46 protein-coding genes and 2 pseudogenes are annotated in these 50,095 nt (G+C 72.3%); 20 read left to right on the top strand and 28 right to left on the bottom strand.

The genetic code is table 11. The features are described 5' to 3' along the window. Window positions 1-719 (top strand): endonuclease I family protein (locus tag E1165_RS09255; protein WP_207916800.1); only part of this gene is annotated, 719 nt, incomplete at its 5' end. Window positions 720-852: 133 nt separating this feature from the next. Further along, the gene (locus E1165_RS09260) at window positions 853-1,704 is read left to right on the top strand and encodes an aldo/keto reductase (protein WP_132389715.1); all 852 of its coding nucleotides are present in this window, start codon (window positions 853-855) and stop codon (window positions 1,702-1,704) included. 54 nt (window positions 1,705-1,758) lie between these two features. On the opposite strand, the gene E1165_RS09265 is transcribed toward E1165_RS09260, so the two are convergent. After that, window positions 1,759-3,003 carry a hypothetical protein gene (locus tag E1165_RS09265; RefSeq protein WP_243704675.1) on the bottom strand — a complete coding sequence of 415 codons (1,245 nt, stop codon included), beginning with the start codon at window positions 3,001-3,003 and terminating at the stop codon, window positions 1,759-1,761. A gap of 226 nt (window positions 3,004-3,229) precedes the next feature. Between E1165_RS09265 and E1165_RS09270 the strand changes: the two genes are divergently transcribed. From E1165_RS09270 to E1165_RS09285, 4 genes are all read left to right on the top strand, one after another. After that, a complete protein-coding gene (locus tag E1165_RS09270) occupies window positions 3,230-4,768 on the top strand; it encodes an NAD(P)/FAD-dependent oxidoreductase (protein ID WP_132389717.1) in 1,539 nt (512 codons plus the stop codon). A 103-nt stretch (window positions 4,769-4,871) separates the two neighbouring features. Continuing rightward, a complete protein-coding gene (locus E1165_RS09275; protein ID WP_132389719.1) occupies window positions 4,872-5,741 on the top strand; it encodes a cellulose binding domain-containing protein in 870 nt (289 codons plus the stop codon). Between the two features lie 53 nt (window positions 5,742-5,794). After that, complete coding sequence (locus tag E1165_RS09280) at window positions 5,795-6,016, top strand: hypothetical protein (protein WP_132389721.1); 222 nt, start codon at window positions 5,795-5,797, stop codon at window positions 6,014-6,016. A gap of 26 nt (window positions 6,017-6,042) precedes the next feature. Next, a complete protein-coding gene (locus tag E1165_RS09285; RefSeq protein ID WP_132389723.1) occupies window positions 6,043-6,363 on the top strand; it encodes a GYD domain-containing protein in 321 nt (106 codons plus the stop codon). Here E1165_RS09285 and E1165_RS09290 read toward each other — a convergent pair. The 4 genes from E1165_RS09290 to E1165_RS09305 all read right to left on the bottom strand — a co-directional run bounded on the left by E1165_RS09290 (window position 6,342) and on the right by E1165_RS09305 (window position 9,357). Beyond that, window positions 6,342-6,698: a DivIVA domain-containing protein gene (locus E1165_RS09290; protein WP_132389725.1), complete on the bottom strand. Its 357-nt coding sequence runs from the start codon at window positions 6,696-6,698 to the stop codon at window positions 6,342-6,344. The two genes, E1165_RS09285 and E1165_RS09290, sit on opposite strands and share 22 nt — an antisense overlap. Before the next feature lie 206 nt (window positions 6,699-6,904). Continuing rightward, on the bottom strand, window positions 6,905-7,255 hold the full coding sequence (locus E1165_RS09295) for a globin (RefSeq protein ID WP_243704676.1): 351 nt from the start codon (window positions 7,253-7,255) through the stop codon (window positions 6,905-6,907). Window positions 7,256-7,307: 52 nt separating this feature from the next. Beyond that, window positions 7,308-8,618: an AAA domain-containing protein gene (locus E1165_RS09300; protein ID WP_132389727.1), complete on the bottom strand. Its 1,311-nt coding sequence runs from the start codon at window positions 8,616-8,618 to the stop codon at window positions 7,308-7,310. A 28-nt stretch (window positions 8,619-8,646) separates the two neighbouring features. Beyond that, window positions 8,647-9,357 carry a TetR/AcrR family transcriptional regulator gene (locus E1165_RS09305; RefSeq protein WP_243704677.1) on the bottom strand — a complete coding sequence of 237 codons (711 nt, stop codon included), beginning with the start codon at window positions 9,355-9,357 and terminating at the stop codon, window positions 8,647-8,649. Between the two features lie 99 nt (window positions 9,358-9,456). Here E1165_RS09305 and E1165_RS09310 point away from each other — a divergent pair, with 99 nt between their 5' ends. After that, complete coding sequence (locus tag E1165_RS09310) at window positions 9,457-10,050, top strand: DUF4386 family protein (protein WP_132389729.1); 594 nt, start codon at window positions 9,457-9,459, stop codon at window positions 10,048-10,050. A gap of 51 nt (window positions 10,051-10,101) precedes the next feature. After that, entirely contained in the window at window positions 10,102-10,272 is a 171-nt protein-coding gene (locus E1165_RS28890) for a hypothetical protein (RefSeq protein WP_165945178.1), read from the top strand. A gap of 109 nt (window positions 10,273-10,381) precedes the next feature. On the opposite strand, the pseudogene E1165_RS09315 reads toward E1165_RS28890, so the two are convergent. After that, window positions 10,382-11,113: pseudogene (locus tag E1165_RS09315) on the bottom strand (penicillin acylase family protein). Between the two features lie 317 nt (window positions 11,114-11,430). Here E1165_RS09315 and E1165_RS09320 point away from each other — a divergent pair. The 3 genes from E1165_RS09320 to E1165_RS09330 all read left to right on the top strand — a co-directional run bounded on the left by E1165_RS09320 (window position 11,431) and on the right by E1165_RS09330 (window position 14,264). Beyond that, window positions 11,431-12,576 carry a CdaR family transcriptional regulator gene (locus E1165_RS09320; protein ID WP_132389731.1) on the top strand — a complete coding sequence of 382 codons (1,146 nt, stop codon included), beginning with the start codon at window positions 11,431-11,433 and terminating at the stop codon, window positions 12,574-12,576. 87 nt (window positions 12,577-12,663) lie between these two features. Next, window positions 12,664-13,443: a hypothetical protein gene (locus E1165_RS09325; RefSeq protein ID WP_132389733.1), complete on the top strand. Its 780-nt coding sequence runs from the start codon at window positions 12,664-12,666 to the stop codon at window positions 13,441-13,443. 8 nt (window positions 13,444-13,451) lie between these two features. Then, window positions 13,452-14,264 carry a citrate lyase subunit alpha gene (locus E1165_RS09330; protein WP_165945179.1) on the top strand — a complete coding sequence of 271 codons (813 nt, stop codon included), beginning with the start codon at window positions 13,452-13,454 and terminating at the stop codon, window positions 14,262-14,264. Window positions 14,265-14,375: 111 nt separating this feature from the next. Here E1165_RS09330 and E1165_RS09335 read toward each other — a convergent pair whose 3' ends face one another. After that, window positions 14,376-15,521, bottom strand: coding sequence for a phosphotransferase family protein (locus tag E1165_RS09335; RefSeq protein ID WP_132389737.1), 1,146 nt, complete (start codon window positions 15,519-15,521; stop codon window positions 14,376-14,378). 344 nt (window positions 15,522-15,865) lie between these two features. Between E1165_RS09335 and E1165_RS30350 the strand changes: the two genes are divergently transcribed. Then, window positions 15,866-16,093 (top strand): DUF397 domain-containing protein, encoded by a 228-nt coding sequence (locus E1165_RS30350; protein ID WP_132389739.1) that lies wholly within the window; start codon window positions 15,866-15,868, stop codon window positions 16,091-16,093. Window positions 16,094-16,263: 170 nt separating this feature from the next. Here the strand turns inward: E1165_RS30350 and E1165_RS09345 are convergent, their stop codons facing one another. Further along, a complete protein-coding gene (locus E1165_RS09345; protein WP_132389742.1) occupies window positions 16,264-17,271 on the bottom strand; it encodes an aldo/keto reductase in 1,008 nt (335 codons plus the stop codon). Window positions 17,272-17,465: 194 nt separating this feature from the next. Here E1165_RS09345 and E1165_RS09350 point away from each other — a divergent pair, with 194 nt between their 5' ends. Then, window positions 17,466-17,915, top strand: coding sequence for a VOC family protein (locus E1165_RS09350; RefSeq protein ID WP_132389744.1), 450 nt, complete (start codon window positions 17,466-17,468; stop codon window positions 17,913-17,915). 135 nt (window positions 17,916-18,050) lie between these two features. Here E1165_RS09350 and E1165_RS09355 read toward each other — a convergent pair whose 3' ends face one another. The 7 genes from E1165_RS09355 to E1165_RS09385 all read right to left on the bottom strand — a co-directional run bounded on the left by E1165_RS09355 (window position 18,051) and on the right by E1165_RS09385 (window position 26,080). Beyond that, window positions 18,051-19,157: a hypothetical protein gene (locus E1165_RS09355; protein ID WP_132389746.1), complete on the bottom strand. Its 1,107-nt coding sequence runs from the start codon at window positions 19,155-19,157 to the stop codon at window positions 18,051-18,053. 209 nt (window positions 19,158-19,366) lie between these two features. Beyond that, window positions 19,367-20,125 carry a MerR family transcriptional regulator gene (locus tag E1165_RS09360; protein WP_132389748.1) on the bottom strand — a complete coding sequence of 253 codons (759 nt, stop codon included), beginning with the start codon at window positions 20,123-20,125 and terminating at the stop codon, window positions 19,367-19,369. A gap of 93 nt (window positions 20,126-20,218) precedes the next feature. Next, window positions 20,219-22,477 carry a bifunctional diguanylate cyclase/phosphodiesterase gene (locus E1165_RS09365; RefSeq protein WP_207916802.1) on the bottom strand — a complete coding sequence of 753 codons (2,259 nt, stop codon included), beginning with the start codon at window positions 22,475-22,477 and terminating at the stop codon, window positions 20,219-20,221. 151 nt (window positions 22,478-22,628) lie between these two features. Then, window positions 22,629-24,137 carry a hypothetical protein gene (locus E1165_RS09370; protein WP_132389750.1) on the bottom strand — a complete coding sequence of 503 codons (1,509 nt, stop codon included), beginning with the start codon at window positions 24,135-24,137 and terminating at the stop codon, window positions 22,629-22,631. A gap of 34 nt (window positions 24,138-24,171) precedes the next feature. Then, on the bottom strand, window positions 24,172-25,260 hold the full coding sequence (locus E1165_RS09375) for a hypothetical protein (RefSeq protein WP_132389752.1): 1,089 nt from the start codon (window positions 25,258-25,260) through the stop codon (window positions 24,172-24,174). Between the two features lie 251 nt (window positions 25,261-25,511). Next, window positions 25,512-25,745: a zinc-ribbon domain-containing protein gene (locus E1165_RS09380; protein ID WP_132389754.1), complete on the bottom strand. Its 234-nt coding sequence runs from the start codon at window positions 25,743-25,745 to the stop codon at window positions 25,512-25,514. Window positions 25,746-25,786: 41 nt separating this feature from the next. Beyond that, a complete protein-coding gene (locus tag E1165_RS09385) occupies window positions 25,787-26,080 on the bottom strand; it encodes a hypothetical protein (RefSeq protein WP_132389756.1) in 294 nt (97 codons plus the stop codon). A gap of 453 nt (window positions 26,081-26,533) precedes the next feature. On the opposite strand from E1165_RS09385, the gene E1165_RS09390 reads away from it, so the two are divergent. Further along, on the top strand, window positions 26,534-27,415 hold the full coding sequence (locus E1165_RS09390; protein WP_132389758.1) for a formate/nitrite transporter family protein: 882 nt from the start codon (window positions 26,534-26,536) through the stop codon (window positions 27,413-27,415). Window positions 27,416-27,515: 100 nt separating this feature from the next. Here the strand turns inward: E1165_RS09390 and E1165_RS09395 are convergent, their stop codons facing one another. The 4 genes from E1165_RS09395 to E1165_RS09410 form a co-directional block, all read right to left on the bottom strand. Then, a complete protein-coding gene (locus tag E1165_RS09395; protein ID WP_243704678.1) occupies window positions 27,516-28,358 on the bottom strand; it encodes an SRPBCC family protein in 843 nt (280 codons plus the stop codon). A gap of 4 nt (window positions 28,359-28,362) precedes the next feature. After that, window positions 28,363-28,923, bottom strand: a complete 561-nt coding sequence (locus E1165_RS09400; protein WP_132389762.1) for a helix-turn-helix domain-containing protein — start codon at window positions 28,921-28,923, stop codon at window positions 28,363-28,365. Window positions 28,924-29,038: 115 nt separating this feature from the next. Next, window positions 29,039-30,382, bottom strand: a complete 1,344-nt coding sequence (locus E1165_RS09405; RefSeq protein ID WP_132389764.1) for a cyclopropane-fatty-acyl-phospholipid synthase family protein — start codon at window positions 30,380-30,382, stop codon at window positions 29,039-29,041. After that, window positions 30,379-31,761, bottom strand: coding sequence for an FAD-binding oxidoreductase (locus E1165_RS09410; protein ID WP_132389766.1), 1,383 nt, complete (start codon window positions 31,759-31,761; stop codon window positions 30,379-30,381). The genes E1165_RS09405 and E1165_RS09410 overlap by 4 nt, the downstream gene beginning before the upstream one ends. A 213-nt stretch (window positions 31,762-31,974) precedes the next feature. Here E1165_RS09410 and E1165_RS09415 point away from each other — a divergent pair, with 213 nt between their 5' ends. After that, the gene (locus tag E1165_RS09415; protein WP_132389768.1) at window positions 31,975-32,694 is read left to right on the top strand and encodes an RICIN domain-containing protein; all 720 of its coding nucleotides are present in this window, start codon (window positions 31,975-31,977) and stop codon (window positions 32,692-32,694) included. On the opposite strand, the gene E1165_RS09420 is transcribed toward E1165_RS09415, so the two are convergent. After that, window positions 32,691-34,352 carry an NAD(P)/FAD-dependent oxidoreductase gene (locus tag E1165_RS09420; RefSeq protein WP_132389770.1) on the bottom strand — a complete coding sequence of 554 codons (1,662 nt, stop codon included), beginning with the start codon at window positions 34,350-34,352 and terminating at the stop codon, window positions 32,691-32,693. The genes E1165_RS09415 and E1165_RS09420 overlap by 4 nt on opposite strands. 66 nt (window positions 34,353-34,418) lie before the next feature. Between E1165_RS09420 and E1165_RS09425 the strand changes: the two genes are divergently transcribed. Beyond that, complete coding sequence (locus tag E1165_RS09425) at window positions 34,419-35,069, top strand: TetR/AcrR family transcriptional regulator (RefSeq protein WP_132389772.1); 651 nt, start codon at window positions 34,419-34,421, stop codon at window positions 35,067-35,069. Window positions 35,070-35,079: 10 nt separating this feature from the next. Here the strand turns inward: E1165_RS09425 and E1165_RS09430 are convergent, their stop codons facing one another. The 3 genes from E1165_RS09430 to E1165_RS09440 form a co-directional block, all read right to left on the bottom strand. Next, complete coding sequence (locus E1165_RS09430) at window positions 35,080-35,553, bottom strand: hypothetical protein (protein WP_132389774.1); 474 nt, start codon at window positions 35,551-35,553, stop codon at window positions 35,080-35,082. Window positions 35,554-35,617: 64 nt separating this feature from the next. Next, window positions 35,618-37,570, bottom strand: coding sequence for a VWA domain-containing protein (locus tag E1165_RS09435; protein ID WP_132389776.1), 1,953 nt, complete (start codon window positions 37,568-37,570; stop codon window positions 35,618-35,620). A gap of 3 nt (window positions 37,571-37,573) precedes the next feature. Continuing rightward, window positions 37,574-39,034, bottom strand: a complete 1,461-nt coding sequence (locus E1165_RS09440) for a magnesium chelatase (RefSeq protein WP_132389800.1) — start codon at window positions 39,032-39,034, stop codon at window positions 37,574-37,576. Between the two features lie 436 nt (window positions 39,035-39,470). Here E1165_RS09440 and mgrA point away from each other — a divergent pair, with 436 nt between their 5' ends. Next, on the top strand, window positions 39,471-40,460 hold the full coding sequence (gene mgrA / locus E1165_RS09450) for an L-glyceraldehyde 3-phosphate reductase (RefSeq protein ID WP_132389778.1): 990 nt from the start codon (window positions 39,471-39,473) through the stop codon (window positions 40,458-40,460). A 33-nt stretch (window positions 40,461-40,493) separates the two neighbouring features. Here the strand turns inward: mgrA and E1165_RS09455 are convergent, their stop codons facing one another. Further along, the gene (locus E1165_RS09455) at window positions 40,494-41,429 is read right to left on the bottom strand and encodes a lytic polysaccharide monooxygenase (RefSeq protein ID WP_132389780.1); all 936 of its coding nucleotides are present in this window, start codon (window positions 41,427-41,429) and stop codon (window positions 40,494-40,496) included. A gap of 164 nt (window positions 41,430-41,593) precedes the next feature. Here E1165_RS09455 and E1165_RS09460 point away from each other — a divergent pair, with 164 nt between their 5' ends. Beyond that, window positions 41,594-43,654 (top strand): DUF4153 domain-containing protein, encoded by a 2,061-nt coding sequence (locus E1165_RS09460; RefSeq protein ID WP_132389782.1) that lies wholly within the window; start codon window positions 41,594-41,596, stop codon window positions 43,652-43,654. A 70-nt stretch (window positions 43,655-43,724) separates the two neighbouring features. Here the strand turns inward: E1165_RS09460 and E1165_RS09465 are convergent, their stop codons facing one another. The 4 genes from E1165_RS09465 to E1165_RS09480 all read right to left on the bottom strand — a co-directional run bounded on the left by E1165_RS09465 (window position 43,725) and on the right by E1165_RS09480 (window position 47,982). Next, window positions 43,725-44,747: a LacI family DNA-binding transcriptional regulator gene (locus tag E1165_RS09465; RefSeq protein ID WP_132389784.1), complete on the bottom strand. Its 1,023-nt coding sequence runs from the start codon at window positions 44,745-44,747 to the stop codon at window positions 43,725-43,727. Between the two features lie 61 nt (window positions 44,748-44,808). Beyond that, window positions 44,809-45,648 (bottom strand): carbohydrate ABC transporter permease, encoded by an 840-nt coding sequence (locus E1165_RS09470; protein WP_132389786.1) that lies wholly within the window; start codon window positions 45,646-45,648, stop codon window positions 44,809-44,811. Next, window positions 45,645-46,637, bottom strand: coding sequence for a carbohydrate ABC transporter permease (locus E1165_RS09475; protein ID WP_132389788.1), 993 nt, complete (start codon window positions 46,635-46,637; stop codon window positions 45,645-45,647). Before E1165_RS09475 ends, E1165_RS09470 begins: the two co-directional genes overlap by 4 nt. Window positions 46,638-46,689: 52 nt before the next feature. Next, window positions 46,690-47,982 carry an extracellular solute-binding protein gene (locus tag E1165_RS09480; RefSeq protein ID WP_132389790.1) on the bottom strand — a complete coding sequence of 431 codons (1,293 nt, stop codon included), beginning with the start codon at window positions 47,980-47,982 and terminating at the stop codon, window positions 46,690-46,692. Window positions 47,983-48,230: 248 nt separating this feature from the next. On the opposite strand from E1165_RS09480, the gene E1165_RS09485 reads away from it, so the two are divergent. After that, window positions 48,231-49,856 (top strand): glycoside hydrolase family 43 protein, encoded by a 1,626-nt coding sequence (locus E1165_RS09485; RefSeq protein ID WP_132389792.1) that lies wholly within the window; start codon window positions 48,231-48,233, stop codon window positions 49,854-49,856. Window positions 49,857-49,983: 127 nt separating this feature from the next. Continuing rightward, window positions 49,984-50,095 (top strand): annotated as a pseudogene (locus E1165_RS30475) (SigE family RNA polymerase sigma factor); the annotation flags it as partial.

Genomic DNA, 50,095 nt, shown 5'->3' on the forward strand with positions numbered 1-50,095 from the left:
CACCGGGCCCCAGCCCGACCGGCGGCCCGTACGACTCGACGTACTACGCGACCGCGATGGGCCGGACGGGCGCCGCGCTGCGCAGCTCCCTGCACTCGATCGTCAGGGTCCAGACGACGCTGACGTACGAGCAGGTCTGGGAGGCGCTCAGGGACACCGACCAGGACCCGGCGAACGCGAACAACGTGGTCCTGCTCTACACCGGCCGGTCGCAGAGCAAGACCAGCAACGGCGGCGGGGTGAACGACTGGAACCGGGAACACGTCTGGGCCAAGTCGCACGGCGACTTCGGCACCGCGACCGGGCCGGGCACCGGCGTGCACCACCTGCGCCCGGAGGACGTCTCGGTCAACTCCACCCGGGGAAACAAGGACTTCGACACCGGCGGTGGCGCGGTCGGCGAGGCGCCGGGCTGCTACACCGACGCCGACTCGTTCGAGCCGCGCGACGCGGTCAAGGGCGACGTCGCCCGCATGATCATGTACATGGCGATCCGGTACGAGGGCGACGACGGCTGGCCGGACCTGGAGATGAACGACTCCGTCTCCAACGGCACCGCCCCCTACCTGGGCCGGCTGCCCGTCCTGCTGCGGTGGCACGCCCAGGACCCGCCGGACGCCTTCGAGAAGCGCCGCAACCAGCGCATCTACGAACGCTGGCAGGGCAACCGGAACCCGTTCGTCGACCACCCCGAGTGGGCCACCGCCATCTGGGGCTGAGTTGTCGCAGATCACCCCGGTCGGGTCGTTCCCGTACGGCCCGGCCGGGTAACCCTGCCGGGTGACACGCGCCCCGTCGGCACCCCGGACCGTGACCGGCCGGGCGCGGCTGACGATGGGAGAAGATGCCACCATGGCGAACACGGTTCCCGACATCACGCTCAACGACGGCAACACCATCCCGCAGCTCGGCTTCGGGGTGTACCAAATCGCGCCGGAGGACACCGTCGAGGCGGTCGGCACGGCGCTGGAGATCGGCTACCGGCACATCGACACCGCCGAGATGTACGGCAACGAGGCCGAGGTCGGCGAGGCGATCCGCCGCTCCGGGCTGGACCGCGACGAGGTCTTCGTGACCAGCAAGCTGAACAACGGCTTCCACCGGCCCGACGACGCCCGCGAGGCGTTCGAGTCGACGCTGGCCGCGCTGAGGATGGACCACATCGACCTGTTCCTGATCCACTGGCCGCTACCCACCCGCTACGACGGTGACTTCGTCTCCACCTGGAAGACGCTGGAGGAGTTCCGGCGCGACGGCCGCGCCCGGTCGATCGGCGTGTCCAACTTCCAGGTCGCCCACCTGGAACGACTGGCCGCCGAGGCGGAGGTCGTGCCCGCGGTCAACCAGATCGAGGTGCACCCGTACCTGGGCAACGAGGAGGTTCGCGCGTACGGCCGGGCGCACGGCATCCCGACCGAGGCCTGGTCGCCGATCGCGCAGGGCAAGGTGCTCGACGACCCGACACTGGTGGACATCGCCCGGGAACTGGACCGCACGGTGGCCCAGGTGGTGCTGCGCTGGCACGTGCAGCGCGGCGACATCGTCTTCCCGAAGTCGAGCACCCCGAAGCGGATCGAGGAGAACTTCCACATCTTCGACTTCGCACTGGACGACGACACGATGGCGCGGATCACCGCCCTGGACAGGGGCGAGGCCGGCCGGCAGGGCCCGCACCCCGACACGTTCGACTACATCCCCGCCTGAGCCACCCGTGAGGAGCGACGGGGGCCCGCGCGCCGGGCCCCCGGTTCCGCGGCCTCAGATGATGAAGTGCGTCCAGTAGGTCAACCAGACCACGAACAGAACCCCCTGGAGCAGGGCCAACGTGACGCTCAGCCAGACGTCCACCCCGGCGTTCCGGGTCCAGCGGGCCAGGACCAGGCAGACCGGGAACGCGGCGATCAGGTAGCGCAGCAGGCTCTTGTAGACCGGTGGTCCCATCGACAGCGGGGCCAGGACCATCAGCACCGCGTAGACGACGTACGGCAGTCCGATCCGCCGGAACCCGGCGAGCACCACAGCCAGGACGGCGACGGCGAACCAGACCCGTACGGCGTCCCGGCCGTCGCCGCCGGTGAGGCCGTGCCACATCACCCGCAGCGGGTCCTGCACCCTGATGCCCCAGCCCTTCTCCTGGGCGTGCTTGTACGCGAACCAGTCACCACCCTTCCATCGGCAGAACGCCATGAAGGTCAGCCAGCCGGCGGGGATCAGCAGCAGCGGCCACCCGCTGCGCAGGTAGGTCCACAGGGTGCGCGGGGCCATCCGGTACCGGTGCTGGCGCAGCAGGACCAGGGCCAACGGGAGGGCCACCAGGAACCCGACCGAGCGGCTGAGCCCCAGGAGGTACCCGACCAGCCCCACCACCAGCCACCGCCGCCGCTCGGCGTAGTAGAAGGCGGCCACCGCCAGGCAGAGGAAGAGCGACTCGGTCAGCGCCGCCTGGAACAGGAACGCGGTCGGCAGCAACACCAGGTAGCGGGTGAAGCGGCGGGCCGAGCGGTCGTCGCCGAGTACGATCTCCCCCAGCCGCAGCGCGTAGTACAGCAGCAGCAGGAACGCCACGTTGGCGACCAGCAGCAGCGCCAGGGCGGTGTCGCCGCCGAGCAGCACCGCCACCGGGCGGGCCAGGAACGGGTAGAGCAGCGGGAAGGCGAAGTCGTCCCATGGCCCGGTGAGAGGCTCCCGGGCCAGGTGGTCGTAGATCAGGGCGTCCCAGGCGAACCACATGGAGATCCACCGCCGCGGGGAGATCGCCGCCTGCTCGGCGCGCGTGTCGGCCTCGTCGGCGGGCGGTGCGCCGGGCACCTCGTCCCAGGCGGTGAGGGCGAGCACGCCGAGGACGCCGAAGACGACCTTGGCGCCCACGAAGAGCGCCAGGGCGTACCGCCAGTGGCCCGGCACGCGGGCGGCGAGGGCCCCGGCGCCGGTCCGCAGGCGGGTGGCCGGCCCGGGTACGCCGGCGCGGCGTGCGGATGTCGTCTCCGGCGTACGGTCCACCATGCGTGCTTCCTCGCGTTCGGGTCCGGCCCGCGGTCGACCCGCCGGGGCCGCGAACCTGCCCCGTCATCCCCCACCCGGGCCGAATGACACCTCCCGCACGGATGAGCCGTCGACACCATGCGGCTCGGCATGATCGGGAGATTCCGCGGCAGTTGACGTGAGAGCGGCCAGAGACCGGGTATCCGCGCCTCCTCCGCAGGGACCGAGGGCTAGGGAGCGCACGGGGATGGAAGAGCGTCACGGCACGGTGGTCATCGGCGCCGGCCCGGCCGGGTTGACCGCCGCGTACGAGCTGCTCAGGCACGGCGCGGCGGTCCGGGTCTTCGAGTCCGACCAGGTCGTCGGCGGCATCAGCCGCACGGTGGAGCGCGACGGCTGGCGGTTCGACATCGGCGGTCACCGGTTCTTCACGAAGGTGCCCCGGGTCGAGGCGTTCTGGCACGAGGTGCTGCCCGACGAGGAGTTCCTGCTGCGCCCCCGGATGAGCCGGATCTTCTACCGCGGCGCGCTCTACGACTATCCGCTGAACGCGGGCAACGCCCTGCGCAACCTCGGGATCCGCGAGGCGGTGCGGTGCATGGCCTCGTACACGCGGGCCCGGTTGCGTCCGCCCCGGGACCAGTCGCACTTCGAGGGCTGGGTGTCGGCCCGGTTCGGCTGGCGGCTGTACTCGATCTTCTTCAAGACCTACACCGAGAAGGTGTGGGGGATGCCCGCCGACCAGTTGCAGGCGGACTGGGCCGCCCAACGGATCAAGAACCTGTCACTGTCGAAGGCGGTGCTCAACGCCCTGCTGCCGCGCCGTAACCGCAAGGACGTGACCAGCCTGATCGAGGAGTTCCAGTACCCGAAGTTCGGCCCCGGCATGATGTGGGAGCGGTGCACCGACGAGGTCCGCCGGCGCGGCGGCGAGGTCACCCTCGGGACCTGGGTGACGGCGGTGCACCGGGAGGGTGGCCGGGCCGTGGCGGTCACCGTCGACGGGCCCGGGGGCGAACGCCGGGTCCCGGCCGACCACGTGATCTCCTCAATGCCGATCTCGGAGCTGGTGGCCGCGGTCCGGCCGGCGGCGCCACCGGAGGTGCTCGCCTGCGCCGCCGACCTGAGGTACCGGGACTTCCTCACGGTGGCGCTGGTGGTGCCGGAGGAGTTCTCGTTCCCCGACAACTGGATCTACGTGCACGACCCGGCGGTGCAGGTGGGCCGGATCCAGAACTTCGGCTCCTGGTCGCCCTACCTGGTCAAGGACGGCCGCACCTGCCTCGGGCTGGAGTACTTCGTCTTCGAGGACGACGCCACCTGGCGGACGCCGGACGACGAGTTGGTGGCCCTGGCCACCGCCGAACTCGAACAGCTCGGCCTGGTCCGCCCCGGGTGCGTGGAGGCCGGGTACGTGGTGCGGATGCCCAAGGCCTACCCGGTGTACGACGACCGCTACCAGCACAACGTGGACACCATCCGTGCCTGGTTGGCGCGGGAGCTGCCCAACGTGCACCCCGTCGGGCGCAACGGCATGCACCGCTACAACAACCAGGACCACTCCATGATGACGGCGATGCTGACCGCCGAGAACATCGTCCACGGCACCGGCCACGACGTCTGGTCGGTGAACGTGGAGCAGGACTACCACGAACAGTCCGGCGGCGACAGCAACGGCAACGGCCGGCGGGGCACCGGGCGGGACGCCCCGATCGTGCCGGGCCGCCCGCTCGGCCGGGTGACCGCCGAGGCCCGCCCGGAGCGCCGCCCAACGGGGGTGAACTGAGAGCGGCCCCGGTCCGCCCGCTTCCGCTCCGGCCGGACACCCTGCCACCGACCGACCGTACAGCTGATTGATGGCCATGCATGTGTTCCCGTAGCATCCCACCATGCGTGCCCGTCGCGTCACCCTCGTCGCCACCCTGGCCGCGCTGCTCAGCGCCCTCGCCGTCACCGCCGCCCGAGCCGCCGAGGAACCGGCGCTGACCACGCCCGGCGCCCCGGTGGTGGTCGCCAACGAGGCCCACCGTCTCACCCTGGCCTGGTCACCGGCGACGTGGAAGGGCGAACCGGGCGGCCCGATCACCTACGACGTGCTCTCACCGGTGGGCCCCCACGCCTACCGGGGGCTGGGCAGCACCCAGGATCCGACCATCACGCTGACCAACCTCGCCCCCGGCACCGCGTACCGGATCGCGGTGCAGGCGTACGCCATCGGTGGGTACTCCGACACCTCGCCGGTCACCGTGGTGCGGACCGTCGACGGGCGCGCGACGGTCGACTACCGCAACCTGGACTGGTCGCCGACGAACAACCAGGCGCAGTTCCAGCTCCGGGTGACCAACACCGGCGACGGGCCGCTCAGGCTCGACACGGTGCGGATCCGCTACCACGTGCTCTTCGAGGGCGGGAACACCTCGCTGGTGCCCGAGTGCGACTGGGCGGAACTCGGCTGCGCGGCCATCCTTCGTACCGTGCAGTTCTTCCCGCCGCCGGCGCCGCCGCCGCCCAACCCGACCCCGACCGTCTACCCGGTTCCGGGCACCCCGGTCCCCGGCTGGGTGGAGGTGACCTTCGCCGGTGGCGTCCTCGCCCCGGGTGGGTCGACCGGGCCGATCCAGCTCCGCCTGCACAGGGCGAACTGGACCAACCTCGACGAGCGCGACGACCCGAGCTGGCAGGCCGCGGTGGGGGCGTGGACCCGCAACGACCGGATCACCCTGGACGTCGACGGGGTCCGCGAGTTCGGCGACACCTGAGCCCGGCCGTCACGGAGACGACTAGCCGCGCGCCCAGCGGGTACGCGCGGGCCATGGGTAGCCACAAGCCGAACAAGCACGACCCGGGCGGCGAGTCGGCGCGCGCCGGCCGGAACGCGGGCAGCGGCGCACGCGGCCGGCAGGGTTCCGAGGTCGAGCGGTCACCGAAGCGCCGGCACCTGCGCACAACGACCGGCACGTCGGGCAGCGAACGCGACCACGGCCGGTCCTCGCTCGCCCACGACGACCGGGTGCACCGCCAGGGCGGCTCGTGACCCTACCGACACGGGGGTGACCGGCGATGCCGAAGTTTCTGCTGAAGTCGACCTACACCGTTGCCGGGATGAGGGGGTTGGCCAGCGACGGCGGCACCCGCCGGGCCGAGGTGGTGCAGGCGATGGTCGAGAACGCCGGCGGACGGCTGGAGTCGATGCACTTCGCCTTCGGCGAGGACGACACCTACGTGCTGTGCGAGATGCCGGACCACCCGACGGCCGCGTCGGTGGCGATCGCCATCGAGGCGGCCGGCGGGCTGCGCGTCCAGGTCGTTCCGGTGCTCACCCCGGCGGAGGTCGACGAGGCGACCCACCGGACGATTACCTACTCGCCCCCGGGCGCCTGACCCCCTGTGTCGGACGTGTGGACCGGCTGTTTTCTCTGCACGGTGCTGCGGCGGGGGCGGCGGCCGGTCGTGGTCCGCTTCGACTTGGCGCCGATGCCGGCGCGCTCGGACTGCCAGTTGCGCAACGCCCGCTTGATCCGCTGGGTCTCGGCCCGCGCCTCCTCCAGCCCCCGTTCCCGCACGTCCAGCTCGTACGCCAGCCGGTGCAGCAGCGCGTCGACCTCCTCACGGCGGTAGCCCCGCTGGTACCAGGCGGCGAGCGGCAGCCGGACGGAGGCGATCTGCTCCGGGGTCAGCCGCTCGGTCAGGGCGTTGCGACTGCGGTACATCCCCATGTCAGCCGTTTCCTCCCCGCACGCCGCCCTGCCGCCGGAACCGGATTGCCCCCGTCACCAACTCCATGATCCCCACGCCCACAGGTACGGACGACGACCGGTGCGGGTTCACCACCAGCGCCAACGTCACCGGTCGAGCCGGCCGGGCCGTAACGGACCAGGGCGACGGTCAGCGCGTCACCCGCCCCGGCGGGCCAGGCCGACGATCATCCGCGCACCTCCCGTTGCGCGCGCACGATGGTGTCCACCGGCAGGTCCAGCGCCCAGAGCACCGCGGCGAGGTAGTCCAGGATCCGCCAGTGCTGCTCGTCGGACAGGCCGAGCCGGCACCAGACGCCGCCGGCCGGGCGCCCGGCGGCCGGGCCGCCCAGCGCCGCGGTGAGCTGGGCGGCGAGGTGACCCGCCAGCCGTGGGCGGTCGATCCCGAGCAGGTACGGCGCCAGCTCGGCGTCGGCGGCGACGAGCCGCAGCCAGCGGTTGACCGCCCCGCGTACGCCGGCCGGGCCGAGCCAGTCGAAGGAGTCGCGAGGGCAGGTGACCAGCTCCGTTGTCCGCACGCCGACGAATACGGCCGATCGGCGGTGATCAGTTCAGCACGGCCGGTCGCGACTATCTGCCGCCCAGGTGGCTGAGCATGGTGTGGTTGGCGGCCCAGCCGTCCGGGAACCTGACCGGCACGTCCAGATGCACCGTCTCCGTCGAGGGGTGCGCGTCCAGCAGTTCTCCGATCCCGGCCCGGCCCACCACCACACAGGCGTGCCGGTGCCGGGAGGTCAGCACGCACAACCGCCCCGACTCCAGGTGGAACGCGGTGGCGTCCCGCCGCCCCGACAGCGGGTGCAGCACGATCGTCATGTCGTACTCCCGGCCCTGGAGCCGGTTGGCGGTGTCGACGGTGACGCCCGCCCCGGCCGCGCCCAGCCGGGCACGGATCGCCGCGACCTGGTCGCGGTGCGCGGCCCCGACGGCGATCCGGTCCGCGGTGACCGGCGCGCCGGCCGGCGCGTGCTCACTGACCACGACCGCACCCCGGCGCAGCACCCGCAGGGCCAGTTCCGCGCAGGCCGACGCGGCCTCCCCATCGGTACGCGGGGTGTGCCGGGCCGGCAGCTCGTGCCACGCCCACCCGGTCGCGGCGGCGGTCTCCACCGCAGCGTCGAACGCGTCACCCGGACCGGGCTCGGTGAACGTCAACGCCCGGTCGGCCGCCCCGGTGCCGGCCTGGAACCCGGTGAACGGGTAGAACGCCGCCGCCACCACCGGCGCCGCCGACGCCGGCAGCCGCCACGACACCGGCAGCCGGTGCACCGGCAGCTCCGGGTTGTGCCGCAGCAGCACCGCCACCGCCGCCTGCATCGGATCCCAGGTCAGGCCCGCCCAGCGGGCGGTCTCGACGGTGGAGAACGGATCCAGTTGGCCGGGGTCACCCACGAACAGCGCCCGCGCGAACCTGCCGGCCACGCGCAGCAGGGCGTCCGAGCGCATCTGGTACGCCTCGTCGACGATCGCCCACGGCCAGAGCCCTTCGGTCACCGTGGCCCACTTCGCGGCCGTACCGATGACCACCGCTGGACCGCCCAGGTCGGCGACCTTGGCGGCGACCCGTACGTTGTCGTGGCCCTTCACCCGCTCGGACGGTTGGTAGTCGGCGGCCGACAGCCGGCCGACGCGCAGCTCGGGGGCCTTGCCGGCGAGCCGGTCGATCAGGTCGTCGACCTGCTCGTTGGTCTGCGCCACGATCATCAGCGGCTCGCCGGCGGCGGCCAGCTCGACGGCGGCGCGGACGACCAGGGTGGACTTGCCGGCACCCGGAGGCGAGTCGACGACCACGCCCCGGTGCCGGCCGGAACGCAGGTCGGCCAGGACGGCCGCGATGACCCGCTCCGCCTCGACGGCGGGCGGCACGGCCAGCCCGAGCATCGCCCACCTCCTTGCCGTCGCCCCGACCCTACCGGGACCGACCCGGAGGCTGCGGAACACCGTTCTCCGGGCGGATCGACGACGGGTGCGAGGCGCCGTGGTGCACCGCCAGCGCGTCGAGGATCAGGTCGAGGCCGAACTCGAACTGCCCGCCGAAGTGGTATCCCGGCTGCTGGACGTGTTGTGTGGCGAACTCGACCAGATGCGGGTAGTCGCCCGAGGCGAAGCCCTCCATGATCGAGTCCGCGACCGCGTTGGCGGAGTCCGCGCTGTCGAACGGTAGCGATGCCTCCTGGAGCACGAAGCCGAAGACGTAGGCGTCGACGATCGCGTACGCGTGGGCCGTCATCGGTAGCGAGAATCCCCCGGCCCGCAGCACCCCCAGCATGGCGTCGTGGTGGCGCAGGGTCGCCGGCCCGGGGTTGGTCCGGGTTTCGACCAGGGCCAACGCCCAGGGATGTCGGGCGAGCACGGTACGCGCGGAAACGGAACGCCGCCGCACCTCGGCCCGCCAGTCGCCACCCACCTCGGGCAGTTCGATCTCCGCGAAGACCCGGTCGACGAGGGCGTCGAGGAGTTCGTCCTTGTTGCGGATGTAGTGGTACAGCGACATCGGTTTGGCGTTCAGCTCGGCGGCCAACGACCGCATGGTCAACGCCCCCAGGCCGTGCGCGTCGGCGATGCCGACCGCGGCCTCCAGCACCCGCTCACGACTCAACTGTCGCGCCTGTTCGCCCACCGTCCGGTTCCCGTCCTCGTGACACTCCGTTGACCGATCTCGCCACCAAGCGTATCGTACTTAGTACCACTTACTTAGTACGAAAGCTGTGAGGCGAAGATGTCCCTCCGTACGACCGGCAGATGCGCCGGCGCGTTCATCCTGTTGGCGTTCGTCTCCTACGGCATCGGCAGCGCACTCGCCGGGCAGTTCGCCGGGGCGGCGCTCGTGGTGCTCAACTCCGTCATGGTGGCGGCCATCGGCGTCCTGGCCTTTCGGGCACTGCACCGACGACAACCCGTGACCGCCTGGGCCTACCTGGTCGCACGCGGCGCGGAGGCGTTCCTGCTCACCGCCGGGATCGTCCTGCTGGGCCCGGTCGGTACCGGCGCCGCCGACACCGCGTACCAGCTGGCCATGCTGTCGCTGGGGTTGGGCAGCCTGCCGTTCTGCCTGGCCCTCAAGCGGCAGCGCTGGCTGCCGGGCTGGCTGGCGACCTGGGGCTTCGTCGGGTACGCACTGCTGGCGACGGGCGCAACCGCCGAGTTGATGGGGGCCGAGGTCGGGCTCGTGCTGGCGATCCCGGGCGGCCTGTTCGAGATCGTCTTCGGTCTGCTGCTGCTCGCTCGCGGCTTCGCGCCGTCCACCGCTGTACGGCCGGGTGCCGCGTCGGTCGAGGCGATAGCTCAGGGTGTTCAACCGACCGCGCAGTGATTATGGTCGGTTCGGACCTCGCAGCACATAGGACAGACATGGGGCAGAGCGATGACGGAGACGGCCAGGACCGCGCGGCAGGCTCTGATCATGCGCTTCGAACGGGTCCAGACCTGGAGCGGGCGCAAGGCACGCCTGTTCACCCCGGCGCACATCACCACGGCCTACGAACGGCTCAAGGCCACCGGCCTTCTGCCCCGCATGGTGCCCTCCTCAGTCTGAAGACGATCTCGCCTCGGCTCACCGATCGCGCCGTGTTGCGGTGTCCAGCGACGAGGACACCGCAACACGGCGCAATCCGGGATGTCGGCCCAGGCCCGCAAGCCCGACCTCAGCGACGGCGCTCCCCCACCCGGTACGTGATCAGGTTCGGGTCGGCCTTGAGCTGCCGTTCGGTGAACTTGATCGTGTCGAAGCCCTTGCCGGAGTAGAGCCGGGTCTGGTCGGCGTACCAGGGCGAGTTCGGGTTCGCCGACTGCGAGTAGGTGAGCAGCTGCCGGCCCGACGGGCCGCCCCGGCCCAGCTCCACCGCCATCAGGAACGACGTGCCGTGCTGCACCTTCCGGTACCCCCACTCCGGGCTCCACCACACTGATGATCATTTGAAGACGCCGCCCTCCGGCCACCCACCGTGGATCGGGATCCGTTCGTCGCCGCGCGGCTCGGTCTGGATGTCACCAAGGTGGGCGTCCAGCGGGATGTCACCGAGCGCCCGGACGGCGTCGGCCAACGCGGTGCGTACCCTCGGGTCGTCGACGGCGAGCCGACGCGGCGTGCTGACCGGCGCTGCCGGGTCGAACGGGTCGGCGAAGCGCAGCCCGCCGGCCCGGGCGAACTCGGTGAACACGTGCGAGCCCCGGCTGTCCAAGTCGACCCGCAGGTCCCAGCCGCGCAGCGCGGCACAGGCGGCGGTGAGGTCGACGGCGCTGCCGTCGGAGGCGGTGGCCCCCGGCTGCGCCTCGCACAGCGTTACCAGGTCGTCGCGGACCAGCTCACCGCCGTACGCCCGGTTGCCGAGCGCCACCTGCCACAGGTTCGCCGTGGTGAAGCCGGCGCCGGGCAGCCCGTCGGTGCCGGCGACGCGCTGCTGGACCGCGGCGGGTGCCGGAGGATCGGAGGGGCGCCCGGCTGGCTGTTCCCGCTGGGCACCCTGCTGAGCCTGGTCCTGACCCGGTTCGGTGCCGCCGAGGACGCGCTGGCCCCCGCCGGTGACTGGTGAACCTCGCTGGGCGCTCGCCGGCTCATGGTGAGACCGAGAACCTGGACCGGCCGTGGAAGTGTCCTGAACAGAGCTGTTCGCATCTGTTACGGTCGATTACGCAAGAGCGACCCATCCGTAACCGTCGCTGCTTCTGGGCGCGTCCGACGGGGAGGAGCCGGATGAGTGCACTGTTCAACGCCCTGCGCGAGCGGGTGGAGGTCAACGCCCGGCAGGCGGTCGAGACGTACACCAGCGAGGTCGACGAATACCAGGCCATGCGTCCGGGCTCCGACGAGCGCATCGGGATGTACGACTTCGCGGTCTTCATCCGGCGCCGCTCGCTCGACCTCGCCGCGGCCGAGCTGCCGCTGGGCGAGGCCGACCTGGCCGGCATCGCCGCGGTGGGCCGGCAGCGGGCGGAGATCGGCCTGTCCGTGCCGTCGCAGCAGCAGGTGCTGGGTTTGCACACCGCGATGATGGTGCGTGAGGTGCACGATCTGGCCCGTCCCGAGGACGTCACCGACCTGCTGCGCATCGTCGGCTGGCTCGGCACTCAGGGCCTCCCCGCACGTAGCGCCTACCTGCGCGGTTACACCCGGGGCGTGGGCACCGCACGGATGCTCTCGACGCGGCTGGAGATCCTGGCCCGGGCACTGCTCGCCGACGAGCCGGTGGAGCCGTTCGTCGCCGACCTGCGCCTTGCCGGGCAGTACCACCTCACGGTCCTGAAGACGGCGCGGCCGGTGACCGCGGAGGCGCAGGCCGAGGTGGTCGCCGCGTTCACCGCCGACCGGATCCCGGTGACCTGGCTCGCCGCCGACGAGTTCGCCGTGCTCACCCCCGGGAACGAGTCACAGACGAAGATCCTTCAGCGGGTACGGACCGCGGCGGCGCTGATCGGGCAGCCCTGCGGCATCGGTGCGGCGCAGGGCGCGGTGGGCGGGCTGGCCGAGACGCTCGCCTGGGCGCGGGAGGCGAGCCGGGTGGCGCCGCCGCAGGAGCGTCCGGACCGGCTGCCCGGCATCACCGACCTGTTCGTGGAGATGGCGGTCGCGCGTGCCCCGGCCCTCGACGGGTGGCTGCGCAGCTATGCCAAGGCGCTCGCTACCGGCCCGGACCTGGTGGCGACGTTGTGTGCCTACTACGCCCACGACATGAACCGCACGAGCACCGCCACCGCGCTGCACATCCACCCCCGCACGTTGGACTATCGGCTGCGCCGCGTGCGCGAGGTGACCGGCATCGACCCCAGCTCGACCGCAGGCGTGCGGCTGCTGAGTGCGACGGTAGCGCGGACGCTCGCCGTGGACCACTACGCGGACTGACAAACGTCACTGGGAAATTGCGCACGGCTCACGAAGACGCGCGCCCTTCGGCACCGACAGACTCCCGGCAAGACGAAGGGAGCAGATGTGCGACGAAGACTGGTACGCGGCCTGATCGCGACGCTGTTGGCGGTTGGGGTCGCGGTGCCCAGCAGCGTTCAGCCGGCCCGGGCGCAGGACATCAGCGGCCCGGTCATCACCCTTGTGTTCACCGCCCTGAAGATCTCCCGCGAAGGCCTGTCCGCGGATCAAATCGAGGCGCTGGTCCGTGAGGTGGTCGGCCTGGTCGGGCAGGCTCGGAACGAGGTCATCAGCCACATCGACGGGCACGTCGCCGCCCGGGCGTTGGGCGAGATGGACGGATTCGCCATCGAGTACGCCAACTATGAACAGTTCCGCCACGACCGACGGTGGGTACGGAACCTCGCCAGCAGGATCATCACGTCCGCCTCGGTCGACAAGAGAGAGCTGGACGCCACCCAGGACGAGAAGGCCGCCGACGCCATCGGTCACGCCCTCAACGTCAAGTACGCGATGGCGGAGACGTCCGCCAGAGACGCCGGGTACACCCCGGAGTCCAGAAAACTGCTCCGCCAGCGGTACATCGAGGCCAACGAAAAAATCGTGCAGAGGCTGGAGCCGAAGTGCGAAGTGATGTGGACCGAGAACGACGCCTACTGGTACTCGAAGACCTGGGCGTGTAAGGCGGCCAATGGTGAGACGGCGGCGGCCACGGAGACTCTCAACAAAGTGACCGGCCAATGGACAAGGCCGCAGGTCAATGTGGAGGACCTCAAGCTCGCAGCCGCGGTCAACTCCAGCTGGAAAGTAGCCAAGACGACCCTGCCCACGTTGAAGCAGCCATAGGAGTTTCAGTGAGAACACGACTGTTGAACAGCCTGGCCGCCGCCAGCCTGGCGGTGTCGATCGCGGTGGCGGGCACCGGTGTGCCGGCCCAGGCCGCCGCGACCACCAGCGAGACCAAGCGCCCGACCGAAACCGCCGCCGTTCAGGCGTTCGCCTTCGACTGGGTCAGCGCGGCCATCGCCGTCGCCGGCTACCTGCTCAACGACGGGGGCGGGGGCGCCAACCTCGACGCCGCGATCCGTGAGATCAAGGCGGCCATCGCCCAGAACAGGACGCAGATCATCGCGCAGATCGACGCCATCGCCGCCGCCGAGGTGGAAGGCTGCCTCGAAGCCCAGACCATCGAGTTCCTCAACATCGACTTCATGGACGAGTACACACTGCGGGCGTGGGCCCAGAACGCCACGAGCTGCGCCACCCAGGCCAGCGCGTTCGCGAATGCGGTGCAGAGCCCACAGGCGGTCGACAAGATCGGCTTCGTCATCGGCCCGATCTTCGCCATCGTTCTCGCGGCCCGTGCCCAGGCCGGCTTCGTCAACGGCACCGACCTCGTCCTCCGCAGCCAGATCCGCGCCTACGAAGCGGTCGTCGCCAAGCTCACGCCGACCGACTGTGTGAAGAAGCGCGCCCGCGACCCCGGCTACCCGGTCGACAAGTGGTGGGAGTGCACCGCCTACAACGGTGACAAGGGCAGCTCCGACTGGGTCACCGGGAACCTGCGCGAACCCGACCGCACCCAGGCCGAGGACCGCGCCACCAGGAATACCAGCCGCCCCACCGCCAAGACCGCCCTGCCTCAGCTCCGCGCCCTGGGAGTCTGAGCCACCACCGGGCCGCACGGCCGCCCACCGGCGCCGTGCGGCCCGGTCTCGTTCCGTCAGGCGGAGCCGGGAGCCGGGATGACACGCGCAAGCCGCCGGCCCCGACAGGTGTCAGGTGCTCGCCGCGGCTGCCGCCAGGCAGCGCGGCACGTCGTCGGCGTGGTAGATCCGCTCGCTCGGCTCGATGTTGGCGAGGAACATCGCGTACACCGCTGCCATCCGCAGGGACGCGACCGGCCGCAGCAGCCGCACGGCCCGCTCCGGATCACAGCCGGGCACGCTGTCCCGCCACCGCGCGCACCAGGCCGCGACCAGCGGGTCGGCGGTGTCGGGGGCGAGCCCTTCGGTCAACCGGAGGATGTCGAACGCCGGATGCCCGACGAACGCGTCGCCCCAGTCGATGATCACCCGCCGGTGGCCGTCGCCGCGTACGTTGCCCGGGTGCAGGTCCCCGTGAACGAGGACGTCCGGCAGCCCGCACCGGGCCACCTCCGCCAGCCGCTCCGCCAGACCGTCGAGAGGCGCATCCGGTGGGAGGAGGGCGCGGATCCACCGGTCGAGCGCCGGCCCACGCAGGTCCGGCACCCCGTCCGCGACGAGGTCGTCGACGGCCGACAGCGTGCGTACCTGAAGGTCGTGCTGGTCGGCGGCGATGGCCGCGCGTTCGGTGGCGTCGGCGCCGTAGCGGTCCTCGCCCGGCACGTGGTCGAGCAGCATCCGCCCGGTGCTGTCGTCGGCGGCGAGCAGCACGGGAACGCGACCGGGGGCGAGCAGGTTGAGGCGGCGCAGCACCGCCGCCTCGTGCCGGAAGAAGGCGGGCACCTGCTTGAGCCAGCTCGGGCCGTGCGGGCCGTCGAGTCGCCAGATCGCCGACAGGTTCCAGGTGCGCCGCTGCGACACCTCGATGGCGGGCCGACCGAGGCGGTCGAGTGTCGTCCGGGCCCAGCCGACACTGGCGGCCGGGCCACCCGGCTCGGCGTAGGGGGCGCGCAGTGCATGCGGGGTGAGGTCCACCGACACCGGACGCAGCGCGACGGCGGGCGGCCCGGCCACCTCGGCCAGGTAGGTGACCTGCCCGCCGGCACCGGGTCTGTCGCTCTCGCCGGTGAGCAGCCGCAACACGACCACGTCGACGGGCGCGCCCCGGACCACCGGCTCGGCCTCCTGCCACCACGGGCTCTCCACCTGGTACGACGGCAGCGCCCCGAGCGGCCGGCCGGCGGGGTCGACCAGGACGAGATTCACGGTACGGGCCACGGCCACCGACCGTAGTGCCATCGAGACGGACCGGCGAGCGGTTATCGGATACCAGGGTGTCCTCAGGAGGCGGATCCGGATAGACCCGATGACCTGTCGCCTCGGCGCTGTCAGCCCGCGTCGATGACGGTCACCGGCGCCCGCGACACCGCCTCGCCGCGCCTGCCCGCGCTCGCCGCGGGCGACGCTGACCGGCGAGGCACTGACCGCCGAGGAGGTCGACCACCTGGCGACGGCGCGGATCAAGCGGCAGGCTATCCTGCGCCGCGACCACCCCCGGTTAATCGTCACCGTCATCGACGAGGCGGTGCTGCGGCGGTCGCTGCGGGGGGCGACCCGAGCTGATGCGCGAGCAGTGCGAGCACCGTGCCGCGTGTGTCGAGCTACCCACGGTGGAGGTGCACGTGGTCCCGCAGGACACCGGCATGTACCCGGGCCTGGGCGGGCCGTTCACCGACAACCTCCCGGGCGCGGTCCTCGTCCGCGACACCAAGGACCGCGACGGCGGGACGGTGGTCTTCACCCCCGAGGCGTGGCGCGGCTTCGTCGCCTTCGCGAAGACCTCGCGCTAACCCACCGGCCGGGGTCCGCACACGGACGAGGTGCTCCGGAGGCACAGGGCATCGCCCTGCACACGTGCTCGTCGACGACGACAGGTGTGCGTGGGCGATGCCCTGGGAGAGTCGTCCGACTCACATTGGCCCGGCCGACGGCGCGGGCCAGCGAACGCGTACCCCGCGGGTCAGGCACCCGCGGCGTCGAGCCGGGCCAGTTGCTCGTCGCTCAGCTTGACGTCGAGGGCCGGCAGCGCCGCCTCCAGCTGCTCCGGCGTACGCGGCCCGATCAGCGGCGCGACGGTCGGCGAGTGACGCAGCAGCCAGGCGAGAACCACCTGGCCCGGCGCGGCTCCCACCTCGGCCGCCACCTGGTTGAGCACGGCGAGGCGGGCGACGGTGTCCGGCCCCTCGTACGGCCGCATGATGTGGTGGCCGTTGCGCTTCGCCGGGTCGTCGTAGACGCCCTTGAGCAGCGGCGAGTACGCCACCAGCGTTAGGTCGTCGTGGGTGTCGAGGTAGTCGAGCTGGTCGTCGTCGACGATGGACACGTCCGGCAGCCCCGGCCGGCGCCGCAGGTACGAGTGCTGCTGCTGCAACGCCACCGGCGTCGGCCAGCCGTGCGCGGCGCAGAGCTGCCGGATCCGTTCCAGCCGCCAGGTGCGGACGTTCGACCATCCGATGTAGCGGGCCTTTCCGGCCTGCACAATCCCGGCGAGCGCCTCAAGGGTCTCCTCCAGCGGCGTGGTCCGGTCGTCGACGTGCACGTAGTACAGGTCCACGTGATCGGTGCCGAGCCGGCGGAGGCTGTCGTCGATCGCGCGGCGCAGCGTCTCCGCGCCGGCTCCCTCGAACCGGGTACGCGCGGCCTCCCAGTCCGGTTCGTCGCCGGCACCCCACAGGCTGCCCGGATCTGTCATCTTCGCGCTGCCCTTGGTCGCGAGGAACACTTCGTCGCGCCGGCCGCTGCGGGCCAGCCAACGCCCCAGCAGCTCCTCGCTCTCCCCACCGTGGCTGTCCCTGCGCAGCCACCAGGCGTAGCAGTCGGCGGTGTCGAGGAAGGTGCCGCCGAGGCCGGTGAACCGGTCGAGCATCCGGAACGAATCGGCCTCGTCGGTGCGCGTCCCCATGAGCATGCAGCCGAGTGCCAGCTGGCTGACGTGTTCACCGGTACGGCCCAGCTCCACGGTCTTCATCCGCACTTCCCTTCATCGGTACGACGATTCGACCGTAGGAGCTGGAGCGCACTCCAGGTCAACCGGAACGTACGTCGCCTCGGGCGGGCACGCGTCCGGCACCTACTTCAGGGCGCCACCGCTGCTGGCCGTCGCGGCCGGCGTCCTCATCGGACGGGTCCCCACAGCCGAGGCCGGGAGGGTACGGTCCGAGAATGGAGCAGCGGATCAGCCTGATCACTCTCGGCGTCACCGACATCGCCCGCGCCCGTGCGTTCTACGAGCAACTCGGCTGGCACGGGCAGGAAATCGAGGAGACGGTGTTCTTCCAGGCCGGCGGGCTCGCCCTGGTGTTGTGGGGGCGAGCGAAGCTGGCCGCCGACGTGGGCGTGCCGGGCGGCGAACCGGGTGCGATGGCGCTGGGGTACAACGTCCACTCCCGCGCCGAGGTCGATGAGATCCTGGCCACGGCGGCGCAGGCGGGCGCGCGGATCACCCGTCCGGCCGCCGACACCTTCTACGGCGGGTACGCCGGCTGCTTCACCGACCCGGACGGCCACGTGTGGGAGATTGCCTGGAACCCGGGCTTCGCGCTGGCCGCCGACGGGACGCTGACCCTGCCGGACTTCACCGCCGGGCCGGATCCGGCGTCCCCGCCGGCCTGAACCGCCCCACCGGCACCCCGGGAGCACGGACATCCACTCCAACTGCGGCATCTCGCGCTGTCCACGCGAACAACACCGCGACCTGGCGTAGACGAAGTCAACCTCCTCCCGGCGACGGGCGGTCGGCGGCCTCCGTCAGGTGAACACGGTGCGGCGTACGCCCTTGTGGTCGGCGCAGGCGCCGCGCTGCCCGCCGGTCAGGCTGACCGCCCCGTCCCGGCACTGCACCAGGTAACCGCGTCCGGACCAGAAGTCGCGCACACAGTCGAAGTGGTCGCAGACCCGGTGGTCGGGGCGGCGGATCCGCTCGCCGGCGCAGAAGTCGTACCCCATCGGGTTGGCCGGGGCGCCGCAGCGCCGCTCGCGAGGCGCGGCGCTGGCCGACGGCGAGGGCCGGGGTTTCGCCACCGGCTCGCCCTCCGGCCTGGTCGGTGTCGCGGGGGTGGCGGCGACAGCCCGTTCGGAGGCGGAGCGGACCGGCGGATCCGAGTCGAGGACGGCCACCGGCACGGCCAGGGTGATGGCTGCCGCGACGACCACGGTGCGGCGTCCGCCGGGGATCCGGGCGGTGAGCCGGGCCTGGGCGGGAGTGGCGATGGCCTGGCGGAACGGCCGGATCTGGTCGTGTTCGGCGATCAGCTCGTCGAGCTGCGCGAGCACGCTGTCCCGCTGCTCGATCGCGTCGGCGAAGGCGAGGGTGAGCACGAACCGGAAGTCGACCGCCGCCGGGGCAGGCAGGCGCAGGCCGGTGGTCCGCTTGCGGTCGAGCACCTGGATCAGCGTCACCGGGGCGGCCGGGTCGTGGGACAGCCCGGTCATCTTCCCGTACGCCCAGTCGCGCCGGCCGCTGCCGCCGAGAAACACCAGACGACGGTTCGTGATCACGGCCATTCCGGCGTCGACGGCCCGCACCCCGTCGGGGGGCCGGTGCCGCAGCGGGGCCGGATGCGGCTCGAGGGTCAGATCGGGGGCGGGCAGCACTGCGGTGTGCCGCATCTCGACCAGTTGGGCGGCGGGCCAGGCCCGGAACACCTTCTCGCCCTGATCGAGTTCCAGGGGCAGTCCGCGGCCCGCCGCCGTCGAACCGTGCAGGTCGAGAGCGAGGGTGCGCAGCCTCCGCAACTCGTCGTCGTGCCGCCGCCAGGCCGCCTCGGCCTCGCGGTGGCGGCGCTGCCGGCGCTCGTTCTGTCTGCGCGCCCAGTTGTAGCGCCAGGTGGAACCCGTCGAATCAGTTTCTGCCACGCCGACTCCTTCGCCGCGCGAGCCACCAACCGGGGTGTCGTACGGGTTAACAGCAGATCAGCGCCGACGGAACCGGCATGACGGTCCTTTCACCCGATCGGGTGATCACCTCGCGTCGGTCGCCCGGCCCGCCCTGGGCCGTGCCCGGGGCCCGGGTGGACCGGTCGCCCGGCCCGCTCGGGCCCCGGGCGCGGTGGGGTGCGGGCGGGTCAGGCACGGGTGATCGCGTTGGCGTGGATCGCCTCGGCGAGGTATGCGGCCATGCCTGGCGCGAGTGTCTCGAAGTACGCGGTGAACCGGGGGTCCGCCACGTACATGTCCGCCAGGCAGGTGTGGATCTCGTACGAGCAGTCGTAGTGCCACTCGGTGATGAGCCGCCGGTGCTCCTCGGCCAACGCCATCGCCTCCGCCGAGCTGGCCGGTGCGCCCGAGGCCATCACCGCCACGAAGCGGCGGCCCCAGTCCTCGTTGGCCGCCTTGTTCCGCAGCCAGTCCTCCTTCGAGTAGCTGGCCGTCCGGCGGGCCGACTCCCGGTACGCGTCGGTGTCGCCCCAACGCTGCTCCACCTCCTCGGCGTGCGCCTCCGGGTCGAAGTCGCCGAAGACCTCGAACCGTTCCTGCGGGGTGAGCCTGATGTTCATCCTTCTCGCCTCCATCGCGATCTCGATCGCGGCGACCATCTCCTGGAGCTTGCCGATCCGGCCGGTGAGCAGCTCGTGCTGCCGGCGCAGGTGCGCCACCGGGTCGACGTCCGGGTCGTCGAGGATCGCCGCGATCTCCTCCAGCGGGAACCCCAACTCCCGGTACCAGCGGATCAGTTGCAACCGCTCCAGGTCCGCGTCGTCGTAGCGGCGGTAGCCCGCCGCGGTGCGCCCGCTGGGCGACAGCAGCCCGATCTCGTCGTAGTGGTGCAGCGTTCGGACCGTCACCCGGGCCGCCTTCGCCACCTGCCCCACCGTGTACGTCATGGGTTCCCTCCCTTCCGCGACCAAGGCTGCCGCCTCCCGCTGCGTGAGGGTCAACCCGGATTCTCCGCCAGCCCGCCGCCCTCGCCCGTCAGATCAGGCGGGAGTGGGGTGAAGGGTGGCGAGGGCGCCGGGGCGGCCGTAGCGGTAGCCCTGACCGTGGACGCAGCCGATCGCGGTGACCGCCGCGTGCTGCCCCTCGGTCTCCACCCCCTCGGCCACCACCGCCAGGTCGAACGCCCCGGCCAACCGGGTCACCATCTCCACGGTGGCGTACGCGCGGGTGTCGGAGTCGAGCCGGGCCACGAACGAACGGTCGATCTTCAGCTCGGTGGCCGGGATGCGGTGCAGGTAGCTCAACGACGAGTATCCGGTGCCGAAGTCGTCGATGGCGATCCGGATGCCCAGCTCGCGCAGCTGCGCGAGGCGTTCCAGCACCGCCTCGCTGCCGTCGATCAGCGCCGACTCGGTCAGCTCCAGGGTCAACGCGCGGGGAGCCAGGCCCGCGCCGGCCGTGGCGGCGGTGACCGTGGCGATGAGATCCGGTCGGCGCAGGTGCGCCGCCGCGATGTTCACCGCCACCGTCGCCTCCGGCACCCGCTGCCGCCACGTCGCGGCGGCCCGGCACGCCTCGTGGATCACCCAGCGGTCCAGCGGCACCACCAGCCCGGTCTCCTCCGCCAGCGGCAGGAACGCCGCCGGGTTGAGCAGCCCCAGCCGGGGATGCCGCCAGCGGACCAGCGCCTCGGCGCGGCGCACCTCGCCGGTGGCCAGGTCGACGATCGGCTGGTAGTCCAGGTGCAACTGCCGCTCGTCGACCGCCCGGCGCAGATCGGCGATCAGCTCCGCCCGGGTCACCGCCGACTCGCGCAGCGCCGGGGTGCAGGTCCGGTACGCGGCCTTCCCGGCCGCTTTCGCCGCGTACATCGCGATGTCGGCGTCGCGCAGCAGGTCGGTGTGGGAGGTGTGCTGCGGGCCGTACTCGGCGATGCCGACGCTGGCGGACGGGTGGATGCCGACGTCCTCCTCGCCGGGCGACGGTTGCAGGGCGGTGAGCAGCCGCTCGGCGAGCCGCTCCGGGGCGACCGGCCGGCCCTCGTCGACCAGCACCGCGAACTCGTCGCCGCCGAGCCGGGCGACCGTGCCGTCGTCGCCGACCGCGTCCCGCATCCGGCCGGCGATGCTGGTCAGCAGGGTGTCCCCGGTGCCGTGCCCGAACCGGTCGTTGACCTGCTTGAACCCGTCCAGGTCGAGGATCAGCACGGCGACCGGCGGCCCGCCGCGCAGCGCCCGGCGCAGCCGCCGGATGAACATCAACCGGTTCGGCAGGCCGGTGAGCTGGTCGGCGTACGCCAGTTGGCGCAGCCGGGCGACCAGCCGCAGGTTCTCGTTGGCGGCCAGTCCCTGACGCAGCGCCAACGCCGCCAGCAGCGTCATCATGCCGATGAAGATCAGGTGCGGGGTCTGCCCGGTCGGGCGGCGGGCCAGCACCACGGCGACGATCGCCCCACCCACCGGCAGGTACGGCAGGGCCACCCGCCACCAGGGCGGCAGCGGTGACTCGCCGGCATCGTCGCCGTCAGCGCAGGTCGGCGGCGGCGGGTGGACCGCCGCCACCCCGATCAACAGGTGACTCAGCGGCCAGCACAGCTCGATCGGATGCCCGGGAGCGTAACTGCCGCCCACGACGAGCGAGACGTGGACCGCGTCGGCCACGGCCCGCACGGCCAGGCTCACCCCGATCAGCGTCATCGGCCGCCACACCGGCCGGGCGGGCCCGGCCACCGCGACCAGGACGGTCAACTGCACCAGGTCGAGCACCGGGTACAGCAGGCCGTATCCGTGCAGCGGATCGGCCAGGTCGGCGGCGGTGATGTCGTGGAACACCACCACCCAGCCGACCGGGATCAGGGCGAGCCCCACGATCACCCCGTCCAGCAGGGCGCGGGCCCGACCGACGCAGCTGCGGGGAGCTGACAGCGAGCAGAGCAGCGCGGCGGTGCCGGTGATGATGCCGACGGTGAAGATCCCGCCGACCAGCGCGGTGTGCGGCAGTTCGTCGCCACCGGTACGCTCGACCACCCACACCGTACGGCCGGCCGCGGCGAGGCCCATGGTGACCGTGAGCAGCGTCCAGAACCGGCGCAGCGGGGTGGGGTGCCGGCGGGCCGCGTCCGCGCAGGCTGCCGCGGCCAGGCTCGCCACCGTGATCGCGCCCAGGTCGCTGGCGAGCGCCGCGTGCGGCAGCCCCGCCAGCAGCCAGAACGCCTCGACGAGCAGCACCGCCGTCGCGACGGCGACCCCCGCGCGGCGCAGCGGTGCGACAGGAAACGGTGTGACGGCCTCGGGCTGCACGGTGATCGCTCCGGCTCCCTCTCCTGTGCGTACCTCACGGCTGAGGACCGGTCACGGACGGGCGAACCACCGAAGCCTAGCCACCGCCCGTGCGCCCCGCCAGAGCCGACCGGCCCCCCCTTGTGGACGCCCGGTCGGGCGCGCCCGCGGGTCAGGACCAGTCCTCCGCCGCGTCGCCGTCCGTCGCGCGCTCGGCGGTGGACGTCGGTGGGCCGCCGTGCGTCCACGGGGTCTCCTCGGGCGCCGGAAAGGCACCTGCCGGCAGGAACCCGTCGGAGAGCGTGGTCAGGCAGAGCCGCTCACCCACCTCGGGCACCGTCCCGGGCGGCGCAGTCAACCCCCGCCCCATCCCGCCGGAGAGCTCCAGCACCACCTCGGTCTTGCCCTCGGCCGTCGGGGTCAGGAACACCACCTTCGCCTTCTGCGCCGGCCGAGCGGGGGAGAACAGCGTCGTCCCCACCGGCACCAGCACCGGCTCGGTGGTCACCACCTGGACACGCGGGCGCAGCACCGGCCGCCGGCCGCTGTCGTCCACCCGCTTCGGGTCGGCCAGCGTCACCTCGCCGACGAACGCCTCACCGGTCAACCGGTGCTCGGCCATGACCAGGGGATCGTCGTACGCGCGCTGCACCGCGTACGAGGTCAGGGCGCGTTCCAGGCGGTGCAGCCGTACGGCCGCCGCCACCGCGCCGTCACGCCGGGGCTGCGGGCCGCCGCCGCCGTCGAGGTGCTCCGTGTGGCTGGTGAAGGCGTCCTTGTCGCCGTCCCAGCGGCCCGCCACCCGTGCCCCCGGCGGCAGCGCGCGCAGCAGCCCCACGCCGCGCCACATCAGCTCCCAGGTGGGGGCGAGCTGACCGCGCAGCACCCGTTCCAGCTCCGCGTACGCCGTCGCGCGGGCGGCCGGGTCGTCCTCGGTGCGCGCGTACGCCGCTATGGCCGGGGCGAGCACCTGGTTGTCGAAGTCCGGGTCGGTGGCCGGGCCGGCCGGCGGACAGCGCCCCGGCTCCTCGGCCCGCGCCGCCGCCTGCGGCCCGGTCATCCCGGCCGGCGGATCGATCCAGCCGAGCAGCGCCGGCAGGTGCTGGTCCTCCACCGGGCTCTGTCCGGTGGCCCAGTGCAGGGTCAGCGCGTCGGTCATCGCCACCAGCGCCGACGAGCCGGGATGCTCGGCCCGCTCGGCGAAGAAGGTCAGCCAGCGTCCGAGCAGCGGCACGTCGGGGTGCACCGGATGGTCGCCGTCCGGGCGGCGGAACCGGGTGGAGCGCCCGAGCAGCCGCAGGAACGTCACCCCGGCCGGGTTCGGCACCAGCAGCTGCGGAGCCTCCACGTACCGGTGCCGGACGTCCCGGCCCCGGTCCACCGGCACCGCCTCGGTCGCCACGTGGAACTCCGCCAGGTACGGCAGCACGACCGCGGCCAGTTCGGCGGCGAACCGGAACCGCTGGTCCCGGTTGCGGGGCTGCGGCACGATCAACAGCCGCGCCGCGTCCGGTGCCGTGCCGACCAGCGCCGCGAGCGGGGCGTTCGCCTCACCGGCCAGCGCCAGCGGCACCAGCACCAGCGGTCGCTCGGCCAGGTGCAGGTGCCGGACGGTGGCCACCGGCTGGGCCACCCCGGCGGCGACGGCCTGCGCCTTCGCCAACGCGCGGAGCGTGCTCACGCCGCCGTCCCGGCCCGTGGCGACGTCGGCGCACTCATGCGGGGTTCCCGGCGAGGGCGTCGGCGCGTAGCCGGGCCGCGGCCCGCAACAGCGTGGCGGCTTCCGCCCGCTCCGGTGGCGCGGCGCGCTCGCCGGTCGCCAGGGCCAGCACCTCGGACACCTCCTCGACGCCACCGAGCGCCTCCCGTACCGGCCGGCCCAGGGCCGCGGTGTGGCCCCGCGCCTCTGCCCGGCAGAAGTACGCCAGCTCGCAGGCGGCCAGGCACTCCGGCGCGTAACGGGCCTCGACCGTGCGCAGCGCGGCGGTCAGCGCGGCGGGGTCGGCGTCCGGGTCGGCGGTGAAGTCCGCCGGCACGGCGGCCAGCAGCACGTCCAGCCGGGCCATCCGGTCGAGCTGCCGGCGCAACACCAGCAACTGCTTGCGCACGTCGAGCAGGCTGGCCACCGGCCGGTTGGCGAAGTCACGCGGGCAGACGAGCACCACGTCGTGGGAGACCAGCTCCGGATCGTGCCCCTCGGCGGCCAGCAGCTCGCGCAGGGCCAGCACGTAGACGGCCGACTGGATGGCGGCGGCGGCCACCTTCGCCGGGTCGGCCTGGCCGTCGATCACCGGGAACGACTTGATCTCCACCACGTGGAACCGGCCGCCGAGGCGGGCGGCGACCAGATCCGGTTCCAGGTGTACCCGCTGACCGGCGATGTCCAGCCCGAGCAGCGGGTGGTCGAACAGCGCCGCGTCCGGCCCGGTGGCGGTCAACGCCCGTCGGGACCGCTCCTGCCGGTCCGGCAGGTCGTCGGCGCCACCCAGGTCAGTCCAGTCCGCCCGCTGCGGCACCGGTACGCCCAGCCGCTGAGCGACCAGCCGCAGCAGCTCGGTCCCGCCGTCGGCTTTCACCTGCGCCTCGAACGCGTTGCCCCGGGTGATCGCGAACGGGGACTGCCCGAAGCGGGCCGGATACCCGATCCGCTCGGCCAGCTTCGGCTTGTCCACCCCGGCGCTGTCGAGCACGGCCCGGCGGGTGCATCCCGGGTTCCCGGTGAGGGCGGCGATGGTACGGGCGTTGTGCCGCTTCGGCGGCACGGGTCCCCGGATCACGGCCAGGCGCTGCGCGGTACTCGTCACGATCCGCCAGGATAGGCGCTGGGCGCCGGTTCGGCCCGGACGCGGGCGGTCAGGTGGGCGTGGAGGAAGAGGGTCAGCGCTCGGCCGACCGGTTCCAGGGCGATCGGGGCAGCCGCGTCCCGGCGAGCGGCCGGCCGCGGCGGCGACGCCGGCGGCCCGGGGTGCAGGGCGGGCGGGAAACGGTGTGCACGGCCGCCGCCGGTTCGACGGGTTGCCGGCCGATCAGCCAGCAGAGGAAGCGTGCCATCGCCTCAGCCGACCGGGAGGCGACGCGCCTCGCCACTGGAGATGGCGTACTCGGCGCCGCAGAACGAGCACTGCTGCACGTAGCGGGTCCGTACCGGGATCAGTGGGATGAAGAAGAGGGTGAACTTCGTGGACCGGCGGGTGATCACCTGTGCGGCCAGGTTGCCGCAGTTGCGGCAGACGGCGCTGGCCACACCCGACCGGCTCACCGACGTGCGGAGTCCGAAGATGAAGAACATCGCCCGCCTGTACCCCGCCGGCGACGTTTGTATCCCGAATCTCAGGAGATGGTCCGTCGCCAGGGGCGGCGGGCGTCGAGTTCGGTGGCGAGCAGTTCCAGGAAGGCACGGAACGCCTCCTCGTCGTGCGGCGTCGGCAGCTCGTCGGTGAGCGGGCCCCGGTGCCGCCGGGCCTGGGCGATCGCCGCGGCGTAGACGCGCGGGCCGGCCCCGAAGTTCCGCCGCTCGACCATGGCGTCGGCCATCCGGCTGGCGGCCACCTCGTCGAGTGCCCGGGTGAAGATCAACCCGTAGAGGATCTGGTTGACGGCACCCTTCCAGTCGTCGCGGGGCATCGCTGGCCTCCTCGGTAACCGCTTCGCCGGGTCGGGGTGACGATGACATGATCCACCCGTGCCGGCCGGTGCGCCGGTGGACCCGCCGGACCGGTGGGATCTCGTCACCCCGGAGGCGACCTCCGGGGGTTCCTCGGCCGGAAGTGCTCTACCTGCTCTTCACCCGGGGGTACGACGCCGACGGCGAACCCGCCTCACGCCGACGAGGCGATCCGCCTGGCCCGGTTGCTCGACCGGTTGACGCCGCCGCCCCCACCGGGCACCGAATGTTACGGCAATGTTACGCCTTGCGTCAGTTCTGCGTCGTGGACGGGTGAGCTGAACGTGATCGGATCATCTACCCTTCGCAACACGGCGGGAATCCGGGGTTCACAGACTCGGTCAACCATCGGGCTCGCCACGGTCCGACAGGTCCGGCCGCCCCTACCGGTTCCATCGTGAAGGAGCGACGTCATGTCGTATGTGAATCCAGGAGACCTGGCCGTCAAGATGATCGACGCGGGTGAGGCGAAGGTCTTCATGGCCGCTCGGGACACCTTGATCCGCGCGTACATGGCCGGCGCCATCCTCTCCCTGGCCGCGGCGTTCGCCGTCACGGTCACCGTGAAGACGGGTGAGCCCGTCATCGGGGCGATCCTCTTCCCGGTCGGGTTCTGCATGCTGTACCTACTCGGGTTCGACCTCCTGACCGGCGTGTTCACCCTGGTTCCCCTGGCACTGATAGACAAACGCCCGGGCGTGCGGTTCCGCTCGGTGCTGCGCAACTGGAGTCTCGTCTTCGTCGGCAACTTCGCCGGAGCGCTCACCGTCGCCCTCATGATGGCCGTGACCTTCACCTTCGCCTTCACCGGCGAACCGAACGACGTCGGTCAGGCGATCGGCAACATCGGCGAAGGTCGTACGGTCGGCTACGCCGAACACGGTGCCGCCGGCATGCTGACCCTCTTCATCCGGGGCGTCCTCTGCAACTGGATGGTCTCCACCGGCGTCGTCGGCGCGATGATGTCGACGAGCGTCTCCGGCAAGGTGATCGCCATGTGGATGCCCATCCTGGTCTTCTTCTACATGGGGTTCGAGCATTCGGTCGTGAACATGTACCTGTTCCCGTCCGGGCTGATGCTCGGCGGCGACTTCTCGGTCATGGACTACCTCGTCTGGAACGAGATCCCGACCGTCATCGGGAACCTGGTGGGCGGTCTGACCTTCGTGGGTCTGACGGTGTACGCGACCCACGCCCGCACCGGCACGACGCGAAACCGACCTGTTTCCCCCGCGCCCGGCGCCGCTCGGAAGCGCGTGGCGACGCCACCGGAGGTTCGCGTCCCGACCAGGTGAGCACGCCGCCCGGCGCGGGCCGGACCGACGAACACCGGGTTCGCGGGTGGCGGTGACGCACGCCGGTGTGGATCGTGGACGCGACCCACACCGGCAGCGGTCAGGCGTCGGCGGGGATGGCCTCCTCCACCCAGATCGGCTGCCAGTCAGCCACCTCGTGGTAGCGGCGCAGCTCGGACAGACCGGCGAGGATCCCCGCCCAGCCCGGGTACGGCGGGTTGCCCTCGTCGAAGCCGCTCTGCACGAAGGTCAGCCTGGTCTTCCCGTCGGAGCCGTCCAGCTCCCAGGTGCCGACCCCCATCGGCCCCCAGTCCACGCCGAGCTTCCGCTCCGGCTCCAGGTCGACGATCTTCGCGGCGCCCGGCGCGTCGAGGCCACCCATGGCGTACCGGCCGCCGACCCACGGCTCGATCCCGATCGGGTACCCGAACCAGGCGCTGGCCTGCTCGGAGTCGATCAGCGACTGCCACACCTTGTCGACCGGGGCGGCGATCAGCAGCTCGCCGCGCAGCTCGGCGGAGGTGAAGTCGGTGCGCGGCAGCGGCTCCCGCCCCTCCAGGTGCGCGTTGAGGTTGGCCAGCGACAGGGACCACCAGGTCTGCAGGACGCCACGGATGCTGCTGCCGTCGAACATCTCAGCCATCCGGAAGTGGCTCTGGGTCAGGGTGAGCAGGGTGGTCTCCGGCGTCTCGGCGGCCAACGACAGCTCGCTGGTGGCCTCCACCCCGTCGAGTGACCAGGCGAAGCGGAGCGTGTGGTCGCCGGCGTGCAGCAGTCGCTGGTGCGGCGCGTCACCCTCGGGCGTGTACCGGCCCCAGAACTCGTACCGGTGGGGCAGGTCGACCTCGGCGTGCTCGGCGAACCAGGCGCGCAGCTCGGTCGGGTCGGTGAGCGCCCGCCACACCGTCTCGACCGGCGCGGCGAGTCGGACGACGATCCTCATCGGTTCAGTCAAGGTCTTTCCCTTTCGGGTAACAGGCCACGGCGAGCTTGAAGGCGTCCCCCTCGGCGCCCCCGTAGCGCGTGAACAGGTCCCGCAGCGTGGACTGCAGGTCGTGCAGAAACTCCTGCCGCCGCTCGGGCGGCACCCTGATCTCGCCGGACACCCCGATCGAGGGCAGCTCCGGCGCGGTCCGGTCGAGCGCGGCGACGTCCGCCTGGACCTCCTCCATCAGGTCGAGCAGGTGGCCGAGGCTCAGCTCGTCCCGGGCCCGGCGCAGCCCGCCGACCCGCCCGACCAGCCGGGGCGAGAGCCAGTACGACCGCGCGGCGGCCTGGTAGATGCCCTCGCTGATACCGCGCACCTTGCGGCTGTCGACCTGCTCGGCCAGGCCGGCCGCCACCAACTGCTTGACGTGGTAGTAGACGCGCTGCGGCGTCTGCCCCAGCCGCGTTGCGACCTCGGTGCAGGTGCGGGGCTCGGCCAACTGCCGAAGCACCTCCACGCGCTGCGGCTTGAGCAGGGTCTCGGCCTGCTCGATCTGCTCCAGGTACAGGACGTCTCTCATAGCAAAAACAATCCTGTACGTAAAAACCTTCTTTGTCAATGGGTGCGACGAAAGGCCGCGCCGGGTGTGGCGCGGCCTTCCGTCAACGCCTCACTGCGTGGCCCACCTCAGCGACTCACGGCGTCCAGTCGGGACGCAGCGGGTAGCCGTTCACTTCCTCCGGCCCGTTGCGGGTCGCGAGCACCTGGTGCAACTGGATGCCGTTACGCGCGAAGGCCAGCCGTGACCCGGCCAGGTACAGCCCCCAGACCCGGGCCCGCCCCTGACCCACCTCGGCGACGCAGAAGTCCCAGTGCTCCACCAGGTTGCGGCACCAGGCCGCCAACGTCAGCGCGTAGTGCTGGCGCAGATTCTCCTCGTGGTGCACCTCCAGCCCGGCGTCGTGGATCTCACCGATCAGCCGGCCCGGCCCGGCCAACTCGCCGTCGGGGAAGACGTAGCGGTCGATGAACGCGCCGGACCGGTGCGGAGCCCGGTTGTCCGCACGGGTGATGCAGTGGTTCAGCAGCCGGCCCTCCGGACGCAGCCGCTCCCGCAGCGCCCCGAAGTACGCCGGATAGTTGCGCACCCCGATGTGCTCGGTCAGCCCGATCGAGGAGACCACGTCGAACTGCTCCCGCGGGGCGTCCCGGTAGTCGAGGTGCCGTACCTCGGCCAGCCCGGACAACCCCTCCCGCTCGATGGCCGCCTGCGCCCACCGCGCCTGCGCCCGGGACAGGGTGACCCCGAGGGCCCGCACGCCGTACTCCCGGGCCGCGTGCCGGACCATGCCACCCCAGCCGCACCCGACGTCCAGCAGCCGCATCCCCGGCTTCAACGCCAGCTTGCCGGCCACCAGGTCGTACTTGGCCGCCTGCGCCTGCTCCAACGAGTCCGTGGGACTGTGGTAGACCGCGCAGGTGTACGTCATCGACGGGCCGAGCACCTTCTCGTAGAAGGCGTTCGACACGTCGTAGTGGTGCGCGATCGCGGAGCTGTCCCGGGCCCGGGAGTGCCGCAGCCCGGTCATCACCCGCCGCCAGCGCGGCTGCGCCTCCTGCGGTGGTGGCGGTGGCGGCAGCAGCCGCTCCCAGCCCAGCCCACGCACCAGGGCCAGCCCCTCCGCCACCGACGGCGCCCGCAGCCGCAACTCGTCCTTGAGCACCCGCAACGCCTCGTACGGGTCGCCGGGGTGCACTCCCTCCAGACCCAGGTCACCGCTGACGTACGCCCGGGCCATGCCCAGGTCGCCCGGCGCGGTGAGCAGGTACGACAGCCCCCGCTCGGAGCGTACGGCCAGGCTGATCCCGGCGTCGGCCGGGCCGATCGCGCTGCCGTCGTACCCGGTGATGCGGACCGGCAGGTCCCCGATGGTGACCGCGCGGATCACGTCCGCCACGGTCGTCGCCGAACGCCGGCCGCCCGCCGGCGGCATGGCCGGCGTGGCCGCCGCCCCCTGTTCCCGATCGGTGAGGCTCATCTTCGTGCTACCGCCTTCTCGTACAGTCCCGTGAGCCGGTGATCCGGGTCGTAGCGGTCCTTCACGGCACGCCAGACGTCGCCGCCGTAGAGCCGGTCGAACGCTTCCCGGTCGTAGTACGCGTCCGAGTAGAGCGACTTGTGACCGCCCGCCTCGGACACCGCCCGCTCGATCGAGCGGTTGACGTCGCCGTCCGCCGCGCCCTCGGCGATCGGCACACTTCCCCAGAAACCGATGTTGACGTAGCTGCGCCCGGGGTGCAGCGGGTACAACGGCCAGGACCGCGCCGAACCCGGGCCGCCCGGCTCCCGCAGCCGCAGCGGACAGAGCCAGACCGGGGTCATCCCCACGTGCCGGGCGAACCAGCGCAGGAAATCGGCCGTCCCCTCCAGCGGAATCTCCACGTCCTGCACCACCCGCTCGCGGGCGGGTCGCCCGCGCCAGCGGTCCACCCGGGCCGCCACCCGGTGCCGGTGCTCGAGGCGGACCAGCCGGTGGTAGACGTCGCTGCGTCGCCACCGGGCCGGCCAGAGCCGACGGACGAGCGGATGCTGCACGCCGAACGCCGACGAGCACCAGAACCAGTCGGTGTCCCAGCGCCACAGGTAGTGGTACGTGGTGAGCGCGTCGCGGGTGCGCCGGCGCAGCGAGCGGTAGTAGATGTCCTGGCCGGTGTAGTCGCTGAGCCGGGGCGCGTCGTCGGTGAAGGTGGCCAGCACCAGGTACGCCTCACCGGGGCTGAACATCACCCCGTCCATCGCGTCGACCGGCTGGCCCTCCCACTCGCCCTTGAGGATCACCTCGCCGACGGCGTCGGTCAGCTCCTCGAGCCGGGCGAACCGCACGTTGCGCAGCACCACCGCGTGGCGTACGGGTTGCAGCTCGATGCGCAGCCGGGTGGCGTAGCCGAGACTGCCCAGTGAGTTGGGGAAGGCGGCGAAGAGCTCGGCGTGCTCCCCGTCGGGGCGGGCGGTGACGAGGTCACCGGCGCCGGTGAGCACGTCCATTTCGGTCACCGACTCGTGCGGCAGACCGTTGCGGAACGACGTCGACTCGATGCCCAGCCCGGTGACCGCACCGCCCAGGGTGATCGTGCGCAGCTGCGGCACGACCAGCGGCATCAGCCCGTACGGCAGGGTGGCGTCCACGAGGTTCTCGTAGGTGCACATGCCCTGCACGTCGGCGGTGCGGGCGTCCGGGTCGACGGCGAGCACACCGTCGAGCCCGGAGACGTCCAGCCCGGGCGCGCTGACCGCGGCCCGGGGACGGAAGAGGTTGGAGGTGCGTTTGGCGAGGCGTACGGGTTGCCCCGGCGGCACGGCCGCGTACGACCGCCGCAACGTCGCCACCGCCCGCTCATGATCACGCAGTGCGCGCATGAAGTCACCTTACGCGCCGAGCGCACTTCTCGCGGGATGCCCATGGTGGCCGTTTCGCGGCCGGGACGGGACACCCACGTCACCTCGACCGGGTGACCATCCCGTACGGCCCGACCACTCCTCGTTGTCGGCACACGACACACCGTCGTCGGTCGGGTCACCGCCCGGCGGGCCGGGTGGCCCCCGCCCCGGTCGGTGAGTCACTATGCCCCCATGTCCGTCCCCGACGCACACCACGACCCCTCCGGCACCGTCTACGCCGGCCGCCGGGCCACCCGCCGCGGTCTGCCCCGGGATCCGCTGCTGCGGGTAGCGCTCGCCACCGGGCTGGTCGGCGTCCTGCTCGGGGTCTTCTTCGCCACCGGCGTGCTCGGCGGCGGCGACGAGCCCTCGGTGACGCCGGCGGCCGTACCCGCTCCCGCCTCCCCGTCCGCCGACCCGGCGTCGGAGAGCCCCGAGCCGACGCCGACCTCGGCCTCGCCGTCACCGTCGCCGCGCAGTCTCCCGCCGCGTACCCCGCTGGCCGGGCCGAAGGTGCTGCGCTCCGCGACCTCCGGGCTCTGCGTCGGCACCGACGGCGACGACGAGATGGCCCAGGCCCGACTGGTCGCCTGCACCGGCGGGCCGGAGCAGCGCTGGGTGGTCAACCAGGTCGCCCCCGACGTGTACACCCTCACCAACGCCGCACACGGCCAGTGCCTGGACGTCGACGGCGGCAGCGGCGACGACGGGGCGAAGCTGCTCCAGTACCCCTGCCACGGCCGGGACAACCAGCAGTGGCGACTGATCGGCAGCAGCGGCGGGCCGGTGCTGGTGGTCGCGGTGCACTCCGGCAAGTGCGCGCAACCGCAGGACGGCGCCGCCGAGGCCGGCGCGGAGCTGCGCCAGGTCCCCTGCACCAGCGCCGCCGCGCAGCAGTGGACCGTCGACTAGGCCGCGGTGCGGGACCGGCGGCGGAGCGGGGAATTGGGCTTGGACGCGGCTAGCGGATCCCAGTCGGGGCTGATCGGGGTGAGCCTGGACGGGTCGGCGATCACGGCACCTTTCTTGACTTCGGCGCTGAGCGGGCGGCGGAGGATCGCTCCGGCGGTGCCCAGGCCGCTGCTGACGGCGCCGACGATGCCGCTGCCCCAGATGGTGCTGGCGCCGGTGAGCCACAGGCCGCGGATTTCGGTGCGCGGGCCGGGTCGGCGTGGACCGATCTGGTCGGCGGCCATCTCGATGCCGTAGCAGGAGCCGAGGGTGGACAGCGTGAACCGTTCATGGGTGAGCGGGCTGGACGCCTCCTGCCAGACGATGTGCTGACGTAGGTGCGGGATCACGGTGGTAGCGCGGTCGATCAGCTGCTCGGTGAGGCGTCCCCTGAGCACGGCGTACTGCGGGTCCTTCCGGTAGTCGTCGCCGCTGGGCCAGAACGTGCCCTGCGGGGCGAGGCACATCACCTCGAGGGTGGAGTGTCCGGACGGAGCGGCGTGCGGGTTTCCCGGATCCTTGGTGGTGGCCGAGGTGAGGAAGATCGGCACCTCGTCCGGGATCCGGCCGTCGTAGATGTCGCGGTAGACCTGTTCCACATCGGCGTGTGGGTAGCACCAGTATGTGCTGTTGGGCAGCTGGTCGGCGAGGTCGATGTCGAGTCCGAGATAGACGCTGAACAACGGCAGCGCCATCCGGTACTTCTCCACCCGGGCGACGGTGGCCGGCGCCAGGTGGTCGCGGCCGACGAGGTCGAGGTAGGTGCGCTTGAGGTCAGCGCCCGACACCACGATCGGGGCGCGGATCGCCTCGCCCCCGTCGAGCTGGACGCCGACCACGGTTCCGTCGTCTGTCAGGATGCGTGTGACGCGCGCCTTGGTGCGCACCTGGCCGCCATGGGTCTGGATGACGTCGATGAGATGAGCCGGAATGACCTGACCGCCGCCGCGCGGGTACCAGGCGCCGCCGGTGAGATAGTGGTCAAGGAAAGCGCCGTGCAGCGCCACCGAGGTCCGCGACGGCGGCACCCCGTAGTCGCCGGACTCGCCGACGATCACCGCCCTGGCCAGCGGACTGAGCCGACACGCGGCGAACAGCCAGGTCAGCGGCAGTAGCCCGACGGAGGCCAGGGTCGGCGCCGCCCGGACGAACCGCAGCATGCCTGCGATGGTCCATCCGGGGATCGCGGCGGCACGCAACTCGGCGCCGATCCGTCGCAGGATGCCCACGCATAGCCGTAGGCCACGCTCCTGGTCGGGGAACGCCTCGACCAGCCGAGCCAGGTAGGTGTCCCAGTCGCTGGGCACCCGGAACGTGAGATCAGGGAACACCAGCGTCGAGTGGCCGTCGGGGTCGAGCTGGCGGAAATCGATCCGACCGTCCAGTCCGAGACCGCGCAGTGCCGCCGTCATCCGCCCTTCGGGGTGGCACTCACCGATGTAGTGCATGCCGACGTCGAACTCGTACCGGTTCCCCTTGCGCCGGAAGACCTGGCTGCATCCGCCGGCTACCTGGTTCTGTTCGAGCACGAGAGTGCGCTTGCCGGTAGCGGTGAGATAGGCGGCGCAGGTGAGCCCGCTGAGGCCGGAGCCGATGACGATCACGTCCCAGTCGTTCATGTGAACCACCTCCACCGAGCAGTATATCAGTCGCTATATCAAACGCTATAGCACTAGGATCGGTCCGTGGTCGAACGTCGTACCGATCCCACCGTGCGTGTCCGCCTCCTGGAAGGCGCCGCCCGCCTGCTCGCCGAGGAAGGCCCTTCGGCGCTCACCCTGCGCCGAGTCGCCGCCGAGGCCGACACCTCCACGATGGGGGTGTACACGCACTTCGGCTCGATGGCCGATCTTGCCGACGCGGTGGTCACAGAAGGCTTCGCCCGGCTGGCCGCGCGACTCGCCGAGGTGCCACACACGGACAACGCGATCACCGACCTGGCCGGCCTGGCCCGCGCCTACCTGGTCAACGCGCGCCAAAACCCGCACCTGTACGCCGTCATGTTCGGTACCGCCCCGCTGGGCATGTACCGCCCCCAGACCGCCGACGAGCGCACACGCGGCCGGTACGCCTTCGAGGAGATCGTGGAGACCTGCGGTCGCGCCGTGAAACAGCGACGACTGCGACCGGCCGACCCGCTGGCGATCGCCAGCCAACTATGGACCGCGATGCACGGCTACGTGATGGCCGACGTCGGCGGCTACTTCGGCGAGGACGGCACCGAGCTTGTCCTGGTGCCCATGCTCGTCACCATGCTCAGCGGCCTCGGCGCCGATCCAGACACCGCACTCGCGTCGATCAAAACACTCACGGCGACCGACGCCACCCCCCGCTAGGCCGACGACGCTACGCGTCGCCGCCGTCGCGCAGCATCCGCAACTGGGCCAGGTGCTTGGGCAGGTGGACGCGGGTGTGCAGGTCCAGCGTGCGCGACCACGGCAGCGGCTCGTCCACCCGCAGGTCGAAACCCTCCCGCAGGTGCGTGTCGACCGGGGTGTCGGCGGTCGGGCCCAGCCGCTCCACCAGGGCACAGAGCCTGCCGCTGGTGGCCCGCAGCAGAGTGGCCACCCCGTCCAGCCCGCCGTGCGCGGTGACCAGCTCGTCCACCTCGCCCCGGTGGACGGACTCCAGGTCGTAGTAGGCGAACGGGGAGCCGGCCAGCACCGCCTCGGTCGCCTCGCTCATCAGTTCGTCGTTGGCGGCCAGGTGCGCCACGATCTGCTCGGCGCTGAGCTGCCCCGCCGGCGGCGGACCGAACCCGCCCGCCGCCACCTCGTCGAGCAGCTCCTCGTACGCCCGCCGCAGGCCGCCGCTGTCCATGGCCCCAGTCAACGTGCCCCGGGCCGGGCGGCACCGGCCCGGCGGGCGGGATCACCCGGACGGGTCAGCGACGGCCCCGGCGGGCGCGCAGGTAGTCGGAGACGACGTACTCGCCGAGGTCGTCGACGTCGGGGGTGAACATGCGGCCCTTCGAGCGGCGGGCCACCGCGTCGACGAACCGGCGCAGGCCCGGGTCGTCACCGAGCATGAACAGATTGAGCGTCGCGCCGTACCGGGTCAACCGGTCCACCTCGCGGACGGTGGCCTCGATCGTCTCCGGCAGCGGCGGCCAGTGGAAGTAGGCCTGCCCGTCGTCCGGGTCCAGGTGGGCGGTCGGCTCACCGTCGGTGACCACCAGCACCACCGGTTCCGCGCCCGGATGCCGGCGCAGGTGCCGTCCGGCCAGCCGCAGCGCGTGCTGGAGGTTGGTGCCCTGCTCCAGGTCCGGCTCCACCGCCGCCAACTCCTGCCGGGTCAGCGTCGTCGCCTCCCGGCCGAACCCGACGATCTGCAACGCGTCCTGCGGGAACCGGGTCGCCACCAGGTGCGACAGCGCCAGCGCGGTCTGCTTCATCGGCCCCCAGCGCCCCTGGGAGACCATCGAGTACGACAGGTCGACGCAGAGCGCCACCGCCGCCGACGCCCGCCGCTCGGTCTCCACCACCTCGAAGTCCTCGACCGCGAGCGGGACCGGCACCGTCGGACCGGCCCGGCGTACCGCGCGGGTGAGGGTACGCACCACGTCCAGCGGCTGCTCGTCGCCGTACTCCCACGGGCGGGACCCGCCGCTCACCTCGCCGGCCGCGCCGGCCGCCCGCAGGTCGTGCTGGCCGCGAGGGCCGGCGGTCAGGTCGGCGAAGACCTTCCGCAGGGCGGTGCCGGCGAGCCGGCGCAGCGCCTTCGGGCTCAGGGTCAGCCCGTCGGCGTCCCGCGCCACCCAACCCTGGCGGCGCAGCTCCCGCTCCAGCTCCCGCAACCGGCGTACGTCGTCGGCGGCGTCGCGGCCCAGCGTCCGGGTGACCGCCTCGACGTCCACGTCGTCCAGGCTGGCGCCGGGATGCCCCTGTTCCAGGGCGTCCAGCAGCTCGTCCAGCTCCGCGATCTCACCGAGGGCGCCGGTGGCCTCGCCGTAGCCGAGCGGCTGGTCACCCCGGACCCGCTCCCCGCGCTGCCAGTTCAGGTCGGGCCGCAACGCGCGCAGGTGCCCGTCGAGCGCGGCCAACTCGCCGGCCAGCCGGTCGCCGAGGGACTGGCGCATCAGCCCGGCCAGCTCCTCGCGCTGCCGCTCCGACAGCGACCGCATCAGCCGCTCCCCGGCCGCCGACCGGCGGGCCAGCACGTCGACCAGTTCCTCGACGTCCTTCGGCCGCTCCGGGAAGAACTCGCCGTGCCGGCGCATGAACTCGGCGAACGCGTCGGTGGTGTCCTCGGCGCGGGCGTGCCGGGCCAGCAGGTCGTTCAGGTCGCGCATCATCGCGGCGAGCTGCCGCCGCACCTGCGGGTCGGCGGCGGCCCGCGCCGCGTCACGCAGCCCGGCGAACCGCTGCTCCAACACCTCGCCGCGGAGCCCGTCGAGGATCCGCTGGTATGTGGTGCGGGCCTCGGCACTGGCCCACCGGTAGCCGGACAGCTCCGCCACCGCCCGGGCCGTGGACCGGGGCAGGTTCTCCAGCACCGTCTCGGCGAAGCGCGCCTCGTCGCCGTCCCGGCCGCGCAGCTCGTCGCGCTCCGCCGCGAGGGCCTGGTCGAGCAGGGCCCGGGCCCGGGTGACGGTGCCGTCCAGGTCACCCCGGCGCAGCGCCTCCCGGCGCAGCCGCCTGGCCCGGGCGGCCAGGTCGTCGAGGCCGCCCCGGCCCTGTGGACCGCGCCGCAGCAGGTTCCGCAGCGCCTCTCGCAGGCTGCCACCGGCGAGCACCTCCGTGCCGACCTCGTCCACCGCGGCCCGCACGTCGTACGGCGGGGCGAGCGGATCGGGCCCGCCGCGCCACTGGCCGTACCGGGACCGGTTGCCGGCCACCCGTCAGCCCCGGCCGCCGTAGACAGTCCGCCCCGACTCGGTGACGTCCTTGCCCAGCCGCCGGGTCAGGTGCAGCCCTTCGAGCACGAACTCGACGCCGGCGGCGGCCTGCTCCGGGGTGGGCGCGTCGCCCAGACCGAGCCGGTCCAGCGCCTTCGCCAGACCGGGCACGGTGCCGACCTGGCGCAGCAGCTCGGCCGAGGCGACCAGCTCGCCGGTCTCGATCACGGTGTCCTCCGCCACCAGGGCGGTGAAGCCGGACAGGTCCAAGCCGGCCAGCCGGGCCCGGAACGTCTCGGCGGTGGCGGTGCGCAGCAGGTGCGCCAGGATCTCGATCTCCCGCCCCTCCTCGCCGCTCTCGAACTCCACCTTGCCGCGCAGGGTCGAGGTGACGGAGACGGCGTCGCCGACCCGGGCCACCGGCGCCTCCCCGCGTACCCCGTCGGCGGCGGCACCGGCGAGCAGGCCGGAACGGCGCAGTGCGGCGGCGGCGACCGTCTCCGCGGCGGCGATGGCGAACCGGGCGGAGACCCCGGAGCGCGGGTCCACCGACGGCGACTCGCGCACCGCGCGGGCGAACCGGGCGAGAACCTCCAGCAGGTGTTCCGGCACCTCGGCGACCAGGTCGGCCTCCTGCCGGACGAGCGCCAGCTCCAGTTCCAGGTCGACCGGGTAGTGGGTACGGATCTCCGCGCCGAACCGGTCCTTGAGCGGCGTGATGATCCGCCCCCGGTTGGTGTAGTCCTCCGGGTTGGCGCTGGCCACCAGGAACAGGTCCAACGGCAGCCGCAGCTGGTAGCCGCGGACCTGGATGTCCCGCTCCTCGAGCACGTTGAGCAGCGCGACCTGGATCCGCTCGGCCAGGTCCGGCAACTCGTTGACCGCGAAGATCCCCCGGTTGGTGCGGGGCACCAGCCCGAAGTGGATGGTCTCCGGGTCGCCGAGGGTACGCCCCTGGGCCAGCCGGATCGGGTCGACGTCGCCGACCAGGTCGCCGACGCTGGTGTCCGGGGTGGCCAGCTTCTCGCCGTAGCGCGCCGAGCGGTGCAGCCAGCCGACCGCCAGGTCGTCGCCGGCCTCGGCGACCAGCGCGCGGGACGCCGGGGTGAGCGGGTGCAGCGGGTGCTCGTTGAGGGCCGAGCCGGGGATCACCGGCGTCCACTCGTCGAGCAGCGCCACCAGCGAGCGGATCAGCCGGGTCTTGCCCTGGCCGCGCTCGCCGAGCAGCACCATGTCGTGGCCGGCGAGCAGGGCCCGCTCGACCTCCGGCAGGACGGTGTCGTCGTAGCCGACGATGCCGGGGAACCGGTCCTCGCCGGTCCGCATCCGGGCGAGCAGGTTGTCGCGGAGTTCCTGCTTGACCGTGCGGTACTGGTGGCCGCCCGTACGCAGTGCGCCGAGCGTGCCGGGCAGGTCGGCAGGCGGGACCGGGAGAACCTGGTTGGGCGCAGTCACCCGACCCAGGCTAGCGCAGGAGAACAAGGGTGCCCCGTCGACCGACGGGGCACCCTTGTCCCCGGTGGTCGCGGGCCGACGGCCCAGGGGCCGGCCCGCGACGTCAGCCGCGATCGCGGCGGGCCGGCGATGCGGGCGCGCTGCTCATGGCGAGCGCGGCGACCCGCGGCGGCCAGGTCGATCTCGGCGGCGGCCGCGTTGCGTTCCATCTGCTCCACCCCGGACGCACGGGGATGGCCACCACGTTCGGGTGCCGCAGCAGGTACGCCAGCGCGATCTGGCTCGGTGTGGCGTCGTGCGCGTCGGCGACATTGGTCCGAAGCTACCCCCGCCGATGTGACCGCACGCCCGGCCAGCGGCATGATGGGGTGGCGTCGAGCTGGAGGCGGGAGTTGCCCCGGCTCCGCTACGAGCCGCACGCCGGGCGCGGTTAGGGTCTTCAGTCGTGACCTACCTCGCCAGCGACGACCGTTACGACTCTATGACCTACCGCCGCAGCGGACGTAGCGGGCTACGGCTGCCCGCCGTCTCGCTCGGCCTGTGGCACAACTTCGGACCGGACCGGCCCTACGAGCGGCAGCGGGACATCATCCGGCGCGCCTTCGACCTGGGGATCACCCACTTCGACCTGGCGAACAACTACGGGCCGCCGCCCGGTGCCGCCGAAGAGGCGTTCGGCCGGATGCTCGCCACCGACCTGAAGCCGTACCGGGACGAACTGGTCATCTCCAGCAAGGCCGGATACCTGATGTGGCCCGGCCCGTACGGCGAGTGGGGCTCGCGCAAGAACCTGCTCGCCTCGCTGGACCAGTCGCTGCGCCGGATGGGCGTGGAGTACGTCGACGTCTTCTACTCGCACCGCTTCGACCCGGACACCCCGTTGGAGGAGACGATGGGCGCGCTCGACGCGATCGTCCGCTCCGGCAGGGCGCTCTACGTCGGCGTCTCCAACTACGATTCCGAGCAGACCGCCCGGGCCGCGGCGATCCTGCGCGACCTGGGCACCCCGTTGTTGATCAACCAGCCGCGGTACTCGATGCTCAACCGCCGGATCGAGGACGACGGCCTGCTCGACACGCTGGCCGGGGTGGGCGCGGGCTGCATCGCGTACAGCCCACTCGCCCAGGGACTGCTCACCGACCGGTACCTGGCCGGCATCCCGGCGGACTCCCGGGTACGCACCAGCGTGTTCCTCAACGAGAGCGACCTGACCGAGGAGAAGCTGGCCACCATCCGAGGGCTCGGCAAGGTCGCCGAGCGGCGTGGCCAGACCCTCGCCCAGCTCGCGCTCGCCTGGGCGCTGCGCGACCAGAGGATGACCAGCCTGATCATCGGGGCGAGCAGCGTCGCCCAACTGGAGACGAACGTCGCCGCGGTCGACAACCTGGACTTCGCCGACGAGGAACTGGCCGAGATCGACCGCCTGCTGGGCTGAGCCGGCGAGCGCCGAGGGGTGGGCGGGCCGCCGTCACCAGACGCGGCGGCGGCCGGCACGGTGGTTGCGCACCCCGCAGGGGCGACCCGGGGGCGGGGCGCTGGGCCGGCGCAGCCGCAACACCACGATCGCGCCGAGCAGCACCGCGGCGGCCGCGGCCCCGCTCGCCAGCAGGTACGTGTCGTCACGCAGCCGGGACACCGCCGCCACCGGTACGCCGCCCGCCCCGGTCTGCGCCGGCTCCGCCGTGAACACGGGCGCGGCGGTGGGCTCCGGTACGCCCGCGGCGCCGGTCGGCCCGGCCAGGACCTGCGAGGCGGTGACGTCGGCGGACGGGGACTCGGCCGACGGCTCGACGAAGTCCACGTCGGAACAGGAGTAGTAGGTGTCGGCGCTGTCCGAGTTCTGCCACACCGTGTAGATCAGGTGCCGTCCGGTCAGCCCGACCGGCAACCGCCCGGTGAACTCGTACGCGCCCTTGCGCAGCGGCGGGTCGGTGACCGTCACGAACGGACGCTCCGACAGGTCCGACCAGGTCAGCCGCTTCCGCGGGTCGTAGCCGGGGAGCGTGGCGTAGAGCCGGAAGGTGCCCTCGTGCGGGACGGTGCCCGCATAGCGGAAGGTGAACCTGGTTCCGCCGGTCAACTCGGTCGCCGGCCAGTCGTCGCGGGCCAGGTCCAGCCCCCGGTACGCGGAGAGGCCGCCGCTGCACAGCTCGCCGTCGGGAATCTTCTCCCGGTCCCGGCCGGCGACGCCGTACTGCCGGATGTTGTCCCACTCGCGCAGCGCCGCACCGGCCTTCACGGCCGCCCGGCAGGCGGGCGTCGAGGCATGCTCCCCGGCCGGACCACAGGCCGCGTTGCGGCTGACCGGGCTGGTGGGCGCGCCGTGCGCCGCGGCCGGCACCGCGGTCAGCAGAACGGTCGCGGCGCCGGCCGCGACGGCGGCGAGCACTCGACGTACGGGCATCAAGGTGGACCTCCCGGGCACTGGTACGGACGGCGGGCGGCAAAGGTTCACCCGCGGTCGACGGGCGCGACGGCGCGGCTCGCCGGCCGGATCCGGTTCAGGGGACGGCGGACGGTGGAGGTTGGCTCTACAGTGACCACACCTCAGTGACCAAGGAGCGTGCCGTGTCCGAGCCGCCACCCCCACCGGACTCCCCCGGGGCCACCGTGCCCCCCGGTGGGACCGACCGTCCACCGTCCACCGACGGGACGCCCTACCTGCTGGTCCTGCCGACCACGGACGGCACACCGCCGAGCCTGGTGTGGCCGGGTCAGGAGGGCCAGCCCGGCTGGGCCATCCCGGTCTCCGTCCCACCCGGCACCCGCGGGTTCGCGGTCTTCGTACCCCTGGTGCCGGCCACCGGCGATCCGACCGCCGCCCCCGTGGTCCCGACCCGCGGGGTAGCCGCTGAGGCCACCACCGCGGAACCCGGCACCGGCCCGGCCGGCGAACCGGGCAGCCCGGCCGCCGTGCAGGCGTCCCCGGCCGACCGGCCGGCCACCGGAACGGCCGGTACGCCGGCCCCCGTCGGCCCGACCGCCGAGCCGACGGGGGCTGGGCCCGCGACGGCTCCGGCCGCACCGGCGCGTCCCGGCCCGACCACCGCGCCCACGCCGCCCGACGGGTCACCCGTGCCGCAGTACGGCGGGCCGCCGGTCTCCTGGGCGCCCCGGCCGATCCCGCCGGCCCCGGGCTTCCTCCAGCGCCGCTGGCCCGGTCCGAAGCCGGCCACCGGCTGGGCGGTGCCCGCCGCCGTCGCGGCCGGGGCGTTGGGCGTGGCCTCCTTCGTCCCACTCGGCCGGGTCGGCATCGGCTGGTTCCTGGGCTGGCTGGTGCTGACCGTCGCGGTGCTCGTCGCGGTCCGGCGCGGCACCGCCGGGATGCCCCGCGCCGAACGCCTGGTCCGGGCCGGCTGGGCGGGGGCGGCGCTCGCGCTGCTGGCCGTGCTCGCCTTCCGCAACGCCTGGTGGCTGGTGACCTTCTGCGTGCTCGGGGCGCTCGGCTGCGCGGCGCTGGCGATCATCGGGGGCAAGCTGGTCCGCTCGATTCTGTACAGCCTGGTCGCGGCCCCGTTCGCGGCCTTCCGGGGGCTGCCCTGGGTCCGTCGGCACGTCACGACCGCCGCCGACTCGGGAATGCTCCGCCGGGTGGGCTGGTCGACGGTGGCCACCGTGCTCGTGCTGTTGGTCTTCGGTGGCCTGCTCTCCTCCGCCGACGCCGCGTTCTCCGAGGTTCTCGGGGTGATCGTGCCGGAGATCAACATCAGCGGCGTGTTCCGGTGGATGTTCCTGGCCGTGGCGGGCGGCCTGATCGCCGTCGCCGCCGTGTACACCCTGGCCGCCCCGCCGGACCTGTCCACGGTGGACCGGCCGGGCGAGCGCCGGCTCGGCACCGTCGAGTGGGCCCCGGCCATCGCCGCGTTGACGGTGCTCTTCGTCGGCTTCGTGGCGGTGCAGTTCACCGTGCTCTTCGGTGGGCAGCGGCACGTCCTGCGCACCGTCGGGCTCAGCTACGCCGAGTACGCGCGCAGCGGCTTCTGGCAGCTCGTGGTCGTCACCCTGCTGACCCTGGCGGTCCTCGGCGGGGTCAGCCGGTGGGCCCGGCGGGAGCGCCGGGCGGAGCGCGTCCTGCTGCGGGTGCTGCTCGGCCTGCTCAGCGCGCTCAGTGTGGTGATCGTGGTCTCGGCGCTGTCCCGGATGTACACCTACCAGAAGGTCTACAGCTTCACCGGCGAGCGGATCTTCGTGATGGCGTTCGAGCTGCTGCTCGGGGCGGTCTTCCTGATGATCCTGGTGGCCGGCGTCCGCTGGCGGGGGCGGTGGATCCCCGGGGCCACCGTGGGTCTGGCCGTGGCGATGCTGCTGGGGTTGGCCACGCTCAACCCGGAGGACTACGCCGCCCGGCGCAACATCGCCCGGTACGAACAGACCGGCAAGATCGACGCCTGGTACCTGCGGGCGCTCTCCGCCGACGCCACCCCGGCGCTGGCCACGCTCCCCGACCGGGTCCGCCGTTGCACGCTGAGCTGGATCGACGACGATCTCGGCCGGCCGGATCCCTGGTACGCCTGGAACCTGGGCCGCGAACGGGCCCGCACCGAACTCGACCGGCTCGGTCCACGGGCGATCGGCGGGCAGAAGGACTGCAAGGCCGCCGACCAGTTCGACCTGCCCAAGACGCGTTGATGCCGCCGCGTCGCCACGGTCACCGGCCGTGGCGACGCGGTCCGGGCGGACGGTACGACAGACGCCGCCCTCAGCCGTGCCGGGGGGCGGCGGCGCTGTCGCGGACGATCAGTTCGGTGGCGAGTTCGACGCGAGGGCTCTCGATCTTCTCGCCGTTGGCCAGTCGTAGCACGGTGCGGGCCGCCAGCATGCCCATCTCGGCCAACGGCTGCCGGATGGTGGTGAGCGGCGGCGAGCACCACCGGACCTCGGGCAGGTCGTCGAAGCCGACCACACTGACGTCGTCGGGTACCCGCAGGCCGCGTTTGCGGACCGCCTCGTAGACGCCGAGTGCCATCTGGTCGCTGGAGGCGAAGATCGCGGTGGGCGGATCGGGCAGGGCGAGCAGCTGGGTTCCGGCGGTGTAGCCGGCCTCGTGGTAGAAGTTGCCGGGGCGGATCAGGGTGTCGTCGACGGCGATGCCGGCGGCGTCGAGCGCGGCCCGGTAGCCGTCCAGCCGTGCCCGGCTGCACATCAGCTGTGGCGGGCCGGCGATGAAGCCGATGCGGCGGTGACCGAGGCCCAGCACGTACTGGCTGGCGCTCAGGCTGCCCGCCCAGTTGGTGGCGCCGATGGTCGGCGCGTCCTGCGGGGCCACCCCGGCGGGATCGACGATGACCACGGGGACGTGGAGCCGGCGCAGCTCGGCCTGCAACGGCGGCTCCACCATCGAGGTCACGAAGATGACTCCCTCGGTGGAACGGGCGCGCATGTTGTCGAGCCACTGCTTCGCCGCGGAGGTGCGCCGGTGGATGGCCGACACGACGGTGCCGGCCCCGCTGGCGTGCGCCACATCCTCCACCCCGCGGATGATCTCCACGGCCCACGGGCTGTCCAGGTCGTTGAAGACCAGGTCGACCAGAGCGGAGTTGGTGCGCCTGCTCGGTGGCCGCCGGCGGTAGCCGTGCCGGGTGAGCAGTTCCTCGACCCGTTCCCGGGTGCCCGGGGCGACGTCGGAGCGGCCGTTGAGGACACGGGAGACCGTGGGCACGGAAACGCCGGCCAAGCGCGCGATCACCGCGATGGTGACGTTCCTGTTGTCGCCAGAGCCCACGGTCCACCTCTCGTTGTGGCGGGAGCCTACGGTGGCAGAAGGCTACCGCAGGCGGTGTCGGTCACCCCTTGACGCTGCCGGCCAGACCACCGATCAGCTGGCGTTCGGCTACGGCGTAGAAACCCAGGGCCGGCACCATGGACAGCACCACGTAGGCGAGCACCCGGGCGGTGTCGTCGGAGTACTGGCCCTGGAACGCCTGGACCCCGAGCGGCAGGGTCCACCACCCCTGGTCGGTGAAGACGACGAGGGGAAGCATGAAGTTGTTCCAGCTGGCCACGATCGCCAGCACGGACACGGTGGCCAGGGCCGGGCGGGCCATCGGCAGCAGGACCCGCCAGAAGAACCCGAACGGGCCGCAACCGTCCAGCGTCGCGGCCTCCTCGACCTCGCCCGGGATGGTGCGGAAGAACTGGCGCAGGATGATGATGGTGATCGGCAGCCCGAAGGCGGCCTGCGGCAGGATCACCCCGAGCGGGTTGTCCAGCAGTCCCATCCCGCGCAGCAGGACGAACAGCGGCAGGATCGCCACCGCGAAGGGGAACATCAGCCCGACCGCGAAGAGGGTGACCAGGAACTCCCGGCCCCGGAAGGCGAAGCGCGCGAAGACGAACGCGGCCATCGCCCCGGCACCCACGACGATGAGGGTGCTGCTCACGGCGATCAGGAGGCTGTTGCCCAGGTGCCGCCAGAACACCCCGGAGGTCACGATGTCGGTGTAGTTTCCGGGCACCCACGGGTCGGGCAGGCCGAGCGGGTTGGTGGAGAGCTGGCCGTTGTCCTTGAACCCGCCGATCACCCCGAACCAGACCGGTACGACGATGAGCGCGCCGACGGCGACGCAGATGAGGTGCAGCACGAGGCGGCGGGCCCGTAGGGCCGGGTTCGCCGGGCTGGTCATCGCTGATCTCCCTGGACGGTGAGGGCGCCCTCGGTGTCCCGGCGCAGGACGACGCGCTGGTAGACGAGGGCGAAGGCGAGGCTCAGGACGAACATGACGATGCTGATCGCACTGGCGTAGCCGACCTCGAAGCGGCGGAACCCGTACTGGAACATCGTCACGGCCATGGTCTCCGAGGCGTGGATCGGGCCGCCGCCGGTGAGCACCCAGACCATGTCGAACAGCTGGATGGTGCCGATGACCGACAGGAACACGGCGATCCGGATCGTCGGTCCGAGCAGGGGCAGGGTGACGTGTCGGAAGGCCTGCCAGGCGCCGGCGCCGTCGGTGACGGCGGCCTCGTGCAGTTCCCTGGGGATGCCCTGCCGGGCGGCCAGGAAGAGGATCATGTAGAGGCCGAAGTACTTCCAGGACACGACGAGGAAGACGGCGAACAGCACGGTGTCCGGGTCGGCGAAGACGGCGCCCGCCTCGGCTCCCAGCCACCGCGAGATCACCTCACCCAGCCCGCGGTTGGGCGAGAACACCAGGGTGAAGAGCACCGCGGTGGTGACCTCGGAGAGCACGTACGGCGCGAAGAAGACCAACCGGTAGAGGCCACGGCCCTTCAGCGGCTGGTTCAGCAGCATCGCCAGGCCCAGGGCGGCGGGTAGCTGGATCGTCAGGGAGAGCACGATCAGCACGAACCCGCGCCACAGGTCACCGCGGAACACCGGATCGGCGAGGGCCCTGGTGTAGTTGTCCAACCCGACGTGGTTTTCCGGCAGGCCGAAGCCGTTCCACTTGTACAGGCTGGCGTAGCTGGCCACCGCGATGGGCGCGACGACCAGCAGCAGGAACAGCGTCAGGGAAGGTGTCAGGAAGACGGCGAGGGCGCGACGGCGGCCCGGCCGGGGACGGTGGCCGCGCTGCCGCGCGGCGTCCGGCCCCGGCGGGCCGGTCACCACGTCGCCGCGCCCGGCGTCCGGCACGGTCGATGGCCTGGTCATGCCTGCTCCACTCGGTGTTCGCCGACGGCTACGGGGCGGTGGGTGGCCATCGCTACTGGCTCTTCGCCACCTGGGTGATGTCCTTGACGATCTGCGCGGGCGTCTTCGTGCCGGCGATCAGTTCGGCGACGCTGTCATTGATCTGCTGGCCGACGGCGGGCGGGTACGCCTGGTCGAGGTAGAGCTGGAAGCCGCTGGCCTTGGCCAGGTTCTCCGCGACAATCTTCTGGTTGGGGTCGGAGATGGCGTCGGCCGCGTCCTTGACGGTCGGCAGGACCGCGCCGGTCTTGGCGGCCCGCCGCTGGTTGTCGGCGGTGAGCAGGAACTTGAGGAAGTCGACAGTCGAGGCGGGGGCGTCCTTGCCGACAGCGAAGCCGTTGCCGCCGCCGAACGCGTCCGAGGCGGAGCCCTTGCCGCCGTCGACCGCGGGGAACGGGAAGAAGCCGAGCTTGTCGCCGATTCCCTTCTTGCTGGTGGAGCTCGACGCCTGCACGCTCGGGGCCCACTGGCCCATGAGTTCCATGGCCGCTCCACCGTTGCCCATCGTCGCGGCCTGCCCGTCCGCGGAGCCGTACTCGGCGCCGAGGAAGCCCCGCTGGAACGGTTGCAGGTCGACCAGTTCCTTGAGCCGTTCGCCGGCGGCGACGAAGTCGGGGGTGTCGAAGTTCTTGTCCTTGGCGGCCTGCCGCAGGGCATCGAGCCCGCCGATGCGCATGGCCAGGTAGGCCCAGTAGTAGTGGGCCGGCCACTTGTCCTTGCCGGCCAGGGCGACCGGCACGATGCCCGCGCCCTTCAACTTGCGGACGGTGTCGAGGACGCCGGCCCAGCTGGTGGGGACGGCGCTGACACCGGCTCGGGCGAAGAGGTCCTTGTTGTACCAGAAGCCGATCATGCCGACGTCGAACGGCACACCGTAGATCCGGTCGTCGATGGTGTACGGCTGCACGGCGGCGGGCAGCAGGCCGCCGATCCACGGCCGCACCTCGTCGGTGATGTCCTTGACCAGACCCGCGTCCACCTGCTGCTTGAGCACGCCCCCGCCCCAGGACTGGAACAGGTCGGGCGGAGAGCCGGCCTGGGTGGCGGTGGTGAGCTTGGCCTTGAACGCCTCGTTCTCCAGCGGCTGGATCTCGATGGTGACGTCGCTGTGCGCGCCCTGGTACTCCTGGGCCATCGCCGCCCACACCGGCAGCATCGGCTCGGTGTTCTGGATGTGCCACCAGTTGATGGCCTGCGGGCCGCCCGCGTTGTCGGAGCCGCCGTCACTGCACGCGCTGACCAGGTAGGCGCCGGCACCGGCGCCGACGAGGCCGAGCAGCGTTCTGCGGGAGAGGTGCACTGTCATGATCCATCCCTTCGAGGACTGACGAGGTGCTCGGATGCCGGGTCGAACCGGCGGGATCTGGAACGTGGATCTCCGGAAGTTTCGGTGCATCACCGGTAGTACCGATCGATGGCCGGCACGCTACGAGCACTTCCCTCCCGGGTCAAGAGGTCTGTCGCAACCAGACGCGAACCGCTAGCGTGGTCAAGACTTCCTGAGTTTCCGGACGCCATCCGAAAGTTTCCGAGAGCCGCATCAGAGGAGCCGACGTGTCGACCGAGACCGCTGACGTGGCGACCGCTGCCCGGTCGATCCGCAACCCCGTCCTCGCCGGGTTCCACCCGGATCCCTCGATCCTGCGGGTCGGCGACGACTACTACCTGGCCACCTCGACCTTCGAGTGGTATCCCGGGGTCCGCGTACACCACTCCCGCGACCTCGTGCACTGGCGACCGCTGGGCGGGATCATCACCGAACGCCGCCTGCTCGACCTGCGCGGCTGCGGCGACTCCAACGGGGTGTGGGCACCCGACCTGTCCTGGTACGACGGTCAGTTCTTCCTCGTCTACAGCGACGTCGCCAGCTTCGCCAGTGGCTACTGGGACCCACAGAACTTCCTGGTCACCGCCCCCGACATCACCGGCCCCTGGTCCGACCCGGTGAAACTGCACGGCCACGGCTTCGACGCCTCACTGTTCCACGACGACGACGGCTCCAGCTGGCTGCTCAGCATGAGCGCCGACTGGCGACCCGGCCGCGACCGCTTCGGCGGCATCGAGATCCAGCGCTACGACCGGGACGCGCGCCGGCTCGTCGGCCGGCCCCGCCTCCTGTTCACCGGCACCCCGGTCGGGCTCACCGAAGGGCCGCACCTGTACCGCCACGACGGCTGGTACTGGCTGATCACCGCCGAGGGGGGCACCAGCTGGGAGCACCAGGTCACGGTGGCGCGCTCCCGCGAACTGTTCGGGCCGTACGAGGTGGACCCGGCCGGGCCGCTGCTGACCTCGGTGGGCCGGCCCGAGCTGCGGTTGCAGAAGGCCGGCCACGGCAGCCTGGTCCGCACCCCGCACGGCGAGTGGTACCTGGCGCACCTGGTGGGCCGCCCCTACACCCCGCTGGGCAACTGCGTACTGGGGCGGGAGACCGCGATCCAACGGGTCGACTGGCCGTCGGGCGGCTGGCCCCGGATCCCCGGTGGCGTCCCGGCGGACGAGGTCACCGCGCCCTGCCTGCCCGCGCACCCGTGGCCGGCCGAGCCCGCCACCGACCACTTCGACGGCGCGGAGCTGGGCCCGTGCTGGTCGACCCTGCGCCGACCGGCCACCCCGGACTGGATCGACCTGGGGTCCCGCCCGTCGTACCTGCGCGTCCACGGCGGACAGTCACCGGTGGGTCGGCAGACCCCCAGCCTGGTCGCGCGGCGGGTCGGCGCGACGCGCTGTTCGCTGGAGACCGTGGTCGAGTTCGACCCGGTCGACCACCGCCAACTGGCCGGGGTCACCGCCTACTACAACACGCTCAACTGGCACCACCTCTACCTGACCCGGGCCGACGACGGCCGGACGGTGCTGGAGCTGCTCAGCGCCGACAGCGGGCGACGCACCCCGTACCCGGAGCTGACCGTGGACGCCACCGGCGTCACCCGGGTCGGCCTGCGCGCGGAGTTCGACGGGCCCGTCGTACGCTTCGGCTACGACCTCGGCGCCGGCTGGCGACATCTCCCGGTGGAGCTGGACGCGACCATCCTCTCCGACGAGCACGCCGCGCTGATCATCGACGGGGAGCCGGCGGCGTGGGGATTCACCGGGGCGTTCCTCGGTCTGTGGGTGCAGGATCTCGGCGGCGACGGTGGCCACGCCGACTTCGACCTCGCCACCTACCGGGAGCACTGACCCCGGCCGTCAACCCATCCCGCCCTCGCTGCCCGCGACTCGTCGCGACGACAAATCTCGCCCCGCCGAGCAACCCCCGGCGCCACCGACCCCGTGACTATCTCCGAATCAGGGATCGGAGGACGGAATGGGCGATCGTGACGCGGCATTCGCGGAGTACTTCGCGGCCAGGTCGGAGGCGATGCGCGGCACCGCGTACCTGCTCTGCGGTGACTGGCACCGGGCGGAGGATCTGGTGC

Source organism: Micromonospora sp. KC723, assembly GCF_004348595.1.
Lineage (GTDB): Bacteria > Actinomycetota > Actinomycetes > Mycobacteriales > Micromonosporaceae > Micromonospora.

Bases quoted from the DNA above. Each gene is read 5' to 3' on its own strand.
- E1165_RS09260 (WP_132389715.1), top strand. From the start codon at position 853: ATGGCGAACACGGTTCCCGACATCACGCTCAACGACGGCAACACCATC.
- E1165_RS09265 (WP_243704675.1), bottom strand. From the start codon at position 3,003: ATGGTGGACCGTACGCCGGAGACGACATCCGCACGCCGCGCCGGCGTA.
- E1165_RS09270 (WP_132389717.1), top strand. From the start codon at position 3,230: ATGGAAGAGCGTCACGGCACGGTGGTCATCGGCGCCGGCCCGGCCGGG.
- E1165_RS09275 (WP_132389719.1), top strand. From the start codon at position 4,872: ATGCGTGCCCGTCGCGTCACCCTCGTCGCCACCCTGGCCGCGCTGCTC.
- E1165_RS09280 (WP_132389721.1), top strand. From the start codon at position 5,795: ATGGGTAGCCACAAGCCGAACAAGCACGACCCGGGCGGCGAGTCGGCG.
- E1165_RS09285 (WP_132389723.1), top strand. From the start codon at position 6,043: ATGCCGAAGTTTCTGCTGAAGTCGACCTACACCGTTGCCGGGATGAGG.
- E1165_RS09290 (WP_132389725.1), bottom strand. From the start codon at position 6,698: ATGGGGATGTACCGCAGTCGCAACGCCCTGACCGAGCGGCTGACCCCG.
- E1165_RS09300 (WP_132389727.1), bottom strand. From the start codon at position 8,618: ATGCTCGGGCTGGCCGTGCCGCCCGCCGTCGAGGCGGAGCGGGTCATC.
- E1165_RS09310 (WP_132389729.1), top strand. From the start codon at position 9,457: ATGTCCCTCCGTACGACCGGCAGATGCGCCGGCGCGTTCATCCTGTTG.
- E1165_RS28890 (WP_165945178.1), top strand. From the start codon at position 10,102: ATGACGGAGACGGCCAGGACCGCGCGGCAGGCTCTGATCATGCGCTTC.
- E1165_RS09320 (WP_132389731.1), top strand. From the start codon at position 11,431: ATGAGTGCACTGTTCAACGCCCTGCGCGAGCGGGTGGAGGTCAACGCC.
- E1165_RS30350 (WP_132389739.1), top strand. From the start codon at position 15,866: ATGCGCGAGCAGTGCGAGCACCGTGCCGCGTGTGTCGAGCTACCCACG.
- E1165_RS09345 (WP_132389742.1), bottom strand. From the start codon at position 17,271: ATGAAGACCGTGGAGCTGGGCCGTACCGGTGAACACGTCAGCCAGCTG.
- E1165_RS09350 (WP_132389744.1), top strand. From the start codon at position 17,466: ATGGAGCAGCGGATCAGCCTGATCACTCTCGGCGTCACCGACATCGCC.
- E1165_RS09360 (WP_132389748.1), bottom strand. From the start codon at position 20,125: ATGACGTACACGGTGGGGCAGGTGGCGAAGGCGGCCCGGGTGACGGTC.
- E1165_RS09380 (WP_132389754.1), bottom strand. From the start codon at position 25,745: ATGTTCTTCATCTTCGGACTCCGCACGTCGGTGAGCCGGTCGGGTGTG.
- E1165_RS09385 (WP_132389756.1), bottom strand. From the start codon at position 26,080: ATGCCCCGCGACGACTGGAAGGGTGCCGTCAACCAGATCCTCTACGGG.
- E1165_RS09390 (WP_132389758.1), top strand. From the start codon at position 26,534: ATGTCGTATGTGAATCCAGGAGACCTGGCCGTCAAGATGATCGACGCG.
- E1165_RS09395 (WP_243704678.1), bottom strand. From the start codon at position 28,358: ATGAGGATCGTCGTCCGACTCGCCGCGCCGGTCGAGACGGTGTGGCGG.
- E1165_RS09400 (WP_132389762.1), bottom strand. From the start codon at position 28,923: ATGAGAGACGTCCTGTACCTGGAGCAGATCGAGCAGGCCGAGACCCTG.
- E1165_RS09405 (WP_132389764.1), bottom strand. From the start codon at position 30,382: ATGAGCCTCACCGATCGGGAACAGGGGGCGGCGGCCACGCCGGCCATG.
- E1165_RS09410 (WP_132389766.1), bottom strand. From the start codon at position 31,761: ATGCGCGCACTGCGTGATCATGAGCGGGCGGTGGCGACGTTGCGGCGG.
- E1165_RS09415 (WP_132389768.1), top strand. From the start codon at position 31,975: ATGTCCGTCCCCGACGCACACCACGACCCCTCCGGCACCGTCTACGCC.
- E1165_RS09420 (WP_132389770.1), bottom strand. From the start codon at position 34,352: ATGAACGACTGGGACGTGATCGTCATCGGCTCCGGCCTCAGCGGGCTC.
- E1165_RS09430 (WP_132389774.1), bottom strand. From the start codon at position 35,553: ATGGACAGCGGCGGCCTGCGGCGGGCGTACGAGGAGCTGCTCGACGAG.
- E1165_RS09455 (WP_132389780.1), bottom strand. From the start codon at position 41,429: ATGCCCGTACGTCGAGTGCTCGCCGCCGTCGCGGCCGGCGCCGCGACC.
- E1165_RS09470 (WP_132389786.1), bottom strand. From the start codon at position 45,648: ATGACCAGCCCGGCGAACCCGGCCCTACGGGCCCGCCGCCTCGTGCTG.
- E1165_RS09475 (WP_132389788.1), bottom strand. From the start codon at position 46,637: ATGACCAGGCCATCGACCGTGCCGGACGCCGGGCGCGGCGACGTGGTG.
- E1165_RS09480 (WP_132389790.1), bottom strand. From the start codon at position 47,982: ATGACAGTGCACCTCTCCCGCAGAACGCTGCTCGGCCTCGTCGGCGCC.